A 55,876-nucleotide genomic window follows, 5' to 3' on the forward strand; every position below is an offset into this window, starting at 1 on the left:
AGGCCTGCATGGACCTGATCGTGCCGTACATCCACGACCGCAAGCAGTTCGGCCAGAGCATCGGCGAATTCCAGCTGATCCAGGGCAAGGTCGCCGACATGTACACCCAGCTCAACGCCAGCCGCGCCTATCTGTATGCCGTCGCTCAAGCCTGCGAGCGTGGCGAAACCACCCGCAAGGACGCCGCAGGCGTGATCCTCTACAGCGCCGAACGCGCCACGCAAATGGCCCTCGACGCGATCCAGATTCTCGGCGGCAACGGCTACATCAACGAATTCCCGGCCGGTCGTCTGCTGCGTGACGCCAAGCTGTACGAAATCGGCGCTGGCACCAGTGAGATTCGTCGCATGCTGATCGGTCGCGAACTGTTCAACGAAACCCGCTGAGACGGAGCTGTCCATGGCTATCCTGCATACCCAGCTCAACCCCCGTTCGGCGGAGTTCGCGACCAACAGCGCGGCGATGCTCAAACAGGTCGACGCCCTGCACACCCTGCTCGCCCAAGTGCAGCAAGGTGGCGGCCCGAAAGCGCAAGAACGCCACACCTCGCGGGGCAAATTGCTGCCCCGTGAACGAATCAATCGCCTGCTCGATCCGGGCTCACCGTTTCTCGAGATCAGCCAACTGGCGGCTTACGAGGTGTATGGCGAAGACGTGCCGGCCGCTGGCGTGATCGCCGGGATCGGCCGTGTGGAAGGCGTCGAATGCATGATCGTGGCCAACGATGCCACCGTGAAAGGTGGCTCGTATTACCCGCTGACCGTGAAGAAGCACCTGCGCGCCCAGACCATCGCCCAGCAGAATCGCTTGCCGTGCATTTATCTGGTGGATTCGGGCGGCGCCAACTTGCCGCGCCAGGATGAAGTGTTCCCGGACCGCGAGCATTTCGGGCGGATCTTCTTCAACCAGGCCAACATGAGCGCCATGGGCATTCCGCAGATCGCGGTAGTCATGGGCTCGTGCACTGCCGGTGGTGCCTACGTGCCAGCAATGGCCGACGAAGCAATCATGGTTCGCGAGCAAGCGACGATCTTTCTTGCCGGTCCGCCGCTGGTAAAAGCCGCGACCGGTGAAGTGGTCAGCGCCGAGGATCTGGGCGGCGCCGATGTGCATTGCAAGATTTCCGGCGTCGCCGACCACTACGCCGAGAGCGATGAACACGCCCTGGCCATTGCCCGGCGCAGCATCGCCAACCTCAACTGGCGCAAGCTCGGTGAAGTCCAGCAACACACGCCCATCGCCCCGCTCTACAGCAGCGACGAGTTGTACGGCGTCGTGTCGGCGGACGCCAAGCAACCGTTCGACGTGCGCGAAGTGATTGCGCGACTGGTGGACGGCTCGGTGTTCGATGAATTCAAGGCACTGTTCGGGACTACGCTGGTGTGCGGTTTTGCCTACCTGCACGGTTATCCGATCGCGATCCTCGCCAACAACGGCATCCTGTTCGCTGAAGCGGCGCAGAAAGGCGCGCACTTCATCGAACTGGCCTGTCAGCGCGGCATTCCACTGCTGTTCCTGCAAAACATCACCGGCTTCATGGTCGGCCAGAAATACGAGGCCGGCGGCATCGCCAAGCACGGCGCGAAACTGGTGACCGCCGTGGCGTGCGCCAAGGTGCCGAAATTCACCGTGATCATCGGCGGCAGTTTCGGCGCCGGTAACTATGGCATGTGCGGGCGGGCCTACGATCCGCGCTTCCTGTGGATGTGGCCTAACGCACGCATCGGCGTGATGGGTGCCGAGCAAGCGGCGGGCGTTCTGGTGCAGGTCAAACGCGAGCAGGCAGAGCGCAGTGGCCAGGGTTTCAGCGCCGAGCAGGAAGCCGAGATCAAGCAACCGATCCTCGATCAATACGAGGAACAGGGTCACCCTTACTACTCCAGTGCACGGCTGTGGGATGACGGTGTCATTGACCCGGCACAAACCCGCGACGTGTTGGCCCTGGCCTTGTCCGCGTCGTTGAACGCGCCAATCGAACCGAGCCGCTTCGGCGTGTTCCGGATGTGATCGGGAGAACCTCATGAGCGACTTCAACACCCTCGAGCTGCAGATCGACCCGCGGGGTTTCGCCACCCTGTGGCTGAGCCGCGAAGAAAAGAACAACGCGTTCAACGCTGAAATGATCCGCGAACTGATCCTCGCCCTGGACAAGGTCTCGGGCGATGCCAGCCTGCGCTTCTTGCTGGTGCGTGGACGCGGCAAGCATTTCAGCGCTGGCGCCGACCTGGCGTGGATGCAGCAGTCAGCCGAGCTCGATTACCACACCAATCTCGACGACGCGCGGGAACTGGCGGAGTTGATGTACAACCTCGCCAAGCTGAAAGTCCCGACCCTGGCCGTGGTGCAAGGTGCGGCGTTCGGCGGCGCGCTGGGCCTGATCAGTTGCTGCGACATGGCGATCGGCGCCGACGACGCGCAATTCTGCCTGTCGGAAGTACGCATCGGCCTGGCGCCGGCGGTGATCAGCCCATTCGTGGTGCAAGCCATCGGCGAGCGCGCGGCACGCCGTTATGCGCTGACTGCCGAGCGCTTCGGCGGGCAGCGGGCGCGGGAAATCGGTTTGTTGTCGGAGAGCTATCCGATCAATGAGCTGGAACAGAAAGTCGATCAGTGGATCGACAATCTGCTGCTCAACAGCCCCGCGGCCATGCGCGTCAGCAAAGACTTGCTGCGTGAAGTCGGCAACGGCGCGCTGACGCCGGCGCTGCGCCGCTACACCGAAAATGCCATCGCGCGAATCCGCGTCAGCCCCGAAGGCCAGGAAGGTCTGCGGGCCTTTCTGCAAAAGCGTCCGCCGAGCTGGCAGGCCGAAACCACCCCCAAGGAGCCGCGTTGATGAGCGCACCTGTTATCACCTCTCTGCTGGTGGCCAACCGTGGCGAAATCGCTTGTCGGGTGATGCGCACCGCCAAGGCGTTGGGCCTGACCACCGTCGCCGTGCACAGCGCCACCGACCGTGAAGCCCGGCATAGCCGCGAAGCGGATATCCGCGTCGACCTCGGCGGCAGCAAGGCCGCCGACAGTTACCTGCAAATCGACAAACTGATCGCTGTCGCCAAGGCCAGCGGCGCTCAGGCCATTCATCCGGGCTACGGCTTTCTGTCCGAGAACGCCGGGTTCGCCCGTGCGATCGAAGCAGCGGGCCTGATTTTCCTCGGCCCGCCCGCCTCGGCCATCGATGCGATGGGCAGCAAGTCCGCCGCCAAGGCCTTGATGGAAACCGCTGGCGTGCCACTGGTGCCGGGTTATCACGGCGAAGCTCAAGACCTCGATACCTTCCGCGACGCCTGCGAACGCATCGGCTACCCGGTGCTGCTCAAGGCAACGGCGGGCGGTGGCGGCAAAGGCATGAAAGTGGTCGAGGACGTCAGCCAACTGGCCGAAGCCCTGGCCTCGGCCCAGCGTGAGGCGCAATCCTCGTTCGGCGATTCGCGGATGCTGGTCGAAAAATACCTGCTGAAACCCCGCCACGTGGAAATCCAGATTTTCGCCGACCGGCATGGCAACTGCCTGTACCTCAACGAACGGGATTGCTCGATTCAGCGTCGACACCAGAAAGTCGTCGAAGAAGCCCCCGCGCCAGGCCTCAGCCCGGAACTGCGTCGCGCCATGGGCGAAGCCGCTGTGCGTTCGGCGCAGGCCATCGGTTATGTCGGTGCCGGCACCGTGGAATTCTTGCTGGATGCGCGCGGTGAGTTCTTCTTCATGGAGATGAACACACGCCTGCAAGTGGAGCACCCGGTCACCGAAGCCATCACCGGCCTCGATCTGGTGGCCTGGCAGATTCGCGTGGCGCGCGGTGAAGCGCTGCCGATGACCCAGGATCAGGTGCCGTTGATCGGGCATGCGATTGAAGTGCGGCTGTATGCCGAAGATCCGGGCAATGATTTCCTGCCCGCCACCGGGCGTCTGGAGTTGTATCGAGAGTCGGCTGAAGGTCCGGGGCGTCGAGTCGACAGCGGTGTTGAAGAAGGCGATGAGATTTCGCCGTTCTACGACCCGATGCTGGGCAAGCTGATTGCCTGGGGCGAGGATCGTGAGCAGGCACGCCTGCGCTTGTTGAGCATGCTCGATGAGTTCGCGATTGGTGGGCTCAAGACCAACATCAACTTCCTGCGTCGAATCGTGGGTCATCCGGCGTTTGCGGCGGCCGAACTGGATACCGGGTTTATTCCGCGTTATCAGGAGCAACTGCTGCCGGAGCCCTCGGAACTCAGCGATGAATTCTGGCAAGCCGCGGCGCAGGCGTTCGCCCAGAGCCAGCCTCGTTCACCGCGCGTCGATGACCTGAGTTCGCCTTGGGCCAACAGCAACGGTTTTCGGTCCGGCCTGCCGACCGAAATCACCTTGCACCTGAGTTGTGAAGGTCAGGACCGCGCATTGACGTTGGGCGACCGCAATGCCCAATGCGCGCAACTCAAGGGCGAGCAACTGCTCACCGAACGCAACGGCGTGCGCCGCCAGCATCGGGCAATCCGCCGCGACGGCATTGTGTATCTGCAATGGGAAGGTGAATTGCGCCGCATCGAGGCCTACGACCCGATCAGCGCCGTCGAAGCCAGTCACAGCCATCACGGCGGACTGACCGCCCCCATGAACGGCAGCATCGTGCGGGTGCTGGTGGAGGCCGGGCAAACGGTCGAAGCCGGGGCGCAACTGGTGGTGCTGGAAGCGATGAAGATGGAACACAGCATTCGTGCGCCACACGCCGGGGTGATCAAGGCGTTGTATTGCCAGGAAGGCGAAATGGTCAGCGAAGGCAGTGCGTTGGTCGAGCTGGAAGAAGCCTGACATCAAGATCGGTCCTACGCCTCCCGAGGACCGATCTGATCAGAACCTGGCCGTTGCCTGAACCACTACGCCGATGATTCGGCAGGCTTCAGTGAAAAGGGCTTTCGGATATGTCGGATTGAGCGGGACCAGGTAACGCTGCCCGCCCTCTTCGATCAGCTTGCGAAAGGTCGCCTCGGTGCTGTCCGGCCATTGGGCAATCACCAGTTTTCCGGGCTCCGGCACAATGGCCGGGTCCACCAGGATCATCATGCCCTCGGCGATACTGACGCCAGTCGGTGCGGTCATCGCATCGCCCGTCACCCTCAACCAGAACGCCGCGCCCTGAGCGTGGTAATCGGTCAGCTCGAATCGCGCCTTGTCATACACCGTCGGCTCGCCGTCGCGCACCTCGCAGGATTCTCGCCAGTCACTGACCGGGTAACGGAAGTACGGGTTGTACTTTCGCACCAGATCCTGGCTGTCCTCCTTCGACGTGTCCGGCTCGCGGATAACCAGCGCCACTTCGAGAAATTCCATGCCCAGCGCGTGTAATACCCGGTTCATGTCATCGATGCCCGGCTGGCGGCGTTTGTTCAGCCAATGGCCTATGCCGCCCTGGGACATTCCGAGGCGCTCGGCGAGTATCTCTTGAGTGACGTTGAGTTCACTCATCTTGGCCTTGACCAATTCAATCCATTTATCCATGTGCGGCACGATACGTGGGCGCCTCTCCCCATCAAAACACAAATTGTAGTATTTAAATTCTCGTCACAAATACACTTCGTACTAGGATTGGATCACGGATCTGAATCTATCACGGAGCTTGCCATCGCCATGACTATCCCCAGCAACGACCTGCCCGATCTGCAAATCGACACCTCCCTCACCTCGCCAAAAGGCTCAGCTGCCGCACAACGGGCACTGGATTATTACTTGAAACCAGCTGTGTCCGAGGAGGTGGAAGAAGAGCGCTTTTTCGAGGTGAACCGCAACGTCAGCAGCGAGGAAGCGCTGGTGCGTGCTTCAGATCTGCTGTGCTGCGCCGCAGCCACGGCATCCGAATCAGCGAATAGTCTGCACGGTGTCCACCGGGCCCTGGCATTTTCGACGGTGCATATGATCGATATGGCCAAGGCGTTGCTGGATCGGTCCCTGGACGAGGATCATCACGCATAAGAAAGGAGGAGTAATTCGAGGGCGCGAAAAGAATTTTCCAATCGCGCAGATAAAATCATTTGACTTGCAAACGAGAATGATTATTATTGCATGCAGCTGGTCGCGAGATCAGTCGATTGTCCAAGTGACCTTAGGTCGGTCTCCTGGACTATCTCCTCATCAGGCTAATCACGGTTTTTGACCCGGCTTTTTGCCGGGTCTTTTTTTTTGCCAGTTATTCTGGCTTGACCTTCAGGCTAATGAAGTCTTTATGTGCTGCAAATTCGATGGCGCGGATAATATCAAAAGAATATCTGTTGGCAAGAGAAGCCCGGCAACATTGGCCCAAACTCGCGAAAAATAGCACTTGAGAATCAATCGCGCAGTCTCTAAGCTGCGTCTGCGTCAAGGAGGACGCCCCCCGCTACACCCCGCAATTTCCCCCGGTTTTTCCCTTCCCAGCGTGTAAAGTAGCAGCCATAAAAATCATATTCAGGAATCGACTATGACCGTGGCTAAATCCTCTTTCAGCATCAGTGCAAACTTCGACAGCGGCAATATTGAAGTGCTGGATATCAGCAATCCGTTGCAAGCGTTGCTGGCCATCAAGCCTGACACCCGCAGCCAGCATTTCCAGTGGTTTCACTTCAAGGCCAGCGGGTTGCACGTCGGTCAGGAGCACTGGTTTCGTCTGAGCAATGCCAGCAAATCCTCATACAACAAAGCCTGGGATGGTTATCAGGCGGTGGCGTCCTATGATCACGTCAACTGGTTCCGGGTGCCGACCATTTTCGAAGGCGACTGCCTGCGTTTTAGCCTCGAAGCCACGGCGACCCACGCCTGGTTTGCCTACTTCGAACCCTACAGCCGTGGCCGCCATGACTGGTTGATCGAGCAGGCGCTGACCAAGGCCGGCACCGAACTGCTGGCCACCGGCAAAAGCGTTGAAGGGCGTGACATTCAGTTGCTGCGCAAAGGCACCGGTGCCGAAGGCCAGCGCAAGGTCTGGATGATTGCCCAGCAACACCCCGGCGAGCACATGGCCGAATGGTTCATGGAAGGTGTGATCGAACGCCTGGAAAGGCACGACGATCCCGTCCTGAACACACTGCTGGCCAGCGCCGATTTGTACCTGGTGCCAAACATGAACCCGGATGGCGCCTTCCACGGTCATCTGCGCACCAACGCCATGGGCCAGGACCTCAACCGCGCCTGGCAGAGCGCCAGCCAGGAAGTCAGCCCGGAAGTCCTGTTCGTTCAGCAGCAGATGGAAAAATATGGTGTCGACCTGTTCCTCGACATCCACGGTGATGAAGAAATCCCTTACGTGTTCACCGCCGGTTGCGAAGGCAACCCTGGCTACACGCCGCGGATCGAAAAGCTGGAAACTCACTTTCGCGATCACTTGAAACATTTGACCAAAGACTTCCAGACCAAACACGGCTACACCCGCGACGAGCCGGGCAAAGCCAACATGACGCTGGCGTGCAACAGCATTGGCGAGAAATTCGACTGCCTGTCGCTGACCCTGGAAATGCCGTTCAAGGACAACGATGACGCACCGAACCCGCTGACGGGCTGGTCGGGCAAGCGGTCGAAGCAGTTGGGCAAGGATGTGTTGACGACTGTTGCGGATATGGTCGGCACCCTGCGCTAACCAAGATCTAAAGATCGCAGGCTTCGCCAGCTCCTACACGGTTCAATGCAGGAGTGGGCGAAACCTGCGATCTTTTGGTGTTTACTCTGCCGCGACCCGCACGCAATCCTCAGGTCCCAACAAGCGCCCATCCTCGGCGCGCAACTCCAGTGCCCGGACAGGTCGACCATTATCCCGGTCAACCACCCGCGAGTGCGCCTCCCCGTCCTCATAAAAGAACGCCTCGCCCCACTGCCGCAAACCAATGATCAGCGGAAACAACCCTTTGCCCTTCTCCGTCAACACATATTCCTGATAGGCGCTGCCGTCCGATGCCGGCACCAGATCGAAAATCCCGTGGGTCACCAGCGTGCGCAATCGCGCCGAGAGAATATTCTTCGCCATGCCCAGACTTCGCTGAAACTCACCGAACCGGCGAATGCCGTCGAATGCATCGCGCACGATCAACAACGACCACCAATCGCCAATGGCATCCAGTGAACGGGCGACCGGGCATTCGGCGCTTTGCATGCTTGTGCGTTTGGCCATGACTGAGCCCTCGAAAACAAACGTGGTTGCAATATAAAACCAGTTTGCTTACCGTACAACTGGTTTTATTTTGAAACCACCTTGGGAGCCCGGCATGAAGCCCACTCAAACAACACTCAGCACCGGCGTTGTACTGCTGTTCGCCGTAGCCTGCGGCCTGGCCGTCAGTAACGTGTATTACGCGCAGCCCTTGCTCGATGCCATGGCCGAGGCATTTGCCATGGACCCGGCCACCATCGGCATCGTCGTCACGCTCACCCAGGTAGGTTACGGCGTCGGATTGTTGTTGCTGGTGCCGCTTGGCGATCTGCTGAACCGTCGACGTTTGATCGTCACGCAAACCCTGCTGTCGGCGCTGACCTTGTTGATGATCGCCTTCGCGTCGAACAGTACCTGGTTGTTGATCGGGATGACGTTGACCGGGTTACTGGCGGTGGTGACACAAGTGTTGGTGGCCTACGCCGCGACATTGGCCATCCCGGCGCAGCGCGGGCGCGTGGTCGGCGTGGTCACCAGCGGCATTGTTGTTGGCATTCTGCTGGCCCGGACAGTCGCGGGTGGAATGGCTGATCTGGCAGGGTGGCGGTCGATTTATCTGTTGTCGGCGGGGTTGACGCTTGTGATGGCGTTGCTGCTGTTTCGCGTACTGCCGAAACATGAGAACACGCAACCCGCCAGTTCTTATGCGACGTTGCTCGGTTCGGTGTTCACATTGTTCAAGGAAGAACCGGTGCTGCGTCAACGGGCGGTTCTCGCGTTGCTGACCTTCGCCAGCGCCATGGTGCTGTGGACACCCATGGTGTTGCCGCTGAGCGCCCCGCCGCTGTCGTTGTCCCACACGCAAATCGGATTGTTCGGACTGGCCGGTGCCGCCGGTGCATTGGCGGCTGCACGTGCCGGGCATCTGGCCGATCGCGGTTTGGGTCAATGGACCAGCGGGTTGTCACTGTTATTGATGCTGGTTTCCTGGTTGCCGATCGCCCTGACCCAATCCTCCTTGTGGGCCTTGTTGCTGGGTGTGATTACCCTGGATCTTGGCTTGCAAGCCGTGCACGTGACCAGCCAAAGCATGATCTACAGCGTGCGCCCCGAAGCCCAAAGCCGTCTTACCGCGGGTTACATGCTGTTCTATTCGATTGGCAGCGCGTTGGGTTCGATCGGTTCGACGGCGATGTATGCGTGGGGCGGGTGGCTCGGCGTTTGCCTGCTGGGGGCAGGTATCAACGCCGTGGCATTGGTCTATTGGTGGCGGACGCTGCCCACGAAAGCACACGAAACCTGTGGCGAGGGGATTCATCCCCGTTCGGCTGCGAAGCAGTCGTAATTTCATCCACTGCGGTTTATCTGACAAACCGCATTGGGGCTGCTTCGCAGCCCAACGGGGATGAATCCCCTCGCCACAATGGATTTCGGCAGATCAAATCAGGTGCGATCCTTGCCCCGCAACATGCTGTCCAGCACCTCATCACGCCGCACCCAACCATGAAACAACGCCGCCGCCAGATGCAGCAGCACGGTCAGAAACAGCAGATACGCCAGATACCCGTGCGCCTTGCGCAGGAACGCAAACAGCTGCGCATTCGCTGGCACGATCGAGGGCAACTGCAGCGAACTGCTGAGCATCACCGGGTCGCCCGCCGCCGAAATCATTGCCCAGCCGAGCAGCGGCAGGATAAACATCAAGGCGTACAGCAAGACATGCGAGGCCTTGGCCGCCAGCGCCTGCCAGCCGGGCAAGTCCGCAGGAAGCGGTGGCTGTCGGGTAGAAAAGCGCACGCCGAGGCGCACGATCACCAGCAGCAGAATCGCAATGCCCAGCGGTTTGTGCAGATGGATCAGCCATTCATGACGCTCTGATACAGAAGCGACCATGCCCGCGCCGATGAACAGCATGGCAATGATCATCAACGCCATCAGCCAGTGCAGCAGTCGCGCCAGTGGCGCGAAGTGGTTCGGTTGGGCGCTCATTGTTGAGACTCCTGTTTAGCGGCGGGCAGTTGGCTGACTTCACTGGTGCGGCGCAAGTAGGAACTGGCGTAACCGGCAGAACGAGCGGCGAGCAACGGGTCGTCGGAACCTTCGATACCGGATGGCAAGACCAGCGGGTCATAGTTGATGTCCCGGCATTCGCCATTGAGTTGCGGCTGGGTGCTTTCGAGCACCAGCGTGCCAGCGTTCACCACTTTGCGACCTTCGGGCCAGGTTTTGCTGGCGTCGTTCACCGGATCAGCGGGGTCGGCCAGTGTGATCTGGAGCTTCCAACGCAACGGTCCTGCGGCGATCCGCTGAACCAGGTCTTTCTCGAGGAAGTCACCGCCCTCTGGGGCCGTGGCACCTGCTGCGTCCTGTGCCACCGGCACCATGCTCCAGCGCACCGCTTGCCGTTGCCCGGCGGCGTTGACCAGGTAAAACGCATTGACGCTGTTGTAGGTTTCCGTCACGTAACTGGCGGACGGCTTGGCGGTTTTGATCCAGGCCAGGAACGGCGCGGCTTCCGGGTGTGCACCGAAGAACGCCGGCACCGCTGCCGGGTTCGGTTTGCCGGTGGCCGGGTCTGGCGACTGGGCCTGCTGCAATTGGTAAAACGCTTCAGGCGTGCCCACCGGGAACACCGGCATGCTGTTCATCCCGGTACGCCACTGCTGGCCGTTGGCCTGGGTGAAACGCAGTGCGAGACTGCGGATCGGCACGCTGTTGTCCGGTGCGTAAGGATTGCCGGCCGGCAACGCGAAACGCCCCACAACCGGAGTCCGCGCGTCATTGAACACCTGAGCGCTGGAATAACTGCGCGCTTCACCGCTGCTCTCGAAGTGCCCGATCACGCATACCCCTTTGGAGTGATTACGCCGGAACCCCGGGTGCACGCCATTGTTGGTTTCCAACACGTTGATCAGTTTTTTCGGCGTCAGGCGCTGTGGGTCAAAGGTGCCGTTGACGTAGGCAAAAGCCCCGGCCACGACAGCGATCACCACGGCAATGCCGGCCAGGCGCAACGTCAGGCTCGCGGCACTCAACGGTGGCCGGGTGGGCGGTGATGAGCGATCTACCATGAAAGACTCCAGGGCCATGGGCCACAAGTGAGAAGGATCAAGCAGACGAACGCCATGCGGGTTTATTCCATCGCGCGGTATTTATTTTTTCGAGCGTGGAATAACCTCGAGTCCCGGGCGTCTCCCTAGTCCAGCGTAGTGACTAGTCAGAATGTGATGAACGATATCGACGAACAACTGAGTGAAATCATTCCCAGATTGCGCCGGTTTGCCGTGTCGTTGACGCGCAACCCCAGCAGCGCCGACGATCTGGTGCAGTCGTGCCTTGAGCGGGCGCTGTCGAGCTGGAGCGAAAAGCGTCCCGAGGGCGACTTGCGGGCCTGGCTGTTTTCGATTCTCTATCGGCAGTTTCTCGACGCTCACCGCCGCGCTCGGCGTTATGCGCGGATGCTCGAATTCTTTACCGGACGGGACGATTCCCAACCGTCGGTAGAACGCACCGTGATCGCCCAATCGACCTTGCAAGCCTTCGATCAGCTCAACACCGAGCAGCGCGCCTTGTTGCTCTGGGTATCGGTCGAAGGCCTGAGTTACAAGGAGGTCGCCGAGATTATCGACGTTCCCGTCGGCACCGTGATGTCGCGCCTGTCCCGCGCTCGCCAGGCCTTGCGCCAACTCAGCGACGGCGAAATCACCCGCCCTTCTCTGCGGAGACTCAAATGATCAGCATGCCCCCGAGCGAGCGTGACCTGCACGCGTATGTGGACCACCAACTCAATGATGACGACCGACGCCTGGTGGAGACTTTTCTGGCCGGTAACGTGGAAATGTCTGCACAGGTCCGCGCCTGGCAGCAGGACGCCCAGCAACTGCGCGCGGCCCTCAGCGGCGCATTGCAGCAACCGGCCAACCCGGACCTCGACCCGGCGCTGATTCGCCAACGCCTCAAGCGCCAATCACGCCGTCACCTGGCCAGCGCTGCGGTGTTGCTGATCGCTGTGAGCATCGGCGGGATCGGCGGCTGGCAGGCGCGGGAGATGACCCTCCTCAGCGCTGCGGCACCGATGGCCGATGCGATGCAGGCTTATCGGCTGTTTGCCCAGCAAGGCATGCTGCCGGCCGATTACAAGGTCAGCGACGACGGTGATATGCAGGGCTGGCTCGACCGTTATTTCACCCAGGCCCATCGCTTGCCGGACCTGTCCGGCGCAGGGTTCAAACCGGTCAGCGGGCGCTTGCTCAGCACCGAACAAGGGCCGGCGGCGATGGTGGTTTACGAGGATCGCAGCGGGCACAAAGTCAGCTTCTACGTGCGCCCGCCGGGACCGAGAAACTTCCTGCTGCCGAGGGGCAGTCGCAGTGACGGTGAATTACAGGCCGAGTATTGGTCGGGGAGCGGTTACAACTACGCGATGGTCAGCCCGACAGACACGCCTGCGGCGAAAATGCTCAAGCAAACCGTGCAGTTCTGAATACACCACCGTCCCCTGTGGGAGGATTGTTAACCGTATTCAACCCTGCCCGAAGACTTGAGATGGCCGGCGCAACAGCGGATCAAACGGATTGATCCGCGGCCCGATCAGCGCCGCTTCGCGCTTGAGCATGTCCACTACCGTGGGCAAACGATCCGGCCCGAGCCGATCACTCACGGTGGCAACACTCAACGCCGCCACCGCACGCCCTTCACGATCAAGAATCGGCACCGCCACACCAGCCATGCCCTGCAACACGCCGGTGTTGCGCCCAGCGTAACCGAGGGCACGCACGTTCTCGACTTCCGAGCGCAGGAACACCTCGTCATACAGGTGAAAATCCTTCAGCCGCGGCAAGTTGTAATGAATCACCGTGTCGCGTTCCTCTTCGGGCAGGAATGCCAGGATCGCCAGACTGCCCTGCCCCACACCCAGCGCCACCCGCCCGCCGATGTCGCCGGTAAACGTACGGATCGGAAACGGCCCTTCACTGCGGTCCAGGCAGATCGCATCAAACCCGCTGCGCGCCAGCAAAAACAACGAATCCCCCAACGAGGCCGAGAGCCGCAGCAACGACGGCCGCACCAGCTCGCGCAGGTTTCCGGTGTTGCCGGCACGCGCTGCCAGGGCAAAAAAATCCAGGCTCAGGCGATAGCGTTTACTGCGCACGTCCTGCTCGACCATACCCTCGTCCATCAGGCTGCGCAGCAGACGGTGCGTGGTCGGTTGCGACAAACCGATGCGCTGGGCCAGTTGCGTCACACTCTCGCCGCCCTCGACGGTGTCACCCAACGTGCGCAACACGGCAAACAGTCTTGAGACGGCACCGACGCCGACTTCATTTTTATTTTCATTCCGCTCAGTGGAATCAGTCATGTGATTTCTCGACGATTAATTTACTCACTGAATGAAACTAAAAATAACCATCGATTCAGTGAAATAGGCCATTGAGCCCATCCTAGTCTTCGTCCTAATCTGCGTCCACAGGGGCGATTCGAACAACAGCGGCAGCCGACTCAAGTCGAGCGCCAACGCACCCGGCAACACCTTTCGTATCTGCCCATACAAAAAAAGCGCGACCTCAGGCCGCGCATAACAATCTCAGGTGGAGCGCAGTTATGGCTTTTGTGCAACTTGAAGGACTCGGCAAACGCTACGGTGAGATCGACGCCGTCGTCGCCACCCACCTCTCGGTCGAGAAAGGTGAGTTCGTTTCCCTGCTCGGCCCCTCCGGCTGCGGCAAAACCACCACCCTGCAAATGATCGCCGGCTTCGTCGAAGTCACCAGCGGGCGCATTTTGCTCGACGGTCGCGACATCACCCACGCCAAACCTGCCAGCCGCGGTTTGGGTGTGGTGTTCCAGAGCTACGCACTGTTCCCGCACATGACCGTCAAAGACAACGTCGCCTTCGGCCTGCGCATGCGCAAGGTGCCCAACGGCGAGTTGCAGCAGCGTGTGGACCGGGTGCTGAAACTGGTGCGTCTGGACCAGCACGCCGAGCGTTACCCACGAGAACTGTCAGGCGGTCAGCGCCAGCGTGTTGCCCTGGCCCGAGCGCTGGTGATCGAGCCGCCGGTGCTGTTGCTGGACGAGCCGTTGTCCAACCTCGACGCCAACCTGCGCGAAGAGATGCAGTTCGAGATCCGCCGCATCCAGCGCGAAGTCGGAATCACCACGTTGATGGTCACCCACGACCAGTCCGAAGCGCTGTCCATCAGCGACCGCGTGGTGGTGATGCAGGCCGGGCGCATTACCCAGATCGATGCGCCCTACACCCTTTACGAACACCCGCGCACCGAATTCATTTCCGGCTTCGTCGGCAAGGCCAATCTGCTGCCCGGCGAGCGTGACAGTGCGGGTGTGGTTCAGGTGCGCAGCGGCGGTGAACTGACCCTCAGCCTGCGCCCGGAAAAAATCGATCTGCGGGAAAAAGATCACGGCCGTCTGCAAGGCCAGATCGTCAGCCGCTTCTTCCTCGGCAGCCAATGGCTCTACGGCGTCTCCACGCCCCTGGGCGAGCTCTGCGTGGTGCGCCGCAACGATGGCTCGGCGCCGATGAACGAAGGCACGGCCGTCGGCCTGGACTGGGACGCGGCGCTCCTGCGGGTGCTGAGTGTCGACGAGGTGTCGGCATGAGCACGCTCGTCGCCCTTCGCCAGGGACGCCAGGGTTACCTGTTGTCGGCACCGGCGCTGGCGTTGTACGTCTGCCTGCTGGTGATCCCGCTGCTGCTGACGCTGGTGTTGTCGTTCAACGTCTTCGACTACAGCTCGGGCATCAACGGTAACGCCTACACCGTCGACCATTACAGCAGCCTGCTGGGTGACCCGTACTTCTACGAAATTTTCCTGCGCACGTTCTGGATCAGCGCCCTGACCACCCTGCTGTGCGTGGTGATCGGCGTGCCCGAGGCCTACATCCTCAGCCGCATGGGCGCGCCCTGGCGCTCGATTTTCCTGATTCTGATCCTCACGCCGTTGCTGATTTCGGTGGTGGTGCGCGCCTTCGGCTGGAGCCTGTTGCTCGGCGCCGACGGCCTGGTCAACCAGACCCTGCAAGCCTTCGGTGGCTCACCGGTAAAGCTGCTCTACACACCGTTCGCGGTAGTGATCGCGCTGGTCCACGTCATGCTGCCGTTCATGATCATTCCGGTCTGGACCTCGCTGCAGAAACTCGACCCCGCCGCCGAACAAGCGGCGTTGTCCCTGGGCGCCAGCCATCTCACGGTGATGCGCAAAGTGGTGCTGCCACAGATCATGCCCGGCGTGCTCTCCGGCACATTGATCGTGTTCGGCCTCGCCGCCAGCTCCTTCGCCATTCCCGGCCTGCTCGGCGGGCGCCGCATCAAGATGGTCGCCACGCTGATCTACGACCAGTACCTGTCGGAACTCAACTGGCCGATGGGCGCGGCCATCGCCGTCGCGCTGCTGTTGCTCAACCTGCTGATCATGCTGTCGTGGAACCGGATGATCGAAGGCCGCTACAAGAAGTCATTGGGATAACTCGTCATGTCCAAGAACGGTCCTTTCGCCCTGCTGTTCCATACCCTGGTGGTCGTGTTCATGTTGGCGCCGCTGGTGGTGGTGTGCCTCGTCGCGTTCACCCCGGAAAACACATTGAGCCTGCCGACCACTGAGTTTTCCTTGCGCTGGTTCCGTGCGGTGTTCGAGCGCGCCGACTTTGTCGATTCGTTTTACAACAGCCTGATCCTGGCGTTCAGCGCCGCCAGTCTGGCGACGTTGATTGCAGTGCCGGCAGCGTTGGCGATCACTCGCTTCGAGTTCCCCGGCCGGGACTTTTTCAACGGCCTGTTCCTGTCGCCGATCATCATTCCGCACCTGGTGCTGGGGGTTGCCCTGCTGCGTCTGTTCGCGCTGATGGGCGTCAACGGCAGCTTCGCCTGGCTGATCTTTGCTCACGTGCTGGTGATCACACCGTATGTGCTGCGTCTGGTGCTGGCGTCGGCCATCGGCCTGGATCGCAGCGCCGAACACGCCGCGCAATCGCTGGGTGCCGGGCGCCTCACGCTGTTCCGCCAGATCACCTTGCCGATGATTTTGCCTGGGGTCGCCGGTGGCTGGCTGCTGGCGTTCATCAACAGTTTCGACGAGGTCACGCTGTCGATCTTCGTCACTTCGCCAGCCACGCAAACCTTGCCGGTGCGCATGTACGTGTACGCCACCGAATCCATCGATCCGATGATGGCGGCGGTATCGGCCCTGGTGATTGCGCTGACCGCGGCGACCATGATTCTGCTCGACCGGGTGTACGGCCTGGATCGGGTTCTGGTGGGTAAACAATGAGGGCGCCATGGCTCTGCTGAAACGACTGGCCGAAGGCGATCGCCCGGCCCTGGACTTTACCCTCGACGGCCAACCGGCCAGCGGGCTGCTCGGCGACACCGTGCTGACCGCGGTGCTGACGTGCAGCGAGCATTTGCGCGGCAGCGATTTCAGCGCCGAGCCTCGCGCCGGGTTTTGCTTGATGGGGGCGTGCCAGGACTGCTGGGTTCGGCTGGGCGATGGCCGGCGGGTGCGCGCGTGTTCGACGTTGCTCGAAGCCGGCCAACACATCAGCCGCGAACCGGGGCGTGCCCTATGAACCCACCTTTCAACTGCCTCTCCCCAATCCCCTGTGGGAGCGAGCCTGCTGGCGATGGCGGAGCATCAGCCTCTCTCATTTTTGAATGTGCCACCGTCATCGCCAGCAGGCTGGCTCCCACAGGGTTTCAGCGGTGGTCGGCTCAAGGGGGGTGGGTATGAAGTCCGTGGTGATCATCGGTGCCGGGCCGGCCGGGATTCGTGCGGCGCAGACTTTGGTTGCGCATGGCATACGCCCGATTCTGCTGGACGAAGCCGCACGCGGCGGCGGGCAGATTTATCGGCGTCAGCCGGCGAATTTCAAACGTTCGGCGGTCAAGCTGTATGGCTTCGAAGCCCGCAAGGCGCAGGCGTTGCATCAAACCATTGATGAGTTGCGCGACCAGCTCGATTACCGTCCCGACACCCTGGTGTGGAACGCCGAAGACGGTGCACTCGACACCTTGCACGAGGGCTGCGCGGCACGCCTGGAATTCTCTCGGGTGATCGTCGCCACCGGCGCCACCGACCGGGTTTTGCCGGTACAGGGCTGGACGCTGCCGGGTGTCTATAGCCTCGGCGCCGCGCAGATCGCCCTGAAATTCCAGGGCTGCGCCATCGGTGAACGAGTGGTGTTCGCCGGCAGCGGGCCGTTGCTGTATCTGGTGGCGTATCAATATGCCAAGGCCGGCGCCAAAGTGGTTGCGGTACTCGACAGCTCGCCGTTCAGCGCTCAGGCCCGTGCCCTGCCCGTCCTGCTGTCGCAACCGGGCACATTGGCCAAAGGCATCTATTACCGCAGCTGGTTGACCGCCCACGGCATCCCGGTGCATCAGGGCGCAACCTTGAAATGCATCAACGGCGAACAACGGGTGCAGTCGCTGAGCTGGTCCAACTCAAGCGGCGAGCATTCGCTGGACTGTGATGCCGTGGCCTTCGCCCACGGCCTGCGCAGCGAAACCCAACTGGCGGATCTGCTCGGCTGCGCATTCGCCTGGAACCCGCTCAACCGCGCCTGGCTGCCGCAACGCGACAGCGCCGGTCGCAGCAGTGTCGCCGAGGTTTACCTGGCCGGTGACGGCGCCGGCATCATGGGCGCCGACGCGGCGGAAATGGCCGGCGAACGCGCCGCCCTCGCCTTGCTCGAAGACAACGACTACCCGATCGCGCCGCAGCGTGGCAGGCAATTGGAGCAGGCACTTGGACGGATCGATACCTTCCGTCATGGCCTGGAACGCGCTTTCGTATTCCCCGAAAACTGGGCGGCCGATACCGCTGACGACGTAATGATCTGTCGCTGCGAAGAAGTGCGCGCCGGGGACATCCGCGAAGTGGTGCGCGAAGGCCATTGGGAAATCAATCGGGTCAAGGCCCATTGCCGGGTCGGCATGGGCCGCTGCCAGGGTCGGATGTGTGGTGCCGCGGCGGCGGAAATCATCGCCTGCGAAAGTCAGCGGGCGGTGTCCGGGATCGGTCGACTGCGAGCGCAGGCGCCGATCAAACCGTTGCCGTTTGGTCTGGAGATCGAACCATGATCGAAGTCGATGCAGTCATCATTGGCGGCGGCATTGTCGGGGCTTCCGCTGCGCTTTTCCTGAGCCAGGCGGGCCGTCGCGTGGTGCTGCTGGAACGGGATTTTTGCGGCTCGCATTCCAGCGGCGTGAACTACGGTGGCGTGCGCCGCCAGGGCCGACCGCTGTCGCAACTGCCGCTGTCGCAACGTGCCCACGAGATCTGGAGCCGGTTGCCGCAGTTGATCGGCATCGACGGCGAGTACCAGCGCAGCGGCCACTTGAAACTGGCGCGCAGCCTCGATGACCTGCGCGCGTTGCAGGACTATGCCGCCAGCAGTCAGGGCTTTGGCCTCGATTTGCAGGTGTTCGATCGCAGTGAATTGCGCGCGCGCTTTCCGTGGGTCGGCGAGGTGGCGGTCGGTGCCTCGTTTTGTCCGGATGACGGTCACGCCAACCCGCGCCTGGTATCGCCAGCGTTTGCCCGTGCAGCACGGCGCCACGGCGCGCAGGTCCATGAACAATGCGCGGTGGGCGCGGTGGAGCACGACGGCCAGCGCTTTCGCATCAGCACTCAAAACGGTCTCGAACTGCGGGCCCCCTGGGTGTTGAACTGCGCCGGCGCGTGGGCGGGAAAACTGGCCGAGCAATTCGGCGAAGCCGTGCCGATGCACGCCGGCCACCCGGCGATGCTGGTCACCGAGCCGCTGCCGTGGGTGATGAACGCCAGCACCGGTGTCGAGGGCGGCGGCATCTATGCGCGCCAGGTCGCGCGCGGCAATTGTGTGTTGGGCGGCGGTCAGGGCTTTGCCCTCGACGACGCCCGCGCCCGCCCCGGTCAACACGCGGTGATCGAGATCCTGCGCCAGGCGGTCGAGCTCTACCCGTTTCTTGAAGGCGCCCAGGCGATTCGTACCTGGAGCGGCACCGAAGGTTACCTGCCCGACCGCCAGCCGGTGATCGGCCACAGTGGCACTCAACCCGGTCTGTTGCACGCGTTCGGCTTTGCCGGCGCAGGTTTCCAGATCGGTCCTGCGGTGGGCCAGGCGCTCACCGAGATCATCTGCAGCGGCGCTTCAACCACGTCGCTGGATGCGTTTTCCATCACCCGGTTTCACTCCATCTCCGTTGCTTGATAGAGGAAGGTCGCGCCAATGAATAACGTCAAACGCACTGCACTGCTCGGTATGTCCTGCTTGGGCGCCTTGCTCACGGTCACCCAGGCCCAGGCCGAGCCGACGCTTTACCTCGGCATGAACGGCGGGACCATGGAGCGGCTCTACGCCGACAAGGTGCTGCCGGTGTTCGAGAAAGCCAATAACGTCAAAGTGGTGATTGTGCCCGGCACCTCCGCCGATATCCTGGCCAAGGTCCAGGCCAGCAAAGGCAACCCGCAGATGCACGTGATGTTCCTCGACGACGGCATCATGTACCGCGCCATCGCCATGGGCCTGTGCGACAAACTCGAGGACAGCCCGACCCTGGCGCAGATTCCGGCCAAGGGCCGTATCAAGGACCAGGCCGTGGCGGTCAGCCTCGGTGTCACGGGGTTGGCGTACAACACGCGATTGTTCAAGGAAAAAGGCTGGGCCGCGCCGACCTCGTGGATGGACATGGCCGACCCGCGTTTCAAGGACAAACTGGTATTCCAGTCGATGGCCTCGTCAACCTTCGGCCTGCACGGTTTCCTGATGTTCAACCGGATTCAGGGTGGCAGCGAAACCGACGTCGAACCCGGCTTCAAGGCGTGGCCGAACACTGTCGGGCGCAACGTGCTGGAATACATTCCGAGCTCGGCGAAGATTTCCGAAATGCTCCAGACCGACGAAGCGGCGCTGTTCCCGCTGACACCGACGCAAGTCACGGCGCTGAAACTCAAAGGCATGCCGATCGAGTACGCGCAACCGAAGGAAGGCGCGGTGGTGCTCAACGTTGCCGAATGCGCCATCGCCAACAACACCCAGCCGGAACTGGCACAGAAACTCGCCGCGTTTCTGCTGACGCCCGAGGCGCAAGCCGCTGCGCTTGAAGATGGCGATCAGATCCCGTCCAACCCGAATACCCCGACCACCGACAAGACTCGCGGCCAGGTCGAGGCGATGAAGCAGTACCTGACAACGGCGATTGCCATCGACTGGGATCAGGTCAACGAACAGCGCCCGGCGTGGAATGCGCGGTGGAATCGCAGTATCGAGCGGTAGGCAACTGACGCGGCACTGTCAGTAAAACAATGCAAAACCCTGTGGGAGCGGCGGTGCGACTTGCCCGCTCCCACTGGTCCGCGCCAAGTAACAAACTTCACCGCCAGCCCCCCCCGTTTTGCACCCCGCACTTGTCTACACAACTGGCAGCCAATTTCCCGTATTGGTTACACTACGCCGCCGCAGCTCGGTGAGCCTGCCTGACGATAACGGGGTGATATCAGTGGCCGTTCGACCGCCTGACCGTTCGCGATTCACACCACGCTGGCCTGCGCTGCGCCGCCTCTTCGGCAAGGCATCGACCGCCTCCGCCAGTCATTGCGCGACGGGACGCGCCGTCCATGACTACTTTCGCCACAAGGCTCATTCCCAGGGTTACACACTCAGCCACAGCCAACAGCGCGTGATCGACTGCATGGCGCAGCACGCCGCGGTACTGCTTGGTACTTCATCGAAACCATTGCCGGGGCTTTACCTGCATGGCGCCGTCGGTCGCGGAAAGAGCTGGTTGCTCGACGGTTTTTTCCAGGCCCTGCCCATCGCGGAAAAACAGCGCCTGCACTTTCATGAGTTTTTCGCCCGCCTGCACCAGGGCATGTTCAGTCATCGCGACCACCCTGATGCGCTGGCGACCACGCTGGACGAGCTGCTGAGCGATTGCCGGGTCCTGTGCTTCGACGAGTTTCACGTCCATGACATCGGCGATGCAATGCTCATTACGCGGTTGTTCAAGGCCCTGTTCCGCCGCGGCATCCTGCTGTTGGTCACGTCGAATTACCCACCCGAAGGTTTGCTGCCCAACCCGCTCTACCATGCGCGTTTCAAACCGGTGATCGACTTGATCAACGCCCGCATGCAAGTGATGGAAGTCGGCGGCCCTCACGATTACCGCAGTCAGGCGAGACATCACGCCCAGCAGCTGTTTACCCAAGGCCACTACATTTGGCCGGCCACCGTGGCACAGCGTCAGGCGTTCAACCTGCCCGAACCCGACGCGCCGGCCATTGCTCTGCCCGTCGGGGCTCGACATCTTCCAGCCCGGTATTGCGAAGGACGCACCATCGGATTCACCTTCGCCGACCTGTGCGACCACCCCACCGCGGTCATGGATTACCTGGAACTGTGCCGCCGTTTCGATCACTGGATCATCGACGGGCTGCCCAACCTCGCCGACTGCCCGATCGCCGCGCAGCAGCGCTTCATCAATCTGGTGGACGTTTTGTATGACCAGGACAAGCATTTGATCCTGCTGGGCCAGCGGTCGTTGCGCGAGAACCTGGGCGGCGATGCCATTGATCTGGCACGCACCCGCAGCCGGCTGGGGCAGTTGGTGGAGGTCAGGGAACCGGTCTGACCACAGGGCTTGCTCGCGCAGAGTTCCTGACCGTCACCGCATCTTTACCGCTATCATGTCGCCCTTTTTCAGGCCCCCGCGCCCTACCTTCGATCAATAGCGAATCTGTTCATGGATACCCTTGCGCAACTGCGCGCCGGCCTGCTGGCTGGCTCCACTCGCCTGGACCTGGCCGCCGGCCTGACGGAATTCCCCAGGGAAATCCTCGACCTCGCGGACTCGCTCGAGGTGCTCAACCTCAGTGGCAACGCCTTGAGCGCCCTGCCGGACGACTTTCACCGCCTGACCCGTTTGCGTGTGTTGTTCTGCGACCGCAACCATTTCAGCGAGTTGCCCGCCTGCCTTGGCCGGTGCGCCGCGCTGACCATGCTCGGGTTCAAGTCCAACCGCATCGAAACCGTACCGGGCGCTGCGCTGCCACCGCTGTTGCGCTGGCTGATCCTCACGGACAACCGCATCAGCGAACTGCCCGCCGAACTGGGTGAACGTCCCCACCTGCAAAAGCTGATGCTGGCCGGCAATCGATTGCAGCGCTTGCCCGAGAGCCTGAGCAATTGCCATCGCCTCGAGCTGACCCGCATCGCCGCCAACCAGTTGACCGAACTGCCCGAATGGCTGCTGACCCTGCCAAGCCTGACCTGGCTGGCTTACGCCGGTAATCCGTTGGAAACAGAGGCGGATGCGGCCGTGCTCGAGGCCACGCCGACGATTCCCTGGTCGCAGCTCAGTCTGGAACAACAATTGGGAGAAGGCGCCTCCGGGGTCATTCATCAGGCGTTGTGGAAACAGGCAACGCCGGTCGCGGTGAAACTCTACAAGGGTGAAATGACCAGCGATGGCTCGCCGCTGCACGAAATGAACGCCTGCATGACCGCCGGTCTTCACCCTAACCTGATCCGGGTCGAAGGACGGATCATCGATCACCCGCAGGCGCAGGCCGGGCTGGTCATGGAGCTGATCGAACCGAGTTATCGCAACCTCGCCGGGTTGCCGAGCCTGGCGTCCTGCAGCCGCGATGTCTACGCCAGCGACACCCGCTTCAGCGCTGGCGTGGCCCTGCGGATCGCCTGCGGCATCGCGTCGGTGGCCGAGCATCTGCACCGTCAGGGCATCACCCACGGCGACCTCTATGGCCACAACATTATGTGGAACGAACAGGGTGATTGCCTGTTAGGGGACTTTGGCGCAGCGTCTTTCCATTCGACGGAGGACAGCCTTGAAAGCCGTGCATTGCAACGGATCGAGGTGCGTGCGTTTGGGGTGCTGTTGGGGGAATTGCTGGAGCGGATCGATTCGGGGTTGAGCGATGAGGTGCATGAGCGGCTGGAAGATTTGCAGCAGCGTTGCAGTCAGCCGGATGTGCTGGCGCGGCCGGGGTTCAGCGAGATTGTGCGGGAGCTGGCCAGGTTGAACTGAAGGTAATACAAAACCTGTGGAGAGGGAGCTTGCTCCCGCTCGGTTGCGCAGCAGCCGCCGCTTTTGGGACGGCTTCGCCGTCCAGCGGGAGCAAGCTCCCTCGCCACACTTAGATCTCAGCGATGTGGTTTAACCGGCCAACCCGACAAACATGTCCTGCACGTCATCGTGGTTATCCAGGCCTTCCAGGAAAGCTTCAACTTCAGCCATCTGCTCGTCGCTCAAGCCGCTGACCGGGTTCTTCGGCTTGTAACCCAGCTTCGCCGACAACACGGTGAAACCCTGCTCGGGCAAGGCTTTCTGTACCGAATCCAGGTCGGTCGCTTCGGTGATGAACAAGGTTGCGCCGTCGTCGGCAGGCTCGAAATCCTGAGCGCCGGCTTCGATGGCAGCCATTTCCGGATCGGCATCCGGGCTGTCCGGGGACGCCTCGATCATGCCCACATGGTCGAAATCCCAGGCCACGGAACCGGACGCGCCCAATTGCCCCTTGCGGAACGCGACGCGGATTTCCGCGACGGTGCGGTTGATATTGTCAGTCACGCACTCAACGATCAGCGGCACCTGATGCGGAGCGAACCCTTCATACGTCACGCGATGGTATTGCACGGTTTCGCCGAGCTGGCCGGAGCCTTTCTTGATCGCACGTTCCAGGGTTTCGCGGGGCATCGAAGCCTTTTTCGCCTGTTCGACCACCAGACGCAGGTGTGCGTTGGTGGCGGTATCGGCACCGTTGCGCGCAGCGATGGTGATTTCCTTCACCAGTTTGCCGAAGATCTTGCCCTTGGCGTTGGCTGCCGCTTCTTTGTGTTTAACCTTCCACTGTGCGCCCATTACTCACTCTCTTATCTGTGGCGCCGAGACATCTATTGGCCGACGCTTTGTGCAAGTTTATACGGCCTAAAGTTGGCAATCGACCAAAAATTCCATCTCGTCGAATCGACATCTTCACCGCTGGTTGTAGGGCGATTCTGAAAATTCGATTTGCGGTGACTACAAGAGGCCACGGTTTCGTACCCTCTGCGCCCGTACTCCCTGGCAGAAGCGCGTTCGAATGCACAACGACAAGGAAAGTCCCTTCACCCTGACACTGCTGAACGATAACTTGAGTTTGCAGGCGTTGCAGTTCCATGGCCTTGAAACCCTCAACCAGCCTTACCGATTCGACATCGAAGTGATCGGCCTGGCGCCGGCCATGAGCCTGGATCGCCTGCTGCAACAACCGGTGTTCTTCAGCCTGGCGGAGGGCCGGGGCATTCACGGCATCATCCACTGCGCCACCCGCGAACATCGCGACCTGCACCGGGTCGGCTACAGGCTGGCGGTGGTGCCCTGGTTGCAAAACCTCGATCGGCAGCGTTGCCGCCGGGTATTTCATCAACTCGATGTGCCCGCCATCCTGCGCCAGTTGCTCGAAGAAAACGGCCTGCCTGAAGACAGCTACCGCTTTGAACTGCCGAACGGGCGCTATCCCGCCAGGCCCTTGTGCATTCAGTTCGATGAGACGGACCTGGCCTTCCTGCAACGACTCTGCGAAGAAGAAGGCATCCACTATCACTTCGAACATCAGCGGGACGGTCACGTGCTGGTGCTGGCAGACGACAGCCTGAGTTTCCCTCAAGAACCGTTGCTCCTGCCTTTTCACGGCGATGCGTCTCCTACTGTGAACGTGCCGGTGATCAGTGAATTGTTCCAGTGCCACACCTCGCACCCCCTCACCGCGCCCCTCGCCCCACATACGCTCGAACGCGACCAGCTCAGCCGCCGGACACTGGAACGCCTGCGCTGCCGGCATGGGCGGATGCAGGGCCAAAGCAACCAGAGCGCATTGCGCAGCGGACGAATCGTACAAGTGTCGGAACATCCGCTGCCGAACTTCAACGATCAATGGCTGCTGACCGAAATCCGGCATCAGGGCCGGCAGCCGTCGATTCTTGAGCGCAACGCAACCGACAGGGTGCGGCGTTACAGCAATCAGTTCACCGCCATTCCCTGGTCAACGGTATTCCGGCCCGCGCTCACACAGGCCAGACCCACCATTCCGGGTTTCCAGACGGCCCGGGTGCTGGGCCCAGTCGGCCAGCCAGCGGAGCTGGATGATCAAGGCCGGATAAAGGTCAGGTTATGGCCAACCCCGCAGACCAAGGAGGACGAGTCCAGCGGATTCTGGCTGCCCATGGTCGTCGTTGCGCCGGATGGCCGGATCGATCCGTCCAGGCTGCCGGTCGCCGGAACCGAGGTGCTCATCAGTTTTCTCGACGGTGATCCGGACCGCCCCGTGTTGTACGCCACCGCAAACAGCCCGCCTCGCCCCGTCCCGCACCCCAGGGGCGATGACCGCCTGCTGCTTGACTGGCTGGTCAACCGCAAAACCTGATCAGCCCTTGTCTGCCTTGCCGGCCGCCGCCGCGAATTTCGCCAGGCGCACATCCAGATGCCTTGGCCGGTGCCCGTGATCCTCGGCGCGCTCCTTGCGGCGGATGGCGTTGCGCACCATCAGCGAGCCCAGGTAGCGAATCGGCTCCGGCGGAAAAAAGCCCAAAGGACCGTTGACCAGCGGTGAACGGGTCCAGGCGTTGTCCAGCCCCTGGACCATCGAAGCGAGAATCTGCCCGCCCATATGGCACGGTCCGACTCCGCTGCCGGAATAACCAAAACCGTAAAACACATTGCCGTGGGCACTCATCTGACCGAAGAACGGCAGCCCTGTGACCGAGCGATCCGAAGGGCCGTTCCAGGTGGCCTCGACCTTGACCTCGGCAAACGCCGGAAAGAATTCGCTCAGGCTGTGCTTCAACACACCGGCATAGGGCGACGGCTGATCGAACACCGGCAGCATTCGCCCACCGTAGGCGAACGTGTTGCCGCCCTTGCCAAGCATGATCCGGCCGTCCGGGGTGTTGTGGTAGTAGTGCACGAAAATTCGCGAATCGAGCACCGTGACACCGCTGGTCAAACCGATTTCGTTGAGCAGATCCGGCCGTGGCTCGGTGATCAGCATGTCACTGGAGACAATCGCCACGCTGCGTTCGAACTGCGGGAACGCGCGGGCCATCCACGCGTTCATCGCCAGCACGACCCGGTCCGCGCGGACAGTGCCGTTCTTTGTTTGAATGCCTGCCGGCTTGCCCTCCTCCAGCCCGGTCATCGCAGTGTTTTCATGAATCCTCACACCCGACTGCAACGCAACCCGGCGCAAACCGCGCACGAGCTTGCCTGGCTGCACGCTCGCGGCGGCCGGAGAAAACCAGCCTTCCAGGTGTTTGCTCGACCCGGCCATGCGTTGTACATCCGCGACCGGCCGCTGAGTGAAGGAGTTGATGCCGTTGCGTTCGAGCGCTGCGATCACCGCGTCGGTCGAACCGCATTGAGCGCGGTTGGTCGCCGTGTAGAGCGTGCCGTCGAGGCGGTAATCGGCGTCCACGCCGTACTGTTCGCAGAAGGTGCCAATCGCGTAAATGCTGCGCTCGGACTCCTTGACCAGACGTACCGCCTCTTCGACGCCGAACAACCTTTCCAGGGTGAAATACTTGGCCGACCACGACAGTGCACAACCGCCGTTGCGTCCACTGGCGCCGGCACCGCAGATGTCCGCCTCGATCAGCAACACATCCAGTTCCGGGTTCTGCTCCTTGAGCATGATCGCGGTCCACAACCCGGTGTAGCCACCGCCGACGATGCACACATCGGCGCGGGTATCGCCCACCAAGGGTTCGCACGGCGCGCAGGACTCGGCCGCCAGCGCCTGTTCCAGCCAGAAAGGTCTCATCGGTATTTCCTCAGGTACGCAGGGGTTTGACACTCATCGGCCGGTTAGGCACGAACGCACTTTTGGCCTGCAGGCCCGCCGGGCGGCTGTTCCAGTAAGGGATCAGCACCAGCGCAGAGAACAACGCGCAACCGGCGAAGATAATGAACACAGTGACCGAGTCGAAGTAACCCGGCAGCAAGCCGCCCAGAATCGCTCCGACCGAACCGCAACCGTTGACGAAGCCTGCCGACGTTGCGCCAGCCTTGGCCGTGCCGAAATCGATGGCTGCCGCGCCGCTGATCATCGAGTCCGGCCCGTACAGGGTCAGGCCCATGACGAACAACAACGCCACCACCAGCATCACACTGCCGGTGTGCAGTGCCCCCATGAACAACGCCAGGGAAACGGTCAGCGCCAACAGACTGAGCACGCAGGCCGGCATGCGCCGGGCACCGAACAGCTTGTCCGAAGCCAGCCCCAGCAAGATCGGCCCAAGCAGCCCGGCCAGTTCGAACGCCGTCGGAATGATCGCCGCACCGACTTTACCCACCGTCGGCATCTGCTCGAAAACGATCACCGGGCCCCACAGCAGAATCGCGTAGCGCGCCGGTTTCAGCAGGAAATACGCGAGACCGAGAATCAGCACCGTGCGATTGCGCAGGATTTCCTTCAGCGGTTCCAGCACGCTGATCTTGCTTTGAGCATGCGCCTCCTCGGCGGTCAGCTCCGGCTCAGGCTCCACCGCCGGCAAGCCGACGTCTTCCGGTTTGTTGCGTTGGAAAATAAAAAACAGCACGGCGACCAGCCCAACCACCGCCGCACTGGAAATGAACGCCGCGTGCCAGCTGCCGATGAGCGTGTACGCCCACCAACCGGCAAACGGCGAAGCCACGAGCCCGCCAAAGGCGTAGCAGGAACTCCATAGACCGAGCACCCGCCCGCGCTGTTCGGCGGGAAAGAAACTGCCGATGTTCTTGCACAACCCTGACCATCCGGTGGACTGGGCCAGGCCTTGAATCAGCATGCAGGTGGCGAAAATCGGTAACGTGGCAAAACTGCCCATCACCAGCGCGGCGGCGGCGGAAATCAGCAAACCGCCGAGCACCACGACCCTCGGGCCAAAACGGTCGGCAAGGATGCCCCAGGTGAATTGCCCGATGGCATAAGCGGCGAGGTAGATGGCGTCGAGGTTGGCCATGGCCATTTTGTCGAGGGTGAACGTGGGGTCTTCGGCGATCCCCAGTTTGGCCACGGAAAACGCTTTGCGGGTGAAGTAGAAAGCGGCGTAGGCGAGCCAGGTGATCGCGAAGATCTGCACGCGCCAACGCTTGATGGTGCCGATGTGCTTGTTCATTGTGGTTCTGACCTCAGGGTGTGAGTGTGCCGGCAGAATTTGAGAAATAACGCCTGTGTTTTTATTGTTGAGCACTGCGATATCGCTGCGTCCCTGAGGCGATACCGGTCAGATGAGTTCTGCAATTACACGCGCAGGCTCATGGTCACGGAGGCTGTTCGACCAACCAGTCACCGCAACTGAGGCCGATAAAAACAATTACTGATTAATAAGTGAAATCGATTTATCGTATTTCCAATATAAGCTCAGCTTGTTACTGGAGGTTTCGATGTCGGTTTCCCACGCCCAGCTCAAAGCCTTCCACGCCGTGGCTGTTCACGGAAGCTTTACCAAAGCCGCCGAGCGGCTTTTCCTCACGCAACCGGCGATTTCCGACCAGGTGCGCAAACTCGAAGAACGCTTTGGCGTGTTGCTGTTCCACCGCAACAAACGCTCGGTGCGCCTGACCGATCTGGGCGAACGCTTGCTCGGAATCACCCAGCGACTGTTTGTGATTGAGGCCGAGGCGCAGGAGTTGCTGCAGGACTCCCAGGCGTTGCAGACCGGCAGCCTGATCCTGGCGGTGGATGCGCCGGTCCACGTCCTGCCGCAGATCGCGCGGTTCTGCGAGCGCTATCCCGGCATCAGCGTGAAAATCGAAACCGGCAACACCGATGAATCGCTGTTTCGGCTGTTCAACTATCAGGCCGACCTGGCGTTGCTCGGGCGGGAGGTCAGCGATGAACGATTGATCTCGGTCGCGCTGCGTAACGACCCGATGGTGGCGTTTGTTTCACGCAATCATCCGTGGGCCGACCGCGAGTCGATCTGCCTGGCCGACCTCGACGACACCCCGCTGGTGCTGCGGGAAATCGGCTCGGTGACGCGTCAGACGCTGGAGGAGGAAATGGCCCGGGCGGGGTTTCGCATTCGTCCGGCGATTCAGGTCGAAGGTCGGGAAGCGGCGCGTGAGGCAGTGGTCGTGGGGATTGGCGTGGGCGTGGTCTCGGCCGCGGAATTTGGCGCGGATTCGCGGGTGTGTGCGTTACCCATCACCGATTGCACACGGCGGCTGACGGAGACACTGGTGTGCTTGCGCGAGCAGAGTTCACGGCGGGTGGTGGCGACGTTTCTGGACATGGTTCGCGAGAGTTTGAAGTGAACGCACGGCGCCCTTGTAGGAGGTGGAAAAGGCTGCGATCTTTCGCACTTCAAGCGAGGCGCCAAGAAACGAATCCAATCCCTCATGGAAGCCGGAAAACAATGAAGACGACACAACGCATATCGATGCTTGCCGGGCTGCTCGCCCTCTCGTTTGGCGCTCAGGCAGAGCCATCGCATCTGGACAACATCATTCAGCAAGGCCAACTGCGCGTTTGCACCACCGGGGACTACAAACCCTATACCTTCAAAGCAGAGAACGGCGAATACTCGGGAATAGACATCGCCATGGCCCGCTCGCTGGCCGACAGCCTCGGCGTCAAGGTCGAGTGGGTGCAGACCACCTGGAAAACCCTGATGCCCGACTTGCTCGCGGGAAAATGCGACATCGGCATGGGCGGGATTTCGGTCACGCTGGAGCGGCAGAAAAAAGCGTTCTTCAGCACCACGCTGGACGTCGACGGCAAAATCCCCCTCGTGCGCTGCGAGGATCAGGCGCTGTACCAGACCGTCGAGCAAATCAACCAGCCTTCGGTTCGACTGGTCGAACCGGCCGGTGGCACCAATGAAGCCTTCGTTCACGCCTTCCTGCCCAAGGCGCAATTGAGCCTTCACGATAATGTGACCATCTTTCAGGAGCTCCTGGACAAGAAGGCCGACGTGATGATTACCGATGCGTCGGAAGCGCTGTATCAGCAGAAACTGAAACCTGGATTGTGCGCGGTGAATCCGGGGCAGTTCATGCAGTATGGCGAGAAGGCTTATTTGCTGCCGCGTGATGACATGACTTGGAAGTTGTATGTGGATCAGTGGTTGCATCTGGCCAAGGTGACGGGGAAGTACCAGAAGGTCTTGGGTGAATGGATTGCGACGCCTGAGAGCAAATAGCAGTCCACGCTGGCAACGCCTGCGTTCGACTGCGCAGTAGTGGCCCCCTCGGAGAACACGCAACGGCAGGAATACCGCGCCGTTGCGTCACACTCTAGTCGTCGTGCAACAACCCCGAGCTGTACTCGCCGAAGCTGTTACCGAGCGCACTGCCATGGAAATTCAACTGACTGTGATTATTGGTAGGGCCAGGGCCAAAGCCGGCAGATGGCTGGAGGTCTTCTGAATAATTGCGTTGGGTGCTTACCCCCGAACAGGCGCTCAACAGCAACGCACCACCGATCAGCAAGGTTTTGGCGAGGTTTGAGATCATTTTTCCGTTTCCTGTGGGCTGGGGCGTGGTGATGTGAGCTTTGCTCGTCATCGTAGGCCCGGAAGCCGCTGCGCATTATGAAACTTTGCAGGGCGACAGCATTGGTTCAGCTGCTGCGGTTTGTTGATGCTAAAAAAGCGCCTCCCCTTAAGAAACTGTCAAAAGAGCATCACCACGGACTCGGTGATTCTCAGCGACTTCGCAATGCTTTGCTGCATACCGTTGCGTGATGGCTGTGATGTTCTGGATGTCGTTGCGCGACGTATGGATGCCGAAAAGTCCTGACGTCACAAAGGGGCGCCCTCCCCGGACGCCCCTTCGAACTCATGGATCACCCGAGCACGCGCTCAGAAACAAGCACCGACGATCAGCACGACGTTGATGATCTTCAAGATCAACTTGCAGTTCTTTGCGGGTACATGAGGGAAAACGAACGAAGTCTCGGCCAAACATAATGGCTTGTGAAATTTCATACGCTGCCGGAAACTCCCCCCGCAACATTGGCCACTGGCCTGCAGCATGCAAAAAACGCGATACCAAGCACACGGAAAGAAAATCTGGTCGATACCTCGACCGAGCGCCACCCGAAAAAAGGACAGAACATGAGCAACACGGATGAATTGCAAACCGACAACGCCAGCCCAAAATGGAAAGAGCGTTTCGCTTTTTTCAATCAGAACGGCAGCCCCAAAAGTCCAAACTTCAGTTCGGCGCTCAAGCAACTACCGACCCGAAAGCGCATGCTGATCAATATAAACTTCATCGCTATTTTCTTCGGGCCGATTTATCTTTTCGTGCTAGGTCTGTGGAAAAAGAACCTGGCACTCATAGCGATCATCGTTGGCATCTCCTTCGGCCTGACGATCATCTTTGCAATCCTCGGCTATGAAATGCCCAAAGCCCTAGGCAGCGGCCTGAACGTCGTCTTTGCACTGATGTATGGGTTGAGCGCCAACTATGCCTACTACCTGAAACAGGTAAAAGGTTCGCAAGGCTGGAACCCTTTCGAAGGGTTGAAAATCGTCTAAACGAACTCTCGGGAGCGAAATGCCCCCTGCAGAGTTCAGTTGTTCCCTTACCTTGCATCAGCTTTTCGACTGCTCTGGACTAGCACCCCGTTATTGAAATGACGGGGTTTGGTTCTCTTAACCATGCAATCTCGTCGCCCTATCGTCGAATTCCTCTCATGCCGTTGTTCAGATACCAGCGCTTAGTCGACTTGGACCTATTGCGTCCCTCCTGCACGCTAGCAACTGGCCAGCGCATCACTATTCGCATGCCACACACAGCTGATCAAGCTTAGTCATACAACTCTGGCTCATCATCTCCCATCGCATGCCCAGACATGACTTCACGAACCATTTTTCAGAACAAGTCTGATACAGTCGTCCCCGTTAAATTCGTTGACAGGGAGTCAAGTATGGCAAAGCCAGCTGCACGTATCACCGACCCAACCAGTTGTCCCATCCCAGGGCACGGCTCCAAAGCTATCGCCTCCGGTTCTCCTGATGTGTTCTTCGACGGTCTTGCAGCCGCTCGCAAAGATGACACGTGTACCTGCGGTAGTGCGTTAGCCTCGGAAGTGTCCGGCACAGTGTTTATCAATGGCAAAAATGCCGCACTGGTCGGCACTGTCGGTACCCATGGCGACGTCGTGATCGGCGGTTCGGGTACAGTCATCATCGGAAGCGCCCATACCCCTGCCCCCTTTATTCCCCCTACGCCCATGGTCATTCACGGGAACTGGATTGGCTTTAAGATTCCCGCAGAAGAAAGCTATGAAGGATTTGCTTGCACGGCTCACTTTGACGATGGGTCTTCCATGCCCGGCGTCTTTGACGCAAACAACTCGGTCAAATTTTCCAACCCGACTGGAAGGGCATGCCATACCTTGGCATTTGCCCAACACGAGAACACCTGCACAACCACAGGTATCGACGGACTGCTGAACGACATTTTGGGATAAGGATATTCTCGTGACGGAACCGAACCTGGTAACCGGAAGTTATGTTGTCAAAAGCGAACATACGCTCGACCGGTCTCCCCTTGAGATGGCGGTTGCAGGCATGGAGGGGGCGGCCAGCCGTTTTTCCATCGATGCCATCAAGGACGAGCGCGTCCGTGCTAGCTACGAGGGAAATATTCGACGAATGTCGCAGCAGATATTCGCTGAGGTCAGAGCCGGCAATATCAGCGTTGAGGACGCGACAAAATTCAGCAATGAGATGCGCAACAAAATCATGTTCGAACACCGCAAGCTGACCTCTGCTCAGGGCCTGGCCATCGTGCAAAAAAAGAAGAAAACTGGGAAAACACACAGCGAAATCCTGAACGGAAAATCTCAAACTCAGTTCAACAAAAATTACGAACAACTTTCTAAGGCTCAACAGAAAGAAGTCTTGTACAAAGCTCTAGAGCGGTCTGGCAGTGCCAATGCCAAGTTCACTTCTGGCACCAAAATCATGTCCGTTATGGGCAAGGTTGGCATCATCATGACAGCGGTGCTTGCCACTTACCAAATACTGAACGCAGACGACAAGGCCAAAGAAACGGCCCGTCAAGCCACCATCCTGGGTGGTGGTGCGGCAGGGGGGGTTCTGGCGGGCTTGGGCATATCCGCTCTTTGTGGTCCTGGAGCTCCGGCCTGTGCCATAGCCGTTGTTCTCATTGGAAGCATTGCCGGTGGCATTGCTGGCGGGGTCGCGGCTGATACGTTCGACGCAGAGCTAGAGGAGCTGGCCCATTGGGACATATTTTGACTCCTGCGGAACGAGCGAACATCCAGATTGCGCTGGCAGAGGCCTTTGTAGACAGCGTTGTCGACTACGCCTCTATCGCAGAGCGAATCCGGGGCTATGACCCAAAGGTCGTTGAAGACATCTTGTACTCAGAGGTCGCGCCCGTGTGTTTCAGCAACCTTGAAACGCCCGTCCCTCCTGTTTGGACCGGTTTTCAGGATGAATGGTTACTGGATGAAATAGCCAAAGAACTCAAAGCGCGAGAAAGCAGTTGGCTACGACGTAGCTTCGACCGGTTAAAAGTTACATGGCTACGTTACAGCTACGGTTACATCTGGAAGGAGATCATGAAATTTCATCATTTTCAGTCATTGTAGCCCCCATAAGAATAGCCTCAGCCGGCGCAATAGAGCTTCTGAGATAGGGATTCGAACCCCGCGCTTGGACACCACCACCCTCCTTGCTCATTCGCCATTGAGCGAACTCCACCAGTTTTTGGCTGGTCAGCGCCGAGTCGCCGAGCTCGCCCAGCCAGGTGTCCTTGATAGCATTCAGCGTTGCGCTTTTGGTTTTGCCCAACGGACGGATCTTTTCGTACTCGTCCAGGTACTGCTCAATCATCTTCTTGACCGTCACACCCTTACGGTTAGCGCGTGCAATGGCACCAGGCTCGGCCAACTCCGTCTCGCGGCGCTTGATCCAAGCCTGGGCGACCTGCTTACGGTCGAACGTCTGGCTTTCCTGATAAACTGTCTTCCCGTCCCGATTGATCCGTATCTGCGCCGCGTAGGCCGTCGAATTGTCCTTGCGCTTGCGTGATGTGATCGTGCCCATTTCCAGTTGCTACATTGCCGAATTCGCTTGCTACATTTTAGCAACCGACTTCAGAAACAAGGAAAAATGGGTAAAAACCGCTGTATAAAAGATCAGTATCAATGAATTTCGAAAATCCTGAAGCCCCCGCAATCACTAGCCCTGCCCGCTCTGAACCGTCCCGTCGCTTCAGCGTTGCCCCGATGATGGATTGGACTGACAGACATTGCAGGTACTTCCTGCGCCTGCTTTCCAAGCACGCCCTCCTCTACACCGAAATGGTCACCACCGGCGCGCTGCTCAACGGCGATCACGACCGCTTCCTGCGTCACAACGAAGCCGAACACCCGCTCGCCCTGCAACTCGGCGGTAGCGTTCCGCTGGACCTGGCCGCTTGCGCGCGCATGGCGCAGGAACACGGTTACGACGAGGTGAACCTGAATGTCGGCTGCCCGAGTGATCGGGTGCAGAACAATATGATCGGCGCGGTGTTGATGGGGCATCCGCAGTTGGTGGCGGATTGTGTGAAGGCGATGCGCGATGCGGTGTCGATTCCGGTGACGGTGAAGCATCGGATCGGGATCAACGGACGGGACAGTTACGAGGAGTTGTGTGATTTCGTCGGCACGGTTCGCGATGCCGGGTGCACGAGTTTTACCGTGCATGCGCGGATTGCGATTCTGGAGGGGTTGTCGCCGAAGGAGAACCGCGACATTCCGCCTCTGCGGTATGACGTGGCGGCGCAGTTGAAGAAGGATTTTCCGGAACTGGAGATTATTCTCAACGGCGGGATCAAGACGCTGGAGGCCTGTCACGAGCATTTGCAGACGTTTGATGGCGTGATGCTGGGGCGCGAGGCGTATCACAATCCTTATGTCATGGCCGAGGTGGATCAGCAACTGTTCGGCAGCACGGCGCCGGTGATCGGCCGGGCCGAGGCGCTGGCGCAATTGCGACCTTATATAGCGGCGCATATTGATGCGGGCGGTTCCATGCACCACATCACCCGGCATGTGCTGGGGCTGGGCACCGGGTTTCCGGGGGCGCGCAAGTTTCGGCAGTTGTTGTCGGTGGATATTCACAAGGCCAAGGAACCTTTGGTGTTGCTGGATCAGGCGGCGGAGTTGCTGGAAGGACGCTAAAGGTCACCCGGGTTGAACCTGCGCCCGGATTTGGCATCGTATTTACGGACACCGCGCCCCGCCATTCAAACAGCCGTTTTCAGGTTGTTGCCGCTGGGGCCTTCGATACGTACATGCGCCCTTGAGTGGCTGTCAGCGCTCGGGTAATGTCATTAGACCCATAGGACAGAGCACGCCCATGACTTCCAAGCTGGAACAACTCAAACAGATGACCACCGTGGTTGCCGACACCGGCGACTTCGAAGCGATTGCTCGCGTTAAACCGGTGGACGCTACCACCAACCCTTCCCTGCTGCTCAAAGCGGCGGCCATTCCCGCTTATGCCGAGTTGCTGAACGCTTGCGTCAACGACTGCAAGGGCGACGTGGGCCTGGCCAGCGACCGTTTTGGCGTTGCGGTAGGACAAGAGATTCTGAAGGTGATTCCGGGCCGTATTTCCACTGAGGTGGATGCGCGCCTGTCGTTCGACACTGACGCCGTATTGAAGCGTGCGCACCGTCTGATCGAGCTGTACGACAAGGCAGGCATCGGCCGTGACCGCGTGCTGATCAAGATCGCTTCCACCTGGGAAGGTATCCGCGCTGCCGAGATTCTGGAAAAAGAAGGCATCCAGACCAATCTGACGCTGCTGTTCTCGTTCGCCCAGGCGGCCGCGTGCGCCGATGCGGGTGTGTTCCTGATTTCGCCGTTCGTGGGCCGGATCTACGACTGGTACAAGAAGGCCAACGGCAACGACTACACCGGTGCGGATGATCCGGGCGTGCAGTCGGTGACGCGCATTTACAACTACTACAAGGCCAATGACTACAAGACCGTGGTCATGGGCGCGAGCTTCCGTAATCTGAATCAGATCGAGCAGTTGGCCGGGTGTGACCGTTTGACCATCAGCCCTGACTTGATCGACAAGCTGGCGGCGGACACAGGCAAACTGGAGCGCAAACTCGCTCCGGGTCATGCCGGCGAAGCGCGCTTGAACCTGAATGAAGCGCAGTTCCGTTGGTTGTCGAACGAAGATGCGATGGCAACCGAGAAACTGGCTGAGGGGATTCGTCAGTTTGCCCGTGATCAGGAGAAGCTTGAGTCGCTGTTGCAGGCCAAGTTGTGATGTAGTTTCGACGCCATGCAAAAAGGGCGAACCCATTGGGTTCGCCCTTTTTTTGTGCGGCTTTGAGGCAGATCAAGAACGGTGGCGAGGGAGCTTGCTCCCGCTCGGCTGCGCAGCAGTCGTAAAGCGATTAACCGGGATCTGGCTGACCCAACGAGGTGGATGTTTCAGGGCCGCTTCGCAGCCCTGCGGGAGCAAGCTCCCTCGCCACAGGGATCAGTGACGCTCTAGGGCATTCACCAGATCATGGAACGCTTCACGATTCGAATCGTTCAGCCCCATCAGGATCTTGTGTGCTTCAAGCACCTTGATCCGCACCACTTCCTCGGACTGATCCTGGTCTGGCAGGTCGGTCAGGCATTCAGGGCACGGGATCGGGCGGTCAACGATGTTGAACACCTGCTCGAAGCCCATGGACTGAAGCAGACGGGTGATGTCTTCGTGGGTGGTGACGACGGTCGGCAGCAGGCCGACCTTTTGCCGCGACAGGATCGACAGTTTGGCCAGCAGGCCAAGGGTAGTGCTGTCGATGCTGCGGGTTTCGGTCAGGTCGATCACGATCGCGTTGAAGTTCAACGCCGTGAAGATCCGCTCAATAGTCGCATCCAACGCCGAACACAGGGTCAGGCGAACTTCACCGACGAACTTCAGGACAAAGGTGCCGTCCTGCTCGGCGAACTGGATTCTACCGGTACTCATTGAAGATTCCTGCTCAACACCAACAGGGCGATATCATCCGGCATCTCCCCTAGCGTGGCCAATCCAAAAACCTGCCGCAGCCCATCCAGGGTGCCGCCCGCTGCCTTGACCCGCTGGGGCAAAGCCGCTTCTTTTTCTTTGAGTGTAGGCTCTGGCAAAAGGTCCAGAATGCCATCAGACATCAGCGTCAGGCTGAACGTCGGCGGCAGTTCCAGCACGTGGTCTTCGTAGGTGGCTTCATTGAAGAGGCCCACCGGCAGGCCACGCCCTTCCAGATAACGGACACTGTCTGGCGTGTACAACACAGGCAACGGCAAATGACCGCCGATGCTATAGGTCAACAAACCTGTCTCCTCGTCGATGACTCCACCGACCATTGTGACGTGTTTACCCAGCTTACAACTGATCAGGCCCCGGTTGATATGACCAAGGACCTCTGAAGGCTTGAATTCCGGCAATGTGCCGTTGCGCTTGGATTCGAACAGCAAGCGCGTGGTCATGAATTTCAGCAGCACGGTAACGAAGGCTGAAGAGGCGCCATGGCCGGAAACGTCCGCCAGGTAGAACGCTACCCGACGCTCGTCGACCCGAAAGTAGTCGACGAAATCACCCGACAGGTACAGCGACGGGATGATCTGGTGAGCAAACTGGAACTCGTCGATGGTCCACGGGCTGACCGGCAGCATGTTCATCTGCACCTGGCGACCGGCGTTCTGGTCTTCCTGGAGCAGGTTCAGGCTGGCTTCGAGCTCGCGATTGGCCTTTTCCAGCTTCTCGCGATAGCGCTGGTTTTCCAGCAGCAGGCGCGCGCGATCCAGGGCCCGGCGCACGGAGTGCTCGAGCACAGCCAGATCTTCGAGAGGCTTGATCAGGTAATCCGCTGCGCCCAGGCGCAAGGCCTCGACCGCGTCGTTCATCACGCCGGCACCCGACACCACAATCACAGGGGTTTGCGGTGACCGCTCGGTGACCTGGCGGATGAGTTCGAGTCCGCCCATCTGCGGCATGCGAAGATCGCAGATGACCAAGTCGGGCTTGTCTTGCTCGAATACCTGAAGACCCTGCTGGCCATTGCTGGCCTGCAAGACGCTGAAACCACTGTCTTCCAAATAGGCGGCGAGGCTCGCGCGCACTACTTCGTCATCATCGATTATCAGCAGCGTGGCACTGGTTTTTGGCATGTGGGCAAACGGCGCCAGAATTAGGTTGGCGTAGCAGGCTGGGCAATTGACCCCGCGCACACTACTGGATTCGCTTTCTAGCCTCTCTGTTGCACCGCTTTCGGGCATTCACCCTACTCGCAGGCACACCAGAGGTGCCCTTCTAAGGCGCAGACGGTACTCCCATCCGCGGGGCGTTTCAAGCTCACGCCGATGGTCGCTTGACGTCTTTACTTGTCAAATCACCGGGAGTTATAAGAACAGGCAAAACCGTAACCCAATGGAAGGACCAAGCCCATGAGTCAAACCGATCGGGACTACAGCGAAAAGCGTGATTTCATCCGCATGCGGGTGGATGCCGACGTTGCGCTGATTCATGAAGGAGACGAGGTTGCAGGCGTCTGTATCGACCTTTCCAGCAGTGGCATGCAGGTTGAGGCGCCTCGTTTGTTCAAGGCAGGTGATCGCCTTAGCGTACGGATCGATTCCGATCATGCGGCACTCAAAGGCCTCGAGGCCGACACCGAAGTGGTGTGGGTCAAAGAACAGGACGGCGGCAGTCAGAAACTCGGCCTTACAATCTTGAAGATGAAATAACCGGGATCCAAAACCAAAGAAGGCGGCCAACAGGCCGCCTTCTTCGTTTTACCGGTCGTGATCAGAAATCGTCTTCGACCTGACCGTCCTTGACTTTGAATTCGCGGTTCTGCAAGTACGCATTGCGGATGAAGGTGTACTTGTCGCCAGTGATGAGCTTCTCGGCGGACAGAAGGCTGGCGCGGGTATCGACAATGTTCAGACCGAAGATCGAGTTACGCACCGGCACATCGTGAATGTACGGGTATGGGCCGGTGTAGCCATCGACGTATTTCGCCGGCGCATCACGCAGAGTGCTTGGGCCGAGAAACGGCAGCATCACGTACGGACCGCTGCCTACGCCCCAGTAGCCCAACGTCTGACCGAAGTCTTCGTCGCTGCGATTCAGGCCCATTTTGGTGCCCACGTCGAAGAAGCCCAGCACGCCAAAGGTGGTGTTGAAGATCAAGCGCGCGGTATCGACCCCGGCGGCGGCCGGTTTGGCCTGCAAGATGTTGTTGGCAAGGTTGGTGACATCACCGACGTTGCGGAACATGTTGTGGATGCCGTCTTCGAGAAACTGCGGGGTGACGAACTGGTAGCCCTGCGCCAAAGGCTTCAGTGCATAGGTGTCGACCACGTCGTTGAATTTGTAGATGGGACGGTTGATGCTTTCCCAAGGGTCATCTTCCGTGGCTGCCTGGGCAACGAACGGAGCCAGTAAGGCACTGGCGCATACACAAAGCTGAGCTAGATGATTGCTCCAGCGCATAGAAAACTCCTTGGTTTGTACTGGCGCGGGCGTCTTGGCCCGGGCATTAAGCTGGCTAGTATAAGATGGAAAAGCCGCTTTAGGCAGTATCGTGCGTGATGGCCTTCGGATGATTCGCCCTGAGTGTAAGTGATTCACATCTATGTCATCCAACTGTCACCGGCCGCGCATAGCCTTGTCGCTATTTCAAGGACGTTGACATGCCGCACGCCGAAACCTTGCCCCTCGCCACGCCCAGCCTGACCGCCGTCTTGTTCGGCCTCAGCGGTTGCCTGGTGGATTTCGGCGCCCGGACGCGTCAGCACGGCGTCCACTGTGCCGAGCACGCTGAGGTCACCCCGGGCGCCCTGGATAGTTTGCACAGCTTGCAACGTCAGCAGATTCCCTGCGCCTGGCTCGACGAACTCACCCCTGCCCTTAGCCATTCCCTGGCCGCCGCTCTGCCGGAATGGATCAAACCTTCGCAACACCCCGCAACAATCAATCCCTGGCCCGCGCCGAATGCGTGCTGGCAAGCCTTGATGGCGTTGAATGTCGAGCGCCTGGATGGCTGCGTGCTGGTCAGCGGCGAACCGCGACTGCTGCAGTCGGGCCTGAATGCCGGGCTGTGGACGATTGGCCTGGCCTCCTGCGGCTCGCTCTGCGGGCTGGCGCCCAGCGAATGGCAGGCTTTGAGCCAGAAAGAACGCGAACACCTGCGCGGCAAGGCGACAGTGCAGTTGTTCGGTCTGGGCGTGCATTCGGTGATCGATCACCTGGGCGAACTCGACACTTGCCTGGCCGATATCAGCCTGCGTCGTCTCAAGGGTGAAAAGCCCTGACCGGGATCATGCAGGTTTCGCGCGAGTGGATTAATCTAAAGGTCAGCCATAGACCTTTGGCGCACTGCCGCGGTCTATGCCAGTGCCTATCGATAAAAGGAAGAACGCCATGCCTGCCCGCGAACTGCAACAACAGCTCAACACTCTGCGCGAGCAACTGGAACAGAATCCACCGCTGACCGAAGCCGAGCGCGAAGACCTGCATGCGCTGATGCAACAGATCGAACTTGAGCTTGAGCTGGAAACCAAAACCCAGGACACCAACCTCGCCGACAATGTGAATCTGGCCGTAGAACGCTTCGAAATTGAGCACCCTACCTTGGCCGGCACACTGCGCAACATCGTGCACGCCTTGGGCAGTATGGGGATCTGAACCCGCCGGATACAAAAAAGCCCCGCTATCGCTAGCGGGGCTTTTTCATATCTGCGATTTGTAACGCAATCCCTGTGGGAACGAGCCGGCTCGCGATTGCGGAGTGTCAGTCAACATCAATGCTGAACGAGCTGGACTCATGGCGAGCAAGCTCCCACATTGGTACTTTATTGACGGACCAGACGGTGGTTCGGCAATTGGATGTCTTCAGTGCTGCGATACGGATTGATGTCCAACCCGCCACGCCGTACGTAGCGCGCATACACCGTCAGCTTCTCCGGCTTCAGCAACCGTTGCAGGTCGAGGAATATCCGCTCCACGCATTGTTCATGAAAGTCCGAGTGCTGGCGAAAACTCACGATGTATTCCAGCAAACTCGCATGGTCCAGCGCCGCGCCACGGTATTCCACCGCCACGCTGCCCCAGTCCGGCTGGCTGGTGACCGGGCAATTGGACTTGAGCAAATGACTGTGCACGCTTTCCTCGACAATGCGCGACTCGTCGCAACGCAGCAGCTCCGGCCGCGGATGCTCGTAGTTGCTGACGCTGATCTCCAGGTCATCGATGCACACGCCCGGCAGCGCCACGACGCCTTCGGCTTCAACGTGTTTCAGGCTGCGAATCCGCACGCCAACCGGTTTACCCGCCGCAGCGGACAGGTCTTTCACCAGCGTCGCTTCAAGGCTCGCGGTGTCGACAAACGGCGTCTGGTTCAGCGAATTGAGGTACAGCTTGAACGACTTCGATTCGATGATGTTCGGCGAATCCGCCGGGATGCTGAATTCGCCGATCGCCACCACAGGCTTGCCGGACGGCAACAGCCACGACAGCTCGAAGCAGTTCCAGAAATCCACGCCCTTGTACGGCAGGGTTTCAGCCGTCAGACCCAGCTCTGCCCATTTCGCGGTGCGCGGGATCGGAAACAGCAAGGACGGCGTGTACGTGGCGATGTATTCGCTGGATTTGCCCAGCGGCGAGTGTTCGGCTGCGGGATGCATGGCGGAAACCTGACTGAAGAATCAGCGGATTCTACCAGCCTTTGTGCCCGCCTTTGAGTGCTTACTGACTGACAGTCAACTTGCCGACCATGCCTGCCTGATAATGGCCAGGGATATTGCAGGCAAATTCCAGGCTGGTGGCCTTGGTGAAGGTCCAGGTCAGCTCCGCGGTTTTGCCAGGTTCAACGAGGACGCTATTCGGGTCGTCGTGTTTCATCATTCCGTGATCCATGCCAGCCATCGAACCGTGGCCCATTTCCTTCATGCCTGTAGGCGTGAGCATGCCGCTCTGATGCATCTTCAACATTTCCTGCTGATGTTTTGCATGCATCGCCGCATCGCCGAGGTTGAATTCGTGCAGCAACTGGCCTTTATTGACCAGAACAAAGCGAACTGTCTCACCCGCCTTGAAATCGATGGCCTTGGGGGTGAACGACATGTCGCCCATCACCACTTCGACGCTTCGATCAGCCTTTGCAGCCGGGGCCGGTTGACCGAAGTCGTAGGTTTGCGCCGGCGCTGCCCACGCCGGTGAGCTCAGCGCCAGCAGACACGCGACCAGCATCAGAGGTTTGCGCAAAAACATAGTCGTACTCCAACAAGATAAGGTTCAGCCTGTGGAAAACTTTAAACTGCCGCCACTGCCCACAACCTGACAGCCAGATTACAACTTTGTCAGGTTGGCCTGTATTGACGCTGCCCACGGTATAAAGCGTTCGTTCCACTTGCCTCGAGTCGCCCATGAAACTGCTGATCGTCGAAGACCAACCGAAAACCGGCCACTACCTGCGCCAAGGCCTGGCCGAGGCCGGTTTCAACACGGAGCTGGCGGCTGACGGCAGCACCGGCCAGCAATTGGCGCTGAGCGGCGATTACGCGCTATTGATCCTCGATGTGATGCTGCCGGGGCGCGATGGCTGGCAGATCCTGCAAGCCGTGCGCAGCGCCGGCCTCGACACGCCGGTACTTTTTCTGACGGCACGAGATGCGGTGGAGGACCGGGTCCACGGCCTCGAACTCGGCGCCGACGATTACCTGGTCAAGCCGTTCGCCTTCTCCGAACTGCTGGCCCGGGTTCGCAGCCTGTTGCGCCGTGGCAGTGCCGCGCCTCAGGAAACCAACCTGCAACTGGCCGATTTGCGCCTGGATCTGATCCGCCGCCGCGTCGAGCGCAGCGGCCAACGCATCGACCTGACCGCCAAGGAATTCGCCCTGCTGGAAATGCTCCTGCGACGTCAGGGCGAAGTGCTGCCCAAGTCGCTGATCGCGTCCCAGGTCTGGGACATGAATTTCGACAGCGACACCAATGTCATCGAAGTCGCCATCCGCCGCTTGCGCCTGAAGATCGATGATGAGTTCCCGAACAAGTTGATCCACACCGTGCGCGGCATGGGTTATGTCCTTGAAGAGCGTCCTGCCTGATGCGCCGACTGTCCTTGAGCAGCCGCCTGGCGCTGCTGTTTGCCGCCTGCACCGCCGTGGTTTCATTGTTCGCCGGGGTGTTGTTCAGTCGCGCCAGCGAGGCGCACTTCGTTGAGCTGGACCAGCAATTGCTGAGCGGCAAGTTGATTGGTTTGCGTCGAGCGCTTCACGATCTTCAGTCCAGCGAAAGCGAAGTCAGGCTGGCGGAAGAATTGAACCGTCAGGCGGATCTTTCACTGAGGATTACCGGCAGCGACGGCCAGCGTTGGTATGACAGTTCGACGCGCTTGCCCGACAAGCTGCCGCACAAACCGGGCTTGTCGACCATCAATGACAACGACACCGACTACCGCGTCCTGAATGCGCCGTTGTTTGTGGACAAGCCTGACTCACCGCAATTGACCCTGCTGCTGGACATCACCCATCACCAGCATTTTCTGCAGCGCATGCAACACCTGATCTGGCTCACCGTGGGTTTGTCGGCCCTGGCCACGGCGCTGCTCGGTGCCTGGGCGGCGCGCAGCGGTTTGCGTCCATTGCGCCGCATGAGTGCGGTCGCACGCGGTGTTTCGGCGCAATCGCTCAACGCGCGCCTGCCCGAAGACGACATGCCGCCAGAACTCGCGGAAATGGCCCACCACTTCAACGCCATGCTCGGACGCCTCGACGACTCGTTTCAGCGGCTCTCGGCATTTTCTGCCGACATCGCCCATGAGCTGCGCACGCCGCTGTCGAACCTGCTGACGCACACCCAGGTCACCCTCACTCGCCCGCGCCCCATCGAGGATTACCGCGAAGCGCTGCACAGCAACCTCGAAGAAGTGCAATGGATGGCGCAACTGGTCAACGACATGTTGTACCTGGCCAAGGCTGACCATGGATTGTTGATGCCAAAACGTGAACAGCTGGAACTGGCGGAAGAAGCGGATGTGTTGCTGGAGTTTTTTGCACCGCTGGCCGAGGACGCCCAAGTGACGTTGAGCCGCGAAGGCACCGCGCGCCTGGTGGGAGACCGGAGTATGTTGCGCCGGGCGCTTTCGAATTTGCTGGATAACGCGCTGCGGTTCACGCCGGCCAAGGGTGAGGTCAGGGTGCGGATTGTTGAGCGACCAGAAGGTTTGAGCCTGACGGTTGAGAACAGCGGCGATGGGATAGACGGGGTGTTGCTACCGCGACTCTTCGATCGCTTCTACCGGGCGGATCCGGCTCGACAAGAAGGCAGCAGTGAACATGCGGGGTTGGGATTGGCGATTACCCAGTCGATCGTTCGTGCCCATGGCGGGCAGATTCGTTGCGAATCGGCCGATGGATGGACCAGGTTTGTGATCGAGTTGCCAAAGAGAGATTGAGGCAAGCAGTCTGGCCACATCGCGAGCAGGCTCGCCCCCACAGTAGATCGAGTTCAATCACACCGTAGTGCACGACTCATAACCCTGTGGGAGCGAGCCTGCTCGCGATGGCAGTACAACTGATTACGAATACCGCAACGCGTGAGCCGGCTCGATCTTCGCCGCACGCCACGCCGGGTATACCGTGGCAAGGAAGCTCAACACAAACCCCGCCGAGCAGATCAACAACACATCCCCGCCCTGCAACTCCGAAGGCAGGTTACTGACGAAATACACATCGGAACTGAAGATGTGTTGCCCGCTCACCCGCTCCATCCAGCCCACCAACTCACTCACGTTCAGTGCGGCGATCACGCCGAGCACGCCGCCGATCAAGGTGCCAACCACCCCGATCACCGTGCCCTGGACCATGAAGATCGCCATGATCTGTCGTGGCGTGGCGCCGATGGTGCGCAGGATCGCGATGTCCGCGCCTTTGTCGTTCACCACCATGATCAGGGTGGCGATGATGTTGAACGCCGCTACCGCAACGATCATCAGCAACAACAGGCCGATCATGGTTTTTTCCATTTTCATCGCGCTGAACAGGCTGCCCTGGGTGTGGGTCCAGTCGTCAGCCTTGTAAGCGGCGCCCAAGCCGCCAGCGATGTCGCTGGAAACCTGCGGCGCCGCGTACAAATCTTTCACCGCCAGGCGCACGCTCTGCACCTGATTCGGCTCCCAATGCTGCATCTGCGCGGCATCGGCGACGTGGATCAGCGCCATCGAGCCGTCCAGCTCGGCACCCACCTTAAACACGCCAACCACGTTCAGTCGCTGCATGCGCGGGGTAATTCCGCCCGGCGCGTTGCTGACTTCCGGCACGATCAGGGTGATCTTGTCGCCGACATTCAAGCGGAAGCGTCTTGCCGTAATCTCACCGATCACTACACCGAACTCACCCGGTTTCAAGGCATCGAGACGGCCCTGAACGATGTGCTGGGCAACGATCGAGACCTTGCCTTCCAGTGCCGGATCGACGCCGCTGACCTGAATCGGCTGCATCGTGCCTTTATAGGAGAGCATGCCTTCCATCTCGGTGAACGGCACGGCGGCGGTCACTTCCGGGTTTTTCATCGCGGCGGCGGCCACCGGCTGCCAATCGTCGATCGGCTTGACGCCGACGATGGTTGCGTGGGGCACCATGCCGAGGATGCGCGAGCTCATTTCGCGCTGGAAGCCGTTCATGACCGACAACACCACGATCATCGCCAGCACGCCGAGGGCGAGGCCGATCATCGAGGTCATCGAGATGAACGAAACAAAGCGATTGCGGCGCTTGGCGCGGGTATAGCGCGTGCCGATAAAGATCGATAACGGTCTGAACATTCGCTGGGGCACCGTATAAAAACAAAAAGACCCGACGTCTTTTCAGACATCGGGTTTCGACCAATCAGATAGGCGTCAGGCAACCTTCCTGCAAATGCAGGACGCGATCCATCTGGCGAGCCAGGTTCATGTCGTGGGTCACCACCAGGAACGCCGTGCGCATCGAGGTGCTGAGTTCCAGCATCAAATCCTGAATACCTTGGGCGGTGTGGGAGTCGAGGTTGCCGGTCGGCTCGTCGAGCATCACCAGGCCTGGCTTGTTGACCAGGGCGCGGGCGATGGCCACACGCTGACGTTCGCCACCGGACAATTCCGCCGGTTTGTGCTCGAGGCGATGGCCCAGCCCTACCCGCTCCAGCAACGCCGTCGCACGCTGGCGCGCTTCCGGGATCGCGGTCTTGCCGATCAGCAGCGGCATGCAGACGTTTTCCAGTGCGGTGAACTCCGGCAGCAAATGGTGGAACTGGTACACGAACCCGAGGGAACGGTTACGCAGCAGGCCACGATTCTTCTCGCTCAGAGCCGAAAGTTCTTGGCCGTCGAGCCAGACGCTGCCCTTGGTTGGCGTATCGAGGCCGCCCAGCAGGTTGAGCAAGGTACTTTTGCCCGACCCCGACGTGCCGACGATCGCTACGCGCTCACCCGGATGCAGCTCCAGTTGCAGACCGGCCAGAACCTCTACCGACTCCGGGCCTTCCTCGTAGGATTTGCCCAGGTTGCGGCAGCTCAAGATTGCTTTATCACTCATGCCCGACTCACTCATAACGTAGCGCCTCCGCAGGCTGGGTGCGCGCGGCACGCCAGGCTGGATACAGGGTGGCGAGGAAACTCAGGATCAACGCGGCGGCGCAGACCATCAACACATCCTGGCTCTGCACTTGCGACGGCAGGTAATCGATGAAGTACACGTCGGCGTTGAGGAACTTGTGGCCGATCAGGCCTTCGAGGGCCGAGATTGCGGCACTGACGTTCAGCGCGGCGAAGATACCAACCACGGCGCCGATCAGCGTGCCAACCACACCGATGACGGTGCCCTGCACCATGAAGATCGCCATGATCGAACCCGGCGTGGCGCCGAGGGTGCGCAGAATGGCGATGTCGCCCTTCTTGTCGTTCACCACCATCACCAGCGTGGAAATGATGTTGAACGCAGCCACGGCAACGATCAGCAGCAACAGCAAACCGATCATGGCTTTTTCCATGCGGATCGCCTGATACAGGTTGCCATGGGTGCGCGTCCAGTCGCGGGCGTAGAAATGGTCTTCACCGAGTTGCTGGGCGATGTTCCATGCGGTACGCGGGGCCTGGAACAGGTCGTCGAACTTCAGGCGGATGCCCTGCACCTGATCCGGTTTCCAGCGGTGCAGCTTCGCCAGGTCCTGCAGGTTGGTGACGCCCAGGTAACCGTCGATCTCGCCCGCGCCGACATGGAAGATGCCGACCACGGTGAAGCGTTTCATGCGCGGGAACATGCCGGCCGGGGTCACGGTGACTTCCGGCGCGACGAAGGTCAGCTTGTCGCCAATGGCCGCGCCGAGCTTGGCGGCCGCCTTGTCGCCGATGACGATGCCGAAACTGCCCGGTGCGAGGTCATCGAGTTTGCCCTGCAGCATGAACTTGTCGATGATCGACACCTGGCGTTCCAGCGCCGGGTCGATGGCATTGAGCAGCACTTTGGAGACTTTGCCGTTGTTGGTCAGCAACCCCTGCATCTGGGTGAACGGCGCCACGGCCGTCACTTGCGGGTTCTGCTTGACCTTGGCGGCGAGGTCTTGCCAGTCGCTGATCGGCTCGCCGGACTCGATGGTCGCGTGGGGCACCATGCCCAGCACGCGGGTGCGCATCTCATGATCGAAGCCGTTCATGACCGACAGCACCACGATCATCACGATCACGCCAAGGGCAAGACCGATCATCGAAGTCAGGGAAATGAACGACACAAAATGATTGCGACGCTTTGCACGGGTATAACGCGTGCCAATAAATACGAAGAGAGGTCTGAACATGTCGGGGCTTGTTCGGAGGGAAAAGGAACGTCCTTGTGGCGGGGGTCGATAACCAGCTTTACACTCAGACCACCGCCGCTACCATGGGTTCGCCATGTCGACATTAGATGAAGAAGATCGCCGCGAATACTACCGTATCGAGGACACGATCGCACTGGAAATTCGGCCCCTGTCCGCTCCCGAAGCCGCAGGCCAGGAAGTGTTGCAGGATGCTTCCCCACTCTTCAACCTGCTCAGCGAACTGCACCTGAGCGAATTCGAATCGCAACACCTGTTGCGCCAGATCAGCGAGCGCGACCGCAACCTCGCGGCGTTCCTGAAATCCCAGAACAAACGCATCGATCTGCTCAGCCAGGTGATCGCCATCACCGTGCTCGGACAGATCGGCGAGCCGCAGCCTGTGATCATCTCCGAGGGTGGCGTCGACTTCCAGCACCCCACACCGATTGCCGCGGGCACGCACCTGTCGGTGAAACTGGTGCTGATGCCGCAAGCCCTCGGCCTGTTGCTGCGGGCGCGCGTTACCCATTGCGATCGCAAGGGCGACGGCTACGACGTCGGCACCGAGTTCGAACGTCCGACCGATGCCCAGCGCCAACTGCTGGCCCGCTACATTTTGCAGAAGCAGGCCCAGGAACGACGCCTGGCCCGCGAAAACGAATCAGGCATTTAAATTAAGGAAGAACCGTGACCCTCATCTACGGCCATCGCGGCGCCAAGGGCGAAGCACCGGAAAACACCCTGACCGGCTTTCAGGAATGCCTCAAGCACGGCGTGCGCCGCTGCGAACTGGACCTGCACCTGTCCATGGACAACGAGTTGATGGTCATTCATGACCCGACCCTCAAGCGCACCACCGACCGCCGCGGCAAGGTGGTCGAGCACACCGCTGCCGAGCTGGTGACCTACGACGCACGCAAGGGTGGCCCGGGCTGGATCAAGCCGTGCCCGATCCCGACGCTGGAAGAACTGTTCGAGAAATGCGACTTCGAGCACTGGCAGCTGGAAGTCAAAAGCGCTTCACGCACCCGCGCCGCGACCACCGTGTTGGCAATTCGCGAAATGGCCCAGCGTTTTGGCATGCTCGACAAGGTCACCATCACCTCGAGTTCGCGAGAAGTGCTGAAAGCGGCTTTGGACCTGGTGCCGGACGTGTCCCGCGGACTGGTGGCCGAATACGCCTGGCTCGACCCGCTGAAGGTCGCGGCAAGCTATGGCTGTGAAATTCTGGCGCTGAACTGGACCCTGTGTACGCCGGAACGCCTGGAGAAGGCGCAGCGTCAGGGGTTGCATGTGTCGGTGTGGACAGTCAACGAGCCCGCGCTGATGCGCAGACTCGCCGACTTCGGCGTTGACAGCCTGATTACAGACTTTCCCGGTTTGGCCACTGCCACGCTCGAGAATTGCTGAAATCGGTCTCCCCGGCCGGCTCAGGCCACCGGCCGGAGCCACTCAAAAAAGCCGGTTGAGGCCATCGTACGCCGCTACCCGATAGGCTTCGGCCATGGTCGGGTAGTTGAACGTCGTGTTGACGAAGTACTTCAGCGTGTTCAATTCGCCCGGCTGGCTCATGATCGCCTGACCGATGTGCACGATCTCCGACGCCTGATAACCGAAGCAGTGAACGCCCAGCACTTCCAGCGTCTCGCGGTGGAACAGGATCTTCAGCATGCCCTGAGGCTCGCCGGCAATCTGCGCACGCGCCATGCTCTTGAAGAATGCCTTGCCGACTTCATACGGCACTTTGGCCTGCGTCAGCTCCTGCTCGTTCTTGCCGATCGAGCTGATTTCCGGAATGGTGTAGATGCCGGTCGGCACGTCATTCACGAAGCGCCAGCTGTTGTTGTCGACGATGCTGCCAGCGGCCGAACGGCCCTGGTCGTGCGCGGCACTGGCCAGGCTCGGCCAGCCGATCACGTCACCGGCACCGTAGATGTTCGGTACGCAGGTGCGGTAGGCCTCGTCGACTTCGATCTGGCCACGGCTGTTGACCTTGACGCCGATATTTTCCAGGCCCAGCTGATCGGTGTTACCGGTTCGGCCGTTGCACCAGAGCAAGGCGTCGGCCTTGATCTTCTTGCCGGACTTGAGGTGCAGGATCACGCCGTTGTCCACACCTTCGACGCGGTCGTAGTCTTCGTTATGGCGAACCGTGATGTTGTTGTTGCTGAAGTGGTAGCTCAGCGCCTGGGAAATTTCCGAGTCGAGAAAGCTCAGCAACTGACCACGGTTGTCCACCAGCTCGACCAGCACGCCCAGACCGCTGAAGATCGACGCGTATTCGCAACCGATTACCCCAGCGCCGTAAACGATGAGTTTGCGCGGGGTGTGGCCGAGGCTGAGGATGGTGTCGCTATCGTAGATACGCGGGTGATGGAAATCGATGTCCGCCGGGCGATAAGGACGCGAGCCGGTGGCGATGATGATGTGCTTGGCCACCAGTTTTTCGACCACGCCATTGGCGCAGACCACTTCGATGGTTTGCTCGTCGGCAAAGCTGCCGGTGCCGAAGAACACGTCGACGCGGTTACGGGCGTAGTAGCCAGTGCGCGAAGCGACTTGTTTGGAAATGACTTTCTCGGCGCTTTTCAGTACGTCCGGGAACGAAAACCAGCGCGGCTCACCAATGGCCCGGAACATCGGGTTGGTGTTGAACTGCATGATCTGCCGGACCGAGTGACGCAGTGCCTTGGACGGGATGGTACCCAGGTGGGTGCAGTTGCCGCCGACCTGGCGACGGCTGTCGACCATCGCCACCTTGCGCCCTGCTTTGGCGGCGTTCATTGCCGCGCCTTCTCCCGCCGGGCCGGAACCCAGCACCACCACGTCGTAGTTGTAGACAGCCATGCGTACTCCTCAGAACAGGCCGCGGCGCCCTCGGCTCCTGCGGCTAAATCACGCCGATCTGCGGCGTGAAGGAACAATTTGGGGCCAGTGCAGAACCCGGACACAGTCTATAGAAGCGTCAACGCCGCGCACATTAACCCTTGGTCGCGTCGTAGGCTACTTTTGCCTGCACTACAACGCCAGTCTTCAATGCGCGAATCGCCGCAATCATTCGGTTTTACCGCCACTGAGGCGTTCAAAAGCCTGATTGGTTCGTGTGACGAAACCTGTATCGGCACGAATCACAAAGAATGCACCGATATTGTGAGTTTCGGCATAGTCCCAACCCCGTTCAGGACCGAGAATCAGCAACAGCGTCGATAAGCCATCGGCCATCAACGCTGAAGGATGAATCACCGTGACCGACGCCAGGGCGTGTAAGACCGGCGCACCGGTGTGGGCATCAAGGGTGTGGGAATAACGTTTCCCATCCTGCTGAAAATAATTGCGGTAGTCCCCGGAAGTGGACACGCCATAGCCGTCCACATTGATGATGCGCTGAGCCACTTGCTGGTCATCGCGGGGCTCCTCCAACGCAATCTTCCAGGGCGAACCGTCGGGTTTCTTGCCCGCTGCCTTGAGTTCGCCAGTGACTTCGGCGAGGTAGTTGTGGATGTCCATGGCTTCGAGCCTTGCGGCAATGGTGTCGACCGCGTAGCCCGCCGCGATGCTATTGAAATCGACCTCGACGGCCGCGTCCTTGCACAGCTGATCACCCTCGATGCGCAAGTGGGTGTGGCCGACGCGTTGCTGCATCTCGGCAAGCGCTTCGGCGCTCGGGACTTTTTCTTCACGCGCCTGCGGACCGAATCCCCATAGGTTGAGCAGCGGTTCCACCGTCAAGTCGAAGGAGCCGTCGCTTTGGGACGACAACTGCTCGCCCACACGGATCAATTCGAGTACAGGGCCGGGCATGACCTGGCAGCGGCCGGCCGGCAATGCGTTGAAGCGAGCAGTGTCCGAGTCGCTGCGATAGGTCGAGAATTGGCGATCCACTTCAGCGAGGATATTTTCTACTTCGACCTGCACCGCTTTCGGCCCGGGCGCAGAGGAATGTCTTACGTATTGGATGGAATAACGACTGCCCATGGTCGGGCCGTCGAAGCGTTCCAGGCTGGCGCCGTTGCCACAACCGGACAAAACGCCGGCCAGCACCATAAGTCCACCCCACCGTCCAGTTAACAAATCTTCATCTCCCCTCAAAACCGCGCCCGCCATTATGGGGCTCAGAGCGCATGAGAGCGAGATCTGCCAGCGCCCGTGAGCCAGACGCAAAACCTGTGGCCGCGAGAGCGACTTGCCGATCTCGTTCCCACAAGCGCAGCGTTTCAAACAAGATTTACCAGCGCGAGTACCTACAAATGCCTTCCAATACGAGCAACGGCAAAGCGATTTTTCGCGTCGTCAGCGGAAACTTCCTGGAGATGTTCGACTTCATGGTCTACGGCTTTTACGCCACGGCCATTGCGAAAACTTTCTTCCCCACCGACAGTGCTTTCGCCTCCCTGATGTTATCGCTGGCCACGTTTGGCGCCGGCTTTCTCATGCGTCCGCTGGGTGCGATTTTCCTCGGTGCCTACATCGACCGGCATGGTCGTCGCAAAGGGTTGATCATCACCCTCGCGATGATGGCCGCGGGCACGGTGTTGATTGCCTGCGTGCCGGGTTACGCCACATTGGGCGTGGCCGCGCCGCTGCTCGTGCTGTTCGGTCGCCTGTTGCAGGGTTTCTCGGCGGGCGTGGAGCTGGGCGGTGTTTCGGTGTATCTGGCCGAGATTTCCACACCGGGACGCAAAGGCTTCTTCGTCAGTTGGCAGTCCGCCAGTCAGCAAGCGGCGGTGGTTTTCGCCGGCCTGTTGGGGGTTGTCTTGAACCACTGGCTCAGCCCGGAAGAAATGGGTGACTGGGGCTGGCGCGTGCCGTTCCTGATCGGCTGCATGATTGTGCCGGTGATCTTCGTGATTCGCCGTTCGCTGGAAGAAACCCCTGAGTTCCAGGCACGAAAACATCGCCCTACCCTGCGGGAAATCGTCCGCTCGATCGGTCAGAACTTTGGCATTGTCATCGCCGGCATGGCATTGGTGGTCATGACGACCGTGTCGTTTTACCTGATCACCGCCTACACCCCGACCTTTGGCAAAGCCGAACTGCATTTGTCGGACCTGGATGCGTTGCTGGTGACGGTGTGCATCGGCCTGTCGAACTTTTTCTGGCTGCCGGTGATGGGCGCTGTGTCCGACAAAATCGGGCGAAAACCGCTACTTCTCGCAGCAACTATTCTGGCGATTCTTACTGCCTACCCGGCCCTGTCGTGGCTGGTTGCAAACCCGAGCTTTAACCATTTGCTGATTGTCGAGTTGTGGCTGTCGTTCCTGTACGGCTCATACAACGGCGCCATGGTCGTAGCGCTGACCGAGATCATGCCAGTGGAAGTTCGTACGACCGGTTTCTCTTTGGCCTACAGCTTGGCGACCGCAACCTTCGGTGGGTTTACACCGGCAGCCTGTACGTACCTGATTCATGTGCTGGACAACAAGGCTGCGCCGGGGATCTGGCTCAGTGGCGCGGCGGTGCTTGGATTGATTGCGACGCTGGTGTTGTTTAAGGGCAATCGGCATGAACTGCGGACTGCGCAAGCAGCGGTGGTCGGCCACACCTGATAGATCGCCATCGCTAGCAGGCTAGCTGTGTAAACCCACCACGTTGTTCACGGATGCTATTCGGCTAATTGGTGGCAAATAACTCAGGCTGGCATGCGGGCGATGCCAGTTGTACTCGTGCAACCACGACGTCAGGTAGGTCGCACGTTGGTCTGAGCTTTCGTAACTTCTGGCGTAGGCCCATTCGCGCAGAGCGGTTTGGATAAATCGCTCTGCCTTGCCATTCGTTCGTGGTGTGTAAGGTTTGGTATAGATGTGTTTAAGCCCCAGCCGTCGACATAGACGCTTGAAACGTCCGGACTTGTAGCAAGGGCCGTTATCGGTCATTACCCGCTCGAAGCAAACGCCAAGGCTTGCGTAGTAGCGCAGGGCCCGGATCAGCGCGAGGCAGGCGCTACGCCCACTTTGGTCTGCGTACAAACCGCTGTGTGCCACTCGACTGTTATCGTCGATGGCAACATGGGCGTATTCCCAACCGACATGGTAAGAGCGGCCTTTTAGGCGGTCTCGTGTCACTCGATGACCTGGTTTGTTAAAACGCCCCAGCTTCTTGATGTCCAGGTGAAGCAGACCTCCGGGCTGAGAATATTCGTAGCGAATCACTGGCGGTGGCGGTTCCAGGTATGCCAAACGGTTGAGGCCGTTACGGCTCAATAACCTGCCCACAGTGCTGTGTCCCACCTTCAAGTCCTGGCTGATTTGGCGATAGGTTTTTCGCTGGCGACGTAGCTCAAGCACTTGTTCCTGGCGCATCTCAGGAAGCGCGTGCGGACAGAACTTGGGGCGGGACGAACGATCCTGCAGTCCTTCCTCGCCTTCAGCACGATAGCGATTAAGCCACTTGTAGGCAGTGCGAACACTGACTCCTTGAGACTGAGCTACCTCAACAGGTCTCAGGCCTTCCTTAAGGATTCGTTGAACAAGAAGGGCTCGACCGGAAACGGTTAATCGGGCATTTTTATGAACGTTCACTCGGGGCCTCCGGGTGCTTGGTTTGGTTCGCACCTCCAATTTCCCGGAAAAGTCCCGAGTGAACAACCTACAGAGAGATCACAGCTAGCTCCCACACTGGATCTGTGGCGTTCACAAGCCCCCTGTGGGAGCTAGCCTGCTAGCGATGAGGCCGGTGCCGGCAACAACGATCCAACAGACACACAAACAAAAACGCCCCGACCAAAGTCGGGGCGCTTTCATTTCCAGCTAAGGCTTAGCGCGGGAATGCTGGCGGGTTTACCCCGGCCATGTCTTCCATCACGCGAACCACCTGGCAGCTGTAACCGAATTCGTTGTCGTACCAAACGTACAGAACAACGCGGTTGTCTTGAGTGATGGTTGCTTCAGCGTCCACAACGCCTGCGTGGCGCGAGCCAACGAAGTCGGTGGAGACCACTTCCTGCGAATTGACGAAGTCGATTTGCTTGTGCAGATCGGAGTGCAGCGCCATGTAGCGCAGGTACTCGTTCATCTCTTCACGGGTGGCGGCTTTCTCAAGGTTCAGGTTGAGAATGGCCATCGACACGTTCGGCGTCGGAACACGGATCGCGTTACCGGTCAGCTTGCCGGCCAGCTCAGGCAGAGCCTTGGCAGCAGCGGTGGCAGCACCGGTCTCGGTGATCACCATGTTCAGCGCGGCGCTACGGCCACGGCGATCGCCCTTGTGGAAGTTGTCGATCAGGTTCTGGTCGTTGGTGTACGAGTGAACGGTTTCGACGTGACCATTGATGATGCCGAACTTGTCATTCACAGCCTTGAGCACCGGCACGATGGCGTTGGTGGTGCAGGAAGCGGCGGACACGATCTTGTCTTCAGCGGTGATTTCACTGTGGTTGATGCCGTGAACGATGTTCTTCAGCTTGCCTTTGCCAGGCGCGGTCAGAACAACGCGGTCGATACCCGGGCACGCCAGGTGTTGACCCAGGCCTTCAGCGTCACGCCATACGCCGGTGTTGTCCACCAGCAGCGCGTCTTTGATGCCGTACTGGGTGTAATCCACCTCGGTCGGGTTCTTCGCGTAGATCACCTGGATCAGGTTACCGTTGGCGGTAATGGTGTTGTTTTCTTCGTCGATGACGATGGTGCCGTTGAACGGACCGTGTACCGAATCGCGACGCAACAGGCTGGCGCGCTTGACCAGGTCGTTCTCGGCGCCTTTACGCACCACGATGGCACGCAGGCGCAGGCCGTCGCCGCCACCGGTTTTTTCGATCAGGATGCGCGCCAGCAGACGGCCGATGCGACCGAAGCCGTACAGGACCACGTCGGTGCCTTTGCGAGCGGTAGCGTTTTGCTGGCCAACCACATCCGCCAGTTCTTCACGGACGAACTGCTCGGCAGTGCGGCCTTTGCCTTCGACGCGGAATTTGAACGCCAACTTGCCCAAGTCTACCGAGGCCGCGCCGAGCTT

General features: G+C 60.0%; 56 protein-coding genes and 2 pseudogenes (2 of these 58 cut by a window edge). 36 read left to right on the top strand and 22 right to left on the bottom strand.

The window, feature by feature from the left end:
• The 4 genes in view from B723_RS26415 to B723_RS26430 are tightly spaced (at most 13 nt apart) and all read left to right on the top strand, a layout consistent with a single transcriptional unit that may run on beyond the window.
• Positions 1-386: the end of an isovaleryl-CoA dehydrogenase gene (locus B723_RS26415; protein ID WP_017339825.1), read on the top strand. 778 nt of this gene lie to the left of the window's left edge; the window shows 386 of its 1,164 coding nt (coding positions 779-1,164); its start codon lies beyond the left edge, outside the window; its stop codon occupies positions 384-386.
• 13 nt (positions 387-399) lie between these two features.
• Positions 400-2,007 (top strand): carboxyl transferase domain-containing protein, encoded by a 1,608-nt coding sequence (locus tag B723_RS26420; protein WP_017339826.1) that lies wholly within the window; start codon positions 400-402, stop codon positions 2,005-2,007.
• Between the two features lie 13 nt (positions 2,008-2,020).
• Entirely contained in the window at positions 2,021-2,836 is an 816-nt protein-coding gene (locus B723_RS26425) for a gamma-carboxygeranoyl-CoA hydratase (protein WP_017339827.1), read from the top strand.
• Positions 2,836-4,791, top strand: a complete 1,956-nt coding sequence (locus tag B723_RS26430) for an acetyl/propionyl/methylcrotonyl-CoA carboxylase subunit alpha (protein ID WP_017339828.1) — start codon at positions 2,836-2,838, stop codon at positions 4,789-4,791. Before B723_RS26425 ends, B723_RS26430 begins: the two co-directional genes overlap by 1 nt.
• A 39-nt stretch (positions 4,792-4,830) precedes the next feature.
• Here B723_RS26430 and B723_RS26435 read toward each other — a convergent pair whose 3' ends face one another.
• Positions 4,831-5,478, bottom strand: a complete 648-nt coding sequence (locus tag B723_RS26435; RefSeq protein WP_017339829.1) for a LexA family protein — start codon at positions 5,476-5,478, stop codon at positions 4,831-4,833.
• Positions 5,479-5,607: 129 nt separating this feature from the next.
• On the opposite strand from B723_RS26435, the gene B723_RS26440 reads away from it, so the two are divergent.
• Together B723_RS26440 and B723_RS26445 are read left to right on the top strand one after the other, a co-directional pair.
• Positions 5,608-5,949 (top strand): DUF6124 family protein, encoded by a 342-nt coding sequence (locus tag B723_RS26440; protein ID WP_017339830.1) that lies wholly within the window; start codon positions 5,608-5,610, stop codon positions 5,947-5,949.
• A gap of 484 nt (positions 5,950-6,433) precedes the next feature.
• Positions 6,434-7,585 carry a M14 family metallopeptidase gene (locus tag B723_RS26445; RefSeq protein WP_017339831.1) on the top strand — a complete coding sequence of 384 codons (1,152 nt, stop codon included), beginning with the start codon at positions 6,434-6,436 and terminating at the stop codon, positions 7,583-7,585.
• 81 nt (positions 7,586-7,666) lie between these two features.
• Here the strand turns inward: B723_RS26445 and B723_RS26450 are convergent, their stop codons facing one another.
• A complete protein-coding gene (locus B723_RS26450) occupies positions 7,667-8,113 on the bottom strand; it encodes a winged helix-turn-helix transcriptional regulator (protein WP_017339832.1) in 447 nt (148 codons plus the stop codon).
• Between the two features lie 94 nt (positions 8,114-8,207).
• Between B723_RS26450 and B723_RS26455 the strand changes: the two genes are divergently transcribed.
• A complete protein-coding gene (locus B723_RS26455) occupies positions 8,208-9,437 on the top strand; it encodes an MFS transporter (protein WP_017339833.1) in 1,230 nt (409 codons plus the stop codon).
• Positions 9,438-9,535: 98 nt separating this feature from the next.
• Here the strand turns inward: B723_RS26455 and B723_RS26460 are convergent, their stop codons facing one another.
• Complete coding sequence (locus tag B723_RS26460) at positions 9,536-10,081, bottom strand: cytochrome b (RefSeq protein WP_017339834.1); 546 nt, start codon at positions 10,079-10,081, stop codon at positions 9,536-9,538.
• The gene (locus tag B723_RS26465) at positions 10,078-11,163 is read right to left on the bottom strand and encodes a catalase family peroxidase (RefSeq protein ID WP_017339835.1); all 1,086 of its coding nucleotides are present in this window, start codon (positions 11,161-11,163) and stop codon (positions 10,078-10,080) included. Before B723_RS26465 ends, B723_RS26460 begins: the two co-directional genes overlap by 4 nt.
• 156 nt (positions 11,164-11,319) lie before the next feature.
• Between B723_RS26465 and B723_RS26470 the strand changes: the two genes are divergently transcribed.
• Together B723_RS26470 and B723_RS26475 are read left to right on the top strand one after the other, a co-directional pair.
• The gene (locus B723_RS26470; RefSeq protein WP_017339836.1) at positions 11,320-11,826 is read left to right on the top strand and encodes a sigma-70 family RNA polymerase sigma factor; all 507 of its coding nucleotides are present in this window, start codon (positions 11,320-11,322) and stop codon (positions 11,824-11,826) included.
• A complete protein-coding gene (locus B723_RS26475; protein ID WP_017339837.1) occupies positions 11,823-12,575 on the top strand; it encodes an anti-sigma factor family protein in 753 nt (250 codons plus the stop codon). Before B723_RS26470 ends, B723_RS26475 begins: the two co-directional genes overlap by 4 nt.
• Before the next feature lie 39 nt (positions 12,576-12,614).
• Here the strand turns inward: B723_RS26475 and B723_RS26480 are convergent, their stop codons facing one another.
• Positions 12,615-13,451, bottom strand: a complete 837-nt coding sequence (locus tag B723_RS26480) for an IclR family transcriptional regulator (RefSeq protein WP_017339838.1) — start codon at positions 13,449-13,451, stop codon at positions 12,615-12,617.
• 242 nt (positions 13,452-13,693) lie between these two features.
• On the opposite strand from B723_RS26480, the gene B723_RS26485 reads away from it, so the two are divergent.
• The 9 genes from B723_RS26485 (at position 13,694) to B723_RS26525 (ending at position 23,138) form a co-directional block, all read left to right on the top strand.
• Positions 13,694-14,713 (top strand): ABC transporter ATP-binding protein, encoded by a 1,020-nt coding sequence (locus B723_RS26485; protein WP_017339839.1) that lies wholly within the window; start codon positions 13,694-13,696, stop codon positions 14,711-14,713.
• Positions 14,710-15,579, top strand: a complete 870-nt coding sequence (locus B723_RS26490) for an ABC transporter permease (protein WP_017339840.1) — start codon at positions 14,710-14,712, stop codon at positions 15,577-15,579. Before B723_RS26485 ends, B723_RS26490 begins: the two co-directional genes overlap by 4 nt.
• A 6-nt stretch (positions 15,580-15,585) precedes the next feature.
• Entirely contained in the window at positions 15,586-16,380 is a 795-nt protein-coding gene (locus tag B723_RS26495; protein ID WP_017339841.1) for an ABC transporter permease, read from the top strand.
• Between the two features lie 7 nt (positions 16,381-16,387).
• A complete protein-coding gene (locus B723_RS26500; RefSeq protein WP_017339842.1) occupies positions 16,388-16,678 on the top strand; it encodes a (2Fe-2S)-binding protein in 291 nt (96 codons plus the stop codon).
• A 157-nt stretch (positions 16,679-16,835) separates the two neighbouring features.
• On the top strand, positions 16,836-18,191 hold the full coding sequence (locus B723_RS26505) for an NAD(P)/FAD-dependent oxidoreductase (RefSeq protein ID WP_017339843.1): 1,356 nt from the start codon (positions 16,836-16,838) through the stop codon (positions 18,189-18,191).
• Positions 18,188-19,303, top strand: coding sequence for an NAD(P)/FAD-dependent oxidoreductase (locus B723_RS26510; protein WP_017339844.1), 1,116 nt, complete (start codon positions 18,188-18,190; stop codon positions 19,301-19,303). Before B723_RS26505 ends, B723_RS26510 begins: the two co-directional genes overlap by 4 nt.
• Positions 19,304-19,321: 18 nt before the next feature.
• A complete protein-coding gene (locus B723_RS26515) occupies positions 19,322-20,368 on the top strand; it encodes an ABC transporter substrate-binding protein (protein ID WP_017339845.1) in 1,047 nt (348 codons plus the stop codon).
• 223 nt (positions 20,369-20,591) lie between these two features.
• Complete coding sequence (gene zapE / locus B723_RS26520; protein ID WP_017339846.1) at positions 20,592-21,722, top strand: cell division protein ZapE; 1,131 nt, start codon at positions 20,592-20,594, stop codon at positions 21,720-21,722.
• A gap of 111 nt (positions 21,723-21,833) precedes the next feature.
• Complete coding sequence (locus B723_RS26525) at positions 21,834-23,138, top strand: protein kinase (protein WP_017339847.1); 1,305 nt, start codon at positions 21,834-21,836, stop codon at positions 23,136-23,138.
• A 129-nt stretch (positions 23,139-23,267) separates the two neighbouring features.
• On the opposite strand, the gene B723_RS26530 is transcribed toward B723_RS26525, so the two are convergent.
• Positions 23,268-23,972, bottom strand: coding sequence for a YebC/PmpR family DNA-binding transcriptional regulator (locus B723_RS26530; protein ID WP_008029612.1), 705 nt, complete (start codon positions 23,970-23,972; stop codon positions 23,268-23,270).
• Positions 23,973-24,192: 220 nt separating this feature from the next.
• On the opposite strand from B723_RS26530, the gene B723_RS26535 reads away from it, so the two are divergent.
• Positions 24,193-25,515 (top strand): type VI secretion system Vgr family protein, encoded by a 1,323-nt coding sequence (locus tag B723_RS26535; protein WP_017339848.1) that lies wholly within the window; start codon positions 24,193-24,195, stop codon positions 25,513-25,515.
• Here the strand turns inward: B723_RS26535 and B723_RS26540 are convergent, their stop codons facing one another.
• Entirely contained in the window at positions 25,516-26,913 is a 1,398-nt protein-coding gene (locus tag B723_RS26540; RefSeq protein WP_193393034.1) for an FAD-dependent oxidoreductase, read from the bottom strand.
• Between the two features lie 4 nt (positions 26,914-26,917).
• Positions 26,918-28,243 carry an MFS transporter gene (locus B723_RS26545; RefSeq protein WP_017339850.1) on the bottom strand — a complete coding sequence of 442 codons (1,326 nt, stop codon included), beginning with the start codon at positions 28,241-28,243 and terminating at the stop codon, positions 26,918-26,920.
• A gap of 268 nt (positions 28,244-28,511) precedes the next feature.
• Between B723_RS26545 and B723_RS26550 the strand changes: the two genes are divergently transcribed.
• Positions 28,512-29,384 carry a LysR family transcriptional regulator gene (locus B723_RS26550; protein WP_017339851.1) on the top strand — a complete coding sequence of 291 codons (873 nt, stop codon included), beginning with the start codon at positions 28,512-28,514 and terminating at the stop codon, positions 29,382-29,384.
• A gap of 125 nt (positions 29,385-29,509) precedes the next feature.
• A complete protein-coding gene (locus B723_RS26555; RefSeq protein WP_017339852.1) occupies positions 29,510-30,271 on the top strand; it encodes a transporter substrate-binding domain-containing protein in 762 nt (253 codons plus the stop codon).
• 94 nt (positions 30,272-30,365) lie between these two features.
• On the opposite strand, the gene B723_RS26560 is transcribed toward B723_RS26555, so the two are convergent.
• Positions 30,366-30,584: a hypothetical protein gene (locus B723_RS26560; protein WP_017339853.1), complete on the bottom strand. Its 219-nt coding sequence runs from the start codon at positions 30,582-30,584 to the stop codon at positions 30,366-30,368.
• Positions 30,585-30,752: 168 nt separating this feature from the next.
• Here B723_RS26560 and B723_RS33840 point away from each other — a divergent pair.
• From B723_RS33840 to B723_RS26580, 5 genes and pseudogenes are all read left to right on the top strand, one after another.
• Positions 30,753-30,869: pseudogene (locus B723_RS33840) on the top strand (short-chain dehydrogenase); the annotation flags it as partial.
• 317 nt (positions 30,870-31,186) lie between these two features.
• Positions 31,187-31,612, top strand: a complete 426-nt coding sequence (locus B723_RS26565) for a DUF2628 domain-containing protein (protein ID WP_017339855.1) — start codon at positions 31,187-31,189, stop codon at positions 31,610-31,612.
• 392 nt (positions 31,613-32,004) lie between these two features.
• Positions 32,005-32,550, top strand: a complete 546-nt coding sequence (locus B723_RS26570; protein WP_017339856.1) for a PAAR domain-containing protein — start codon at positions 32,005-32,007, stop codon at positions 32,548-32,550.
• Between the two features lie 10 nt (positions 32,551-32,560).
• The gene (locus tag B723_RS26575) at positions 32,561-33,343 is read left to right on the top strand and encodes a hypothetical protein (protein ID WP_017339857.1); all 783 of its coding nucleotides are present in this window, start codon (positions 32,561-32,563) and stop codon (positions 33,341-33,343) included.
• Positions 33,328-33,699, top strand: a complete 372-nt coding sequence (locus B723_RS26580) for a DUF7079 family protein (RefSeq protein ID WP_031319042.1) — start codon at positions 33,328-33,330, stop codon at positions 33,697-33,699. The genes B723_RS26575 and B723_RS26580 overlap by 16 nt, the downstream gene beginning before the upstream one ends.
• Before the next feature lie 58 nt (positions 33,700-33,757).
• Here the strand turns inward: B723_RS26580 and B723_RS26585 are convergent.
• Positions 33,758-34,156, bottom strand: a pseudogene (locus B723_RS26585) (integrase); the annotation flags it as partial.
• A gap of 101 nt (positions 34,157-34,257) precedes the next feature.
• Between B723_RS26585 and dusA the strand changes: the two are divergent.
• Complete coding sequence (dusA, locus tag B723_RS26590; RefSeq protein WP_017339860.1) at positions 34,258-35,277, top strand: tRNA dihydrouridine(20/20a) synthase DusA; 1,020 nt, start codon at positions 34,258-34,260, stop codon at positions 35,275-35,277.
• 178 nt (positions 35,278-35,455) lie between these two features.
• The gene (gene tal, locus B723_RS26595) at positions 35,456-36,382 is read left to right on the top strand and encodes a transaldolase (protein WP_017339861.1); all 927 of its coding nucleotides are present in this window, start codon (positions 35,456-35,458) and stop codon (positions 36,380-36,382) included.
• A gap of 216 nt (positions 36,383-36,598) precedes the next feature.
• On the opposite strand, the gene rssC is transcribed toward tal, so the two are convergent.
• On the bottom strand, positions 36,599-37,081 hold the full coding sequence (gene rssC, locus B723_RS26600; RefSeq protein ID WP_007935262.1) for an anti-sigma factor antagonist RssC: 483 nt from the start codon (positions 37,079-37,081) through the stop codon (positions 36,599-36,601).
• Positions 37,078-38,262 carry a two-component system response regulator RssB gene (gene rssB / locus B723_RS26605; protein WP_017339862.1) on the bottom strand — a complete coding sequence of 395 codons (1,185 nt, stop codon included), beginning with the start codon at positions 38,260-38,262 and terminating at the stop codon, positions 37,078-37,080. The genes rssC and rssB overlap by 4 nt, the downstream gene beginning before the upstream one ends.
• A gap of 276 nt (positions 38,263-38,538) precedes the next feature.
• Here rssB and B723_RS26610 point away from each other — a divergent pair, with 276 nt between their 5' ends.
• On the top strand, positions 38,539-38,838 hold the full coding sequence (locus B723_RS26610; RefSeq protein WP_017339863.1) for a PilZ domain-containing protein: 300 nt from the start codon (positions 38,539-38,541) through the stop codon (positions 38,836-38,838).
• Positions 38,839-38,899: 61 nt separating this feature from the next.
• On the opposite strand, the gene B723_RS26615 is transcribed toward B723_RS26610, so the two are convergent.
• Entirely contained in the window at positions 38,900-39,589 is a 690-nt protein-coding gene (locus B723_RS26615; protein ID WP_017339864.1) for an MlaA family lipoprotein, read from the bottom strand.
• A 200-nt stretch (positions 39,590-39,789) separates the two neighbouring features.
• Between B723_RS26615 and B723_RS26620 the strand changes: the two genes are divergently transcribed.
• Entirely contained in the window at positions 39,790-40,410 is a 621-nt protein-coding gene (locus B723_RS26620) for a hypothetical protein (protein ID WP_017339865.1), read from the top strand.
• A 109-nt stretch (positions 40,411-40,519) separates the two neighbouring features.
• The gene (locus B723_RS26625) at positions 40,520-40,783 is read left to right on the top strand and encodes a DUF4404 family protein (protein WP_017339866.1); all 264 of its coding nucleotides are present in this window, start codon (positions 40,520-40,522) and stop codon (positions 40,781-40,783) included.
• 167 nt (positions 40,784-40,950) lie between these two features.
• On the opposite strand, the gene queF is transcribed toward B723_RS26625, so the two are convergent.
• Together queF and B723_RS26635 are read right to left on the bottom strand one after the other, a co-directional pair.
• A complete protein-coding gene (queF, locus tag B723_RS26630; protein WP_017339867.1) occupies positions 40,951-41,781 on the bottom strand; it encodes an NADPH-dependent 7-cyano-7-deazaguanine reductase QueF in 831 nt (276 codons plus the stop codon).
• 61 nt (positions 41,782-41,842) lie between these two features.
• On the bottom strand, positions 41,843-42,367 hold the full coding sequence (locus B723_RS26635; RefSeq protein ID WP_017339868.1) for a cupredoxin domain-containing protein: 525 nt from the start codon (positions 42,365-42,367) through the stop codon (positions 41,843-41,845).
• 155 nt (positions 42,368-42,522) lie between these two features.
• Here B723_RS26635 and B723_RS26640 point away from each other — a divergent pair, with 155 nt between their 5' ends.
• Together B723_RS26640 and B723_RS26645 are read left to right on the top strand one after the other, a co-directional pair.
• Positions 42,523-43,203, top strand: coding sequence for a heavy metal response regulator transcription factor (locus B723_RS26640; RefSeq protein ID WP_017339869.1), 681 nt, complete (start codon positions 42,523-42,525; stop codon positions 43,201-43,203).
• The gene (locus B723_RS26645; protein WP_017339870.1) at positions 43,203-44,552 is read left to right on the top strand and encodes a heavy metal sensor histidine kinase; all 1,350 of its coding nucleotides are present in this window, start codon (positions 43,203-43,205) and stop codon (positions 44,550-44,552) included. The genes B723_RS26640 and B723_RS26645 overlap by 1 nt, the downstream gene beginning before the upstream one ends.
• A gap of 123 nt (positions 44,553-44,675) precedes the next feature.
• On the opposite strand, the gene B723_RS26650 is transcribed toward B723_RS26645, so the two are convergent.
• The 3 genes from B723_RS26650 to B723_RS26660 all read right to left on the bottom strand — a co-directional run bounded on the left by B723_RS26650 (position 44,676) and on the right by B723_RS26660 (position 47,926).
• Positions 44,676-45,920, bottom strand: coding sequence for a lipoprotein-releasing ABC transporter permease subunit (locus tag B723_RS26650; protein WP_017339871.1), 1,245 nt, complete (start codon positions 45,918-45,920; stop codon positions 44,676-44,678).
• Positions 45,921-45,984: 64 nt separating this feature from the next.
• On the bottom strand, positions 45,985-46,668 hold the full coding sequence (gene lolD / locus B723_RS26655; protein ID WP_017339872.1) for a lipoprotein-releasing ABC transporter ATP-binding protein LolD: 684 nt from the start codon (positions 46,666-46,668) through the stop codon (positions 45,985-45,987).
• Positions 46,669-46,675: 7 nt separating this feature from the next.
• Positions 46,676-47,926 carry a lipoprotein-releasing ABC transporter permease subunit gene (locus B723_RS26660; RefSeq protein WP_017339873.1) on the bottom strand — a complete coding sequence of 417 codons (1,251 nt, stop codon included), beginning with the start codon at positions 47,924-47,926 and terminating at the stop codon, positions 46,676-46,678.
• Between the two features lie 94 nt (positions 47,927-48,020).
• Here B723_RS26660 and B723_RS26665 point away from each other — a divergent pair, with 94 nt between their 5' ends.
• Both B723_RS26665 and B723_RS26670 read left to right on the top strand, forming a co-directional pair.
• Positions 48,021-48,599: a PilZ domain-containing protein gene (locus B723_RS26665; RefSeq protein WP_017339874.1), complete on the top strand. Its 579-nt coding sequence runs from the start codon at positions 48,021-48,023 to the stop codon at positions 48,597-48,599.
• A 14-nt stretch (positions 48,600-48,613) separates the two neighbouring features.
• Positions 48,614-49,336, top strand: coding sequence for a glycerophosphodiester phosphodiesterase (locus B723_RS26670; RefSeq protein ID WP_017339875.1), 723 nt, complete (start codon positions 48,614-48,616; stop codon positions 49,334-49,336).
• 42 nt (positions 49,337-49,378) lie between these two features.
• On the opposite strand, the gene sthA is transcribed toward B723_RS26670, so the two are convergent.
• Together sthA and B723_RS26680 are read right to left on the bottom strand one after the other, a co-directional pair.
• A complete protein-coding gene (gene sthA / locus B723_RS26675; protein WP_007907752.1) occupies positions 49,379-50,773 on the bottom strand; it encodes a Si-specific NAD(P)(+) transhydrogenase in 1,395 nt (464 codons plus the stop codon).
• Positions 50,774-50,980: 207 nt separating this feature from the next.
• A complete protein-coding gene (locus tag B723_RS26680; RefSeq protein WP_017339876.1) occupies positions 50,981-51,970 on the bottom strand; it encodes an FAD:protein FMN transferase in 990 nt (329 codons plus the stop codon).
• A gap of 203 nt (positions 51,971-52,173) precedes the next feature.
• Between B723_RS26680 and B723_RS26685 the strand changes: the two genes are divergently transcribed.
• Positions 52,174-53,472: an MFS transporter gene (locus B723_RS26685; RefSeq protein WP_017339877.1), complete on the top strand. Its 1,299-nt coding sequence runs from the start codon at positions 52,174-52,176 to the stop codon at positions 53,470-53,472.
• Positions 53,473-53,493: 21 nt separating this feature from the next.
• Here the strand turns inward: B723_RS26685 and B723_RS32620 are convergent, their stop codons facing one another.
• Both B723_RS32620 and B723_RS26695 read right to left on the bottom strand, forming a co-directional pair.
• Positions 53,494-54,444: an IS481 family transposase gene (locus tag B723_RS32620; RefSeq protein WP_080995161.1), complete on the bottom strand. Its 951-nt coding sequence runs from the start codon at positions 54,442-54,444 to the stop codon at positions 53,494-53,496.
• A gap of 235 nt (positions 54,445-54,679) precedes the next feature.
• A protein-coding gene (locus B723_RS26695) for a glyceraldehyde-3-phosphate dehydrogenase (protein ID WP_017339878.1) crosses the window boundary here: on the bottom strand, positions 54,680-55,876 show its 3' portion. 267 nt of this gene lie beyond the right edge of the window; 1,197 of the gene's 1,464 nt are visible here — the last part of the coding sequence; its start codon lies off the right edge, out of view — the gene reads right to left on this strand; it ends in the stop codon at positions 54,680-54,682.

The organism is Pseudomonas fluorescens NCIMB 11764 (assembly GCF_000293885.2).
Classification (GTDB): Bacteria; Pseudomonadota; Gammaproteobacteria; order Pseudomonadales; family Pseudomonadaceae; genus Aquipseudomonas; species Aquipseudomonas fluorescens_B.

What these genes read in the sequence shown, in the direction of transcription:
- B723_RS26420 (WP_017339826.1), top strand. Translation starts at nt 400, where the DNA reads ATGGCTATCCTGCATACCCAGCTCAACCCCCGTTCGGCGGAGTTCGCG.
- B723_RS26425 (WP_017339827.1), top strand. Translation starts at nt 2,021, where the DNA reads ATGAGCGACTTCAACACCCTCGAGCTGCAGATCGACCCGCGGGGTTTC.
- B723_RS26430 (WP_017339828.1), top strand. Translation starts at nt 2,836, where the DNA reads ATGAGCGCACCTGTTATCACCTCTCTGCTGGTGGCCAACCGTGGCGAA.
- B723_RS26435 (WP_017339829.1), bottom strand. Translation starts at nt 5,478, where the DNA reads ATGGATAAATGGATTGAATTGGTCAAGGCCAAGATGAGTGAACTCAAC.
- B723_RS26440 (WP_017339830.1), top strand. Translation starts at nt 5,608, where the DNA reads ATGACTATCCCCAGCAACGACCTGCCCGATCTGCAAATCGACACCTCC.
- B723_RS26445 (WP_017339831.1), top strand. Translation starts at nt 6,434, where the DNA reads ATGACCGTGGCTAAATCCTCTTTCAGCATCAGTGCAAACTTCGACAGC.
- B723_RS26450 (WP_017339832.1), bottom strand. Translation starts at nt 8,113, where the DNA reads ATGGCCAAACGCACAAGCATGCAAAGCGCCGAATGCCCGGTCGCCCGT.
- B723_RS26455 (WP_017339833.1), top strand. Translation starts at nt 8,208, where the DNA reads ATGAAGCCCACTCAAACAACACTCAGCACCGGCGTTGTACTGCTGTTC.
- B723_RS26460 (WP_017339834.1), bottom strand. Translation starts at nt 10,081, where the DNA reads ATGAGCGCCCAACCGAACCACTTCGCGCCACTGGCGCGACTGCTGCAC.
- B723_RS26465 (WP_017339835.1), bottom strand. Translation starts at nt 11,163, where the DNA reads ATGGTAGATCGCTCATCACCGCCCACCCGGCCACCGTTGAGTGCCGCG.
- B723_RS26470 (WP_017339836.1), top strand. Translation starts at nt 11,320, where the DNA reads ATGAACGATATCGACGAACAACTGAGTGAAATCATTCCCAGATTGCGC.
- B723_RS26475 (WP_017339837.1), top strand. Translation starts at nt 11,823, where the DNA reads ATGATCAGCATGCCCCCGAGCGAGCGTGACCTGCACGCGTATGTGGAC.
- B723_RS26480 (WP_017339838.1), bottom strand. Translation starts at nt 13,451, where the DNA reads ATGACTGATTCCACTGAGCGGAATGAAAATAAAAATGAAGTCGGCGTC.
- B723_RS26485 (WP_017339839.1), top strand. Translation starts at nt 13,694, where the DNA reads ATGGCTTTTGTGCAACTTGAAGGACTCGGCAAACGCTACGGTGAGATC.
- B723_RS26490 (WP_017339840.1), top strand. Translation starts at nt 14,710, where the DNA reads ATGAGCACGCTCGTCGCCCTTCGCCAGGGACGCCAGGGTTACCTGTTG.
- B723_RS26495 (WP_017339841.1), top strand. Translation starts at nt 15,586, where the DNA reads ATGTCCAAGAACGGTCCTTTCGCCCTGCTGTTCCATACCCTGGTGGTC.
- B723_RS26500 (WP_017339842.1), top strand. Translation starts at nt 16,388, where the DNA reads ATGGCTCTGCTGAAACGACTGGCCGAAGGCGATCGCCCGGCCCTGGAC.
- B723_RS26505 (WP_017339843.1), top strand. Translation starts at nt 16,836, where the DNA reads ATGAAGTCCGTGGTGATCATCGGTGCCGGGCCGGCCGGGATTCGTGCG.
- B723_RS26510 (WP_017339844.1), top strand. Translation starts at nt 18,188, where the DNA reads ATGATCGAAGTCGATGCAGTCATCATTGGCGGCGGCATTGTCGGGGCT.
- B723_RS26515 (WP_017339845.1), top strand. Translation starts at nt 19,322, where the DNA reads ATGAATAACGTCAAACGCACTGCACTGCTCGGTATGTCCTGCTTGGGC.
- B723_RS26525 (WP_017339847.1), top strand. Translation starts at nt 21,834, where the DNA reads ATGGATACCCTTGCGCAACTGCGCGCCGGCCTGCTGGCTGGCTCCACT.
- B723_RS26530 (WP_008029612.1), bottom strand. Translation starts at nt 23,972, where the DNA reads ATGGGCGCACAGTGGAAGGTTAAACACAAAGAAGCGGCAGCCAACGCC.
- B723_RS26535 (WP_017339848.1), top strand. Translation starts at nt 24,193, where the DNA reads ATGCACAACGACAAGGAAAGTCCCTTCACCCTGACACTGCTGAACGAT.
- B723_RS26545 (WP_017339850.1), bottom strand. Translation starts at nt 28,243, where the DNA reads ATGAACAAGCACATCGGCACCATCAAGCGTTGGCGCGTGCAGATCTTC.
- B723_RS26550 (WP_017339851.1), top strand. Translation starts at nt 28,512, where the DNA reads ATGTCGGTTTCCCACGCCCAGCTCAAAGCCTTCCACGCCGTGGCTGTT.
- B723_RS26555 (WP_017339852.1), top strand. Translation starts at nt 29,510, where the DNA reads ATGCTTGCCGGGCTGCTCGCCCTCTCGTTTGGCGCTCAGGCAGAGCCA.
- B723_RS26560 (WP_017339853.1), bottom strand. Translation starts at nt 30,584, where the DNA reads ATGATCTCAAACCTCGCCAAAACCTTGCTGATCGGTGGTGCGTTGCTG.
- B723_RS26565 (WP_017339855.1), top strand. Translation starts at nt 31,187, where the DNA reads ATGAGCAACACGGATGAATTGCAAACCGACAACGCCAGCCCAAAATGG.
- B723_RS26570 (WP_017339856.1), top strand. Translation starts at nt 32,005, where the DNA reads ATGGCAAAGCCAGCTGCACGTATCACCGACCCAACCAGTTGTCCCATC.
- dusA (WP_017339860.1), top strand. Translation starts at nt 34,258, where the DNA reads ATGAATTTCGAAAATCCTGAAGCCCCCGCAATCACTAGCCCTGCCCGC.
- tal (WP_017339861.1), top strand. Translation starts at nt 35,456, where the DNA reads ATGACTTCCAAGCTGGAACAACTCAAACAGATGACCACCGTGGTTGCC.
- rssC (WP_007935262.1), bottom strand. Translation starts at nt 37,081, where the DNA reads ATGAGTACCGGTAGAATCCAGTTCGCCGAGCAGGACGGCACCTTTGTC.
- rssB (WP_017339862.1), bottom strand. Translation starts at nt 38,262, where the DNA reads ATGCCAAAAACCAGTGCCACGCTGCTGATAATCGATGATGACGAAGTA.
- B723_RS26610 (WP_017339863.1), top strand. Translation starts at nt 38,539, where the DNA reads ATGAGTCAAACCGATCGGGACTACAGCGAAAAGCGTGATTTCATCCGC.
- B723_RS26615 (WP_017339864.1), bottom strand. Translation starts at nt 39,589, where the DNA reads ATGCGCTGGAGCAATCATCTAGCTCAGCTTTGTGTATGCGCCAGTGCC.
- B723_RS26620 (WP_017339865.1), top strand. Translation starts at nt 39,790, where the DNA reads ATGCCGCACGCCGAAACCTTGCCCCTCGCCACGCCCAGCCTGACCGCC.
- B723_RS26625 (WP_017339866.1), top strand. Translation starts at nt 40,520, where the DNA reads ATGCCTGCCCGCGAACTGCAACAACAGCTCAACACTCTGCGCGAGCAA.
- queF (WP_017339867.1), bottom strand. Translation starts at nt 41,781, where the DNA reads ATGCATCCCGCAGCCGAACACTCGCCGCTGGGCAAATCCAGCGAATAC.
- B723_RS26635 (WP_017339868.1), bottom strand. Translation starts at nt 42,367, where the DNA reads ATGTTTTTGCGCAAACCTCTGATGCTGGTCGCGTGTCTGCTGGCGCTG.
- B723_RS26640 (WP_017339869.1), top strand. Translation starts at nt 42,523, where the DNA reads ATGAAACTGCTGATCGTCGAAGACCAACCGAAAACCGGCCACTACCTG.
- B723_RS26645 (WP_017339870.1), top strand. Translation starts at nt 43,203, where the DNA reads ATGCGCCGACTGTCCTTGAGCAGCCGCCTGGCGCTGCTGTTTGCCGCC.
- B723_RS26650 (WP_017339871.1), bottom strand. Translation starts at nt 45,920, where the DNA reads ATGTTCAGACCGTTATCGATCTTTATCGGCACGCGCTATACCCGCGCC.
- lolD (WP_017339872.1), bottom strand. Translation starts at nt 46,668, where the DNA reads ATGAGTGATAAAGCAATCTTGAGCTGCCGCAACCTGGGCAAATCCTAC.
- B723_RS26660 (WP_017339873.1), bottom strand. Translation starts at nt 47,926, where the DNA reads ATGTTCAGACCTCTCTTCGTATTTATTGGCACGCGTTATACCCGTGCA.
- B723_RS26665 (WP_017339874.1), top strand. Translation starts at nt 48,021, where the DNA reads ATGTCGACATTAGATGAAGAAGATCGCCGCGAATACTACCGTATCGAG.
- sthA (WP_007907752.1), bottom strand. Translation starts at nt 50,773, where the DNA reads ATGGCTGTCTACAACTACGACGTGGTGGTGCTGGGTTCCGGCCCGGCG.
- B723_RS26680 (WP_017339876.1), bottom strand. Translation starts at nt 51,970, where the DNA reads ATGGTGCTGGCCGGCGTTTTGTCCGGTTGTGGCAACGGCGCCAGCCTG.
- B723_RS26685 (WP_017339877.1), top strand. Translation starts at nt 52,174, where the DNA reads ATGCCTTCCAATACGAGCAACGGCAAAGCGATTTTTCGCGTCGTCAGC.